Genomic DNA, 52,466 nt, shown 5'->3' on the forward strand with positions numbered 1-52,466 from the left:
TGATTTGTTTTGTTTCACTCCTTATCCTGCGTGTTCTGGAATACAAGTTAAATAAAAAATATCCAGTTAGCCAGATTCGCGAATCATTAATCCGTTATTCCTGCTCTCATCTTGATCAGAATTACTATCTGTTTGATTACAGAGATGAAATTCTGCAGTTGATGGAATCGATTTTCGATATGGACTTGGGCAATAAGATTATGAGCACATCTGAAATCAAAAAAATTTTGCAATACCAAAAGTAAGGCCTAATTTCACAACACTATTTTGCCAAAAAAACAAAGCTCTCTAGCCCGCGTATTTACTGGACTAGTAGAGCTTTTTTTACTTGTTTTGCTGCAAAACTCAGGTTTTTGTCCGTTTCATGAAAATCTTTGTGCGTTCAACAAATACTACTCGTCGATTGGCTGGTCTGTTGCAAGATAGGCACAAGTAAACAACAGCATAGGAGCAAGAACAAGCAGCCCGCATCCCCATTGCAATTCGATAGTAGAGCCAATCAACCTTCCGGCTAACCCTAATTTTAAAAGCTGAGTATAAACGGCAACACATGTTGAGCATATAGTACCAAGGGCTACGATCCCGGCAATGTAGAGCATTCGATACTTGCGGTATAAAACTAACACTCCTGATAATAGAGCTACGACCAGCAAAAGAATGCCATCTGTCCCGCCGTAGCGAATGAGGTCAATATTGCGCAAAGTAAAGTAGCTTACACTAAGATTTTCACTAAGCCCAGGAAGTGAGAACCTAAACAGCGGCGCAAAAGCCCCCCAAAACAGCAACCCCGCACCCAGCAAACCACAAAACATTTTTCTATCTCCCAAAAATCCCCACTCCTTTGCCTTTTATTTAGGCTACTATGAATATATATGAGTGTATCTCCTCCTGAATTCAGGCAACATCGCCATTTTTCCGAAAAATAAAAAATAACCGCAATCCTGGGTAAGATTGCGGTTATGCAGCAGGCCTTAGCCAATCAGCTTCTTACTGTTTGGGCGTACCATGGGGACGCAATAAGTTTTTTTCGCCTTTTAGGGATTGGACAAATTCAAAAGCCTGTGTAACATTGGACTCTTTCCCTTCAATAACAAGAACAACCGCTCCCTCAGAACCGGCAATACCGCCTGAACCGACATGATAGACCTGTACGTCAAACATTGCGGATAAGGCCTGAATTTCCGTAACCACCGTCGCCTGAACAATCGGCATCAACCCCGCCGGACTGCCGGTGCTGTAGCGATAACTCTTATTGCCTGTATGTTTTACAGCCTCCTCAACACTGGGAATCATTTTTTCCAGGCCAACCGGCATAACTAACTGTGCACCTCGCGCATATAAGGTTCCAAGCGAAGAACCAATCGTTCCACCTTCATCGTTTGCCATAAAAATGGCCGCATGATAGTTGTTGTCAACAGCATTAGCCCCTTTTATAAAAACATCCTTAGCCGAAAATTTCTCTAAAGCCTGCTTGGCATGAATATCCTGGCGGATCCCCTTATGTAATACAATGGGGAAAATAAAGTCGGGATTATCCAGCGTACTCCAGGTTTCCCCCAGCGTTATATGTCCGGAAATAAAATTTTCTTTTACCATCGGCTGGCCAAGCAGTTCTTCTGCCACATAGCAGGTCGTACTGCCTGTAGCCACAACAATCCAACCGTTCTGTAAGGCTTCTTCCACGGACGGCAGCCGCACAATGGCTTTGGCAATCAGCCGCCTGGATTCATAAGGAGTTAATACAACAAAGGCTCGTTCTGAATACATATATCATTACCTCCGTGTTACGTCTATTTACAATACTTACCTCATATTTTAACTATACATTTTTCGTATGTAATAATCAACCCTTAAAGCTAACTATTTTCCATTGATGCAACATAAAAAATAGTTAACCGGTCTTACACAATAAAAAGTACCGAGCACATGATGGCTGGGTACTTTTTACATGGTAGAGGAATATGAAAAAGATAGGCGCCCAATAGAAGACTCTTCTATTGAACATGCTTCAGTATAACTCCTTATTTTTAGAAATTCTTTAGAAATACCATAAAAATGTCAATCTATATACAACGTGTTAAAGATTTGTGCAGGCGGGTGGTGTGTTGGCAAAAGCGGAAGTCAAACGCCAGTGGTGGAGCGTTGTCAATGCACCGCCCACCTGCGCCTGCAGTATTCTTTAAGACGGAATATATAACACAAAATGTAGGTACTCATACATGGCCATTTTATGAGTACCTACATTTGAGAGGAATATTGGAAAATCCATAGAAAGCTCTGCCTTCTACGAAATTTCTACACAGATTATTATATTTTCATATTTTTAGAATTTCTTTAGAAAACTTTGGAAATCGGTATTTTCCCTTTAGGGAGCCGTACGGACAATACTATTGTGTCTTTGTATCATAAGATTGCAAAGAGCGTCGAGTTCTTGCATCAGTTCTTTCTCTGCAATTTTTTCAGGAAAATATTGCAAGGCAGTGCAAATTTCCCAGATTCGTTCGCAAATTTCATCTTCTGTCATTGTTTTATCTCCATACCGCAAAATAATGAGCCTCGTTTTTTTGAAAAAATAAAGTTGACATCTTGAATATCCCCCTTATATTTACTAATTAAAGCATAATATGGAAATGTGACAAAAGCATGACAAACTAAAATGCCTTATTTATTAACACTGTTTTTGGATTTTATGATATTGTCCAAAATATTGGCAAATGCAGTTGATTTTCTCGTAGATAGTTCTTTCTTTGCTTTATATCGCTGATTTTGCTTTTGATAATCAAAACTATGTTGTACAGATGCAATTTTAGGAATCATAGTAAGCCCCTCCTAGCTATCATCAGAACGTCTAGCCAATTGTCAGCTTACCATGAGAATATGACAGTTATATGACAGATTTGACAGGAAAAGCCACCGGAGAATCCTCTCCTGCTCCTGCAAAACTATCAGGCCAAAAATAAAAAGCCTTGCGGAATACCCGCAATAGCTTGTCGGAAAATCACCTAAATTAAAGCATCTTAATCGTGAGAATCCCCCTTCTAGCGACTGAATTATTGTAACTTTCCTCGTATAATTAAAATAGGACGGGGTCACGGCCCGTCCTAAACCGAATAAGGAGGTGATCTCCATGCGCTTGAAGATTTATAGTTTAGAGCTTACAATCTCAAGCGAGTTTGCTTTAATAACCTTTTGGATTATTAAGCAGCTCATCGGTTAGCCTCCCTATTCCCTGAACGCCCCTACGCCAATAGGGGCGTTCATTATGTTTCTATGCATATTATAACCGATTTAGAACCAGTTTAGTAGTTAAACTTCATTTACCATGTATATTTATAAGATACATGATTATCCTGTCGCAATCAGCATAAATTCTCTCTACACTGCTGCAAAAGCTTCATTGGAATTCATACTTTCTGCGCATTCATTAAGTGATGTTACGACATAATAGTAGGTTATTCCCTTTTTGACTGTAGTATCCGTATAATTATTTTTCAGTATCTGATTTGCAATCATAGTATAAGGGCCGCCGGACGTAGTCGATCGCTTAACGTTATAACCCAAAGCCATACTAACAGAATCCCAAAAAAGAACGATCTGTGAATTTTCTGCTGTAGCAGTCAGTTTAACCGGCGGTGCCAGTTCTGACATAGCGCTCTCTCTTCTGTTAACATTTTTTCGATCATTGTTTTTAACTGCTGCCGCGAACCGGTCAGAAGCTATAGGAACTTGCGAATTAGCCGCTAACATTTGCATTAATAACTCTCTATTTTTATTGGAATCTACGGTTGGCACTATAACCGACGTTTGCTTATTCAGTGTTTGATCATTTAGTATCGTAAATTTTTTGTCTAATTTGTCCTTAAGTTGAATGGCGTTTGTTTTTACATCCAAAGTTTTGTACTGCATTGTAAAAAAATGTGATGCCCTTATCATCATTTTCACCACCCCGAATTTTACAATGAATTATAACCCCTATTTATTTAAATAAAATTACATTATAACCCCAATGAAAATAACCCAAAGCCACCCGCCTTGAGTTATCTATGTTTTTTGGTGGAGACGGTGGGATTCGAACCCATGACCTCTTGAATGCGAACCAAGCGCTCTCCCAACTGAGCTACGCCCCCATTTAAAATCTGTATATATTTTTTTTCTTACTACTGCACAGATAATCATGCGCTCTTACTTAAGTAAGTATACGCCAATTTTAGCTTGTTATCAAGTGGTTAAACATTTTTTTGAGAAAAAGAAAAACCTTTCATCTTCCTATAAAACACCAGCAGACTCCTTCAAAAGAATGCCGGTGTCATGTATTTAATGGTACTGATAGCTCGGCTTTTCCTCTGCAGTATCCTCAAAAGATGTGAACGGCAAATGAAAGATGCGATTGCCGTTTTTGTCAATATAACTTAAATGTCTGATGAAAAATCTGGAGAAAGAACCAGTGAAAAAGGCCGAAATCAAAGTGCCTTCGCGGATGCCGTAAATTTCGCCGAAGTACATCCAGGATAGGCAGGCGGCAATAAGGACAATACCTGTGTCCACACAAGTCTTTGTATTACCAAAGTCAAAATTCCAATGGCAGGAAATCGCATTGACAATACCTTCACCGGGAAGAACAACAACATTGCCGATGATTTCTAAAGTAACACCCAGGGCTAATATCGTAGTTCCTATCAGTAATGTGATAAATTTGCTGATATACAATGCCGGTGTCACTATACTAAGCATATACATCGTAAGATCGATAAAACAGCCAAAAATGGCGGTCATGGGTATTTGCAACAATTGAATATAGGGAAATTGCCGGCGTAAGATCAGAATTTGTACCAGTAAGAACATCATATTGACGATAAAGGTAAAGCTTCCGAGAGAAACAGGATACCGCAAACTTAAAATATACGGTGTGCTGGAAATCGGTGCCGTACCAAGCATGCTTTTTACAATACAGGAAATACCCAGAGCCACAAAGAAAAGACCGCAAAAAAATAAAAGCCAACGCTTTAAAAGAGACATAAAAAAACCTTCTTTAGAAAAGAGTATTCTTTTTATTATAACACACTCAAAAGTATAAATCAAAAAATTCCTATAGTCACTTAAATAACCGGGAATTAAGCCTCTTTGTTGGAGTCTTCATTTGAATTCCCAAACCGTTATGCCATGGTCCACTATGATTTTCTTTATTCTTTCCAATTTGGCTTCACCGGGGGCGGAAAAAGCGGGGCAGGTCGCCCCTACCGCACGATATTTTGCTTCGCCAAAGTCATGATACGGCAACAACTCTATCCCTTCGACCCGTGTATACTCCCGGAGAAATTTGCACAATGCCCGGATATTGTGCTCACTGGCGTTTACCTCCTCCATAAGAGGAACACGAACTACTGTTGGCTGAACCCCGCTGATCTTTACAAGATTATCTAAGATTTTCGCATTGCCGGCGCCGGTCATTTTCTTATGAACGTCATGATTCATATGCTTGCAATCAAAAAAGACGAAATCCACATTCGCAAAGATATCTTGCACCGGTTCCCAATCATAATAGCCGGCGGTTTCCACGGCAGTATCAATCCCCAGTCGCCGGCAGGCAAGAACAAGCTGCCGCAAGAATGCCGGCTGGGCGAGGGGCTCGCCGCCGGAAAAGGTGACGCCTCCGCCCGACTCCTGATAGAAAATAGCATCTCGCTTGATGACCTGCATTACCTCATCAACCGTAACCTGCTCACCCATTTTCTTGCGGGCACCCGCCGGGCAGACTTCACAGCACTTGCCGCAGGCAACACATTTCTCCCGCACCGGTAGGGAAACCGCTTGCCGTTTGCCTTCCATAGCGGCGGCCGCACATACCTGACTACATCGCCCGCAGCCAATGCACTTCTCGCGCAAGAATAAAATTTCCGGCAGGGGATTCCAGGACTCGGGATTGGCGCACCACCGGCACCGCAGCGGACAGCTCTTTAGAAAAACAGTGCTCCGAATCCCCTCACCATCATTGATTGACCAGCGTTGTATCTGAAATATCGTTCCTAAAACAGAGTTCATTCTAATCACCTATACGGCCTTACATCGTCTCATAAGTCGTCCGGGCAATAATTGCGTCCTGAGCTTCCCGGGACAGGTTAACAAACTGGGTGCTATACCCAGCCACCCTAACCAATAGGTCTTTATAATCTTCCGGCCGTTCCTGCGCCTTCTTCAATATCTCACTGGAAATAACGTTAAATTGAACATGGAAGGCCCCCAGCGCAAAATACGCTCTGATAATCGCAGCCAAATTCTTCAGATTCCGCTCTGATTGCAGCAATTCCGGGGCAAATTTGATGTTTAACAATGTGCCGCCGGCGTGAACATCATGATTGATTTTAGCCGCCGAACGCATGGCGGCGGTGGGACTGGTTAAATCTGTGCCGGCATGCGGCGAAACGCCTTCGGTCAAAGGGCTTTTGGCTTTGCGTCCATCCGGCGTCGCCCCGATCACACTGCCGGCGGGTATATAGTTGGAAATCCCCATAAAGGCTGAATTAAACGGCGAGCCGAAATAATCCCGGTAGGCTCTCACTTCTTTATGATAAAAATCGGTAATTTCCACAGCAATAGAATCCACATAGTCATCGTCATTGCCGTATTTGGGACAGGCAAGCGCCTCCTGCCGCAGCCTTTCGTACCCTTCCCAGTTAGCGGCCAGGGCCTTTCTAAGTTCAGCCAGCGTATATTTTCTTTCTTCGAAAACCAGCTTCTTAATGACTGCCAGCGAATTAGCCGCGTCAGCGACCCCGATGCCGGTAAGCACCGGCCCAATATTATACGCAGCGCCGCCTCGGCTCAGATCTTTACCTTTTTCCATGCAGCCATCGACAAGCAGCGATAAATACGGTCGCGGCACAATCTCGGCATGAATTTGCTGTGCAGTAATAGAGCCGCTTACCGCATGCTTGACTAAATAAGCCAGTTGGCGCAAAAATTCGTTTTTCACTTGTTCATAGCTGGAAAACTCGCCGGCTTGTCTTAGTCCCATATCCTGGCCGGTAATGCGGCTTTTACCGTCATTCAGTGCGTATTCGATCGCCGCGGCAAAATTGATATTAACCGCCGAAGTCCACTCGCCAACTTTTCTAAAATGCGGCACAACACAGCCGCAGTTGCTCCAGTCACGGGCATCCGCCGGCGATAAGCCGGCGGCTAACAGCATCTCCGACCCAACCCTGTCATTATGTATAGCTGGGAATCCAGTTCCGGCACGGACTAATTTACATACCGCCAGCAAAAATTCAGGCGGGCTGTCCGGATGAATCCGCACGCTCAGCCCCGGCTGATGAGTCTTGACATTTTCCGTCGCCTTAAGGCACATATAAGACAGTTCGTTGGTGGCATCACGGCCTTCCCGTGTTCTGCCGCCCACAGTCAAATTCTGAAACGAATTGTAGCCGGCAAAGAACTTAGCCGTGTTGCTGGAAATTGCCCATACCCATTCTGACAGCTTGATCCAAAGTGCCTCAATCAGTTCCTGGGCCTTCTCCCGGGTAATCGCCGCTTTTGCCTGGTCGGCGGCATAATAGGGATACATATACTGGTCAAACCGGCCAAGGTTAAGCGCCAGCGAATTTTCGGACAGGATGGACCCCAGTTGCGTAAACCATACGGTTTGCATGGCTTCATAAAAGCTTTCCGGAGGATGTTCCGGTACCCGGCGGCAAGTTGCCGCGATTTGCAGTAATTCGGCTTTCCGGTCAGCGTCAGTTTCTGTTTGCGCTAATTCAGCGGCTTTATCCGCATAACGCCGGGCCAGCGTGATAATACCCTCACAGGCTAAGCTCGCTGCCCGGTAAAAATCAATCTGCTCCAAAGCCGCCGGCGTAACAGGCTCTAAATTTTTCAGATGATCCAAGGCCTCTGTCCGTAAGCCGCCAAAGCCTTTTTTAAAAACTACGTCCTGATAATCGGCCGTAACCTCTCCCACCGCGCTGCGCCATTTCGAGTCATTATCAATGATACCGGTATCAATCAGCAGCTTGGCAGTTTCCTGGTTAATGCGGGCTAAAAAAGTTTCTTCCAGTGATTTACCCTGCCAATAAGGGAAAATTTCATCCCGCAATATTTTTTTGGCAGTTGCGGCAATGCAGTACGGGTCCTGCTTCCTGTTCTCAAACGAATCCATCTCATCCTTAACCCATTTCCAGGAATACTCCGGACAGATAATACCCGGTCTGCGGAATTCGCCAATAGACCCAACGATAAGTTCATCGGCAAAAATAGTCGTTGGCAGCGTCCGGCATACTTCTAGAAAAGCTTTGGCCCGGCGAATAATGACCGCTTCCCCTTCCGTCTTTTTATGGGACGCGGTAAAAGCTGCCGCCCGCTCAATACTAATGGACGGTGTGGAATTAATGTAGGACTCCTTAAAACTCTTGATCCGTTCGTTAATCATACTCGCTTACCTCCCTGTTTCTTGCTTCTGCCCGGCTAAATACTCAGCCAAAGCGTCACTGGCTGCCGCCATATGCCGCCGCAATACGTTCCGGGCAGCCTGAATATCTTGCCGGGCACAAGCCGCCAGCAACTGTCGGTGCTCCGCCTGTGATTTGGCCTGATAGTTCATGGCTGCCAAATAAAGGCGCATGTAGCGTTCCACATTGTTATGCATGCTGCGGATTAAAGCAAGCAGCTTCGGCCGTTTGGCACACCGGTACAAGGTTTCATGAAACTGCCAGTTTAACTCCCCCCAGCGACGGGCATCGGTAGTATCATCCGCTGCTTTCAATATCCGGGCCGCCTCGGATAGTTCCGTCGCCGTCAGGCCCGGAACCGCCAGTTCCAGTGCGCCTAATTCCAAAAACAGCCGTATATCAAAGATCTCTTGTGCTTCTTCCCCGGATAACGCACTGACGACAGCGCCGCGGTTAGGATAAAAACAAACCAATCCTTCCGCTTCTAAACTTTTTAAGGCTTCCCGCAAAGCACTCATACTTACTCCAAACTTTGCAGCTAATTCTTCTTGTTTTAACTGCGCCCCCCCGCTCAATTCACCACTCAAAATTTGTTCCCGCAGAATATGGGCAATTCTTGCCGGCAAAGTCCGGTTCGGTATCATGGTTTGGTATTTCTGATCAATATTTTTCATGTTTTCACTGTAATACGTTTTCTTCGCCATGTAAATTCGATTTTCGAAAGTATACAATATACATTAAAATGAATATATGTATGAAGAAACTCAGTAATGATAACTCTTCTGCAGCTTACCCTGACAGACAAAACTCCCTGAACAAGTGAGGCTTCATAGCCCCAACCGCTCAGGGAGATCCGTCTTTTTCTCAGACTGTTTCTTTCCCGCTGTTTACCCGAATTAGGCGCAAACTGTTTAACGTAACCAGGATCGTTGCCCCCATATCGGCCAGAATTGCCAGCCATAGAGTAAGCCAGCCCGGGAATACGGCAAGTACGGCTACTGTTTTAATAAACAGCGAAAATCCAATATTTTGCCGGATAATGCTCAGTGTCTTCTTGCTAAGCCGGATCGCAAAGTTTAGCTTGCTTAAATCGTCAGCCATTAAAGCAATATCGGCTGTTTCAAGGGCTGTATCGGTGCCGGCGCTGCCCATGGCAATACCGATTGTGGAAACCGCCAAAGCAGGAGCGTCATTGATCCCGTCGCCAACCATGGCTACCTTGCCATATTGATCAAGCAGTTCCTGAACGGCACTCACTTTGTCCTCAGGCAGAAGCTCAGCCCGGTACCCGTCAACACCTACCCGCGCGGCCATCGCTTTGGCTGTCGCCGCATTGTCGCCTGTCAGCATGATCGTGTGCCGAATGCCGGCTGTTTTTAGGGAAGCGACTGCCGCTGCGCTGTTATGGCGCATTTCGTCGGCTACGGCAATAAGGCCCAGCAGTTTTTCCCCGGTGCCGGCAACCATGACCGTCTTGCCTTCGCCTTGCAGCCGCTCAATTTGCTCCGCTGCGGCAGCTAATGACACCTTACGTTCACAAAGCAGCCGGGGATTGCCAATAAACACGGTTTGTCCGTTGACGGTCCCCTGGGCCCCGCGTCCGGTAATGGCGCGAAAATCTTCTACAGGGGTAATCGCGATATGTTGAGACCGGGCGGCCTTGCCGACCGCTATCGCCAGCGGATGCTCAGAACGCGCTTCCAGGCTGGCGGCCATTTGCAGCAGTTCTGTCTTACCGGTTTCACCTACCGGCACGATATCGGTTACGACCGGTTCTCCCTTGGTGAGAGTACCGGTTTTGTCAAAGGCAATCGCCGAAAGCAATCCCATTTCTTCCAGATATACGCCGCCTTTTATTAAGACACCATTCTTAGCGGCGGTGCTAATGGCGCTGACAATAGCAACCGGTGTCGAAACCACCAAAGCGCACGGGCAGGAAACCACCAACAGAGCCAAGCCCCTGTAAATCCAGGGCGCCCATTCCTGACCCAAAATTAAGGGGGGAATCAAAACAATCCCCACAGCCAAAGCCATTACAATCGGCGTATAAACAGCGGCAAACTTCTCGACAAACGCCTGCGACGGCGCGCGTTTGCCCTGTGCCTCTTCTACCATATGAATAATCTTGGCAATCGTAGTGTCGTGCACCAGTTTGGTTACCCGTACTTCAAGCGAACCATGCGTATTCAGTGTCCCGGCGTAGACTTCATCGCCGGCGCCTTTTTCCACCGGAATGGATTCGCCGGTAATCGCCGCCTGATTAATGGCCGATTCCCCTTTGCTGATCATGCCGTCTATGGCGATCTTTTCCCCCGGCCGGATCAGCATGATATCGCCGATTTCGATTTGTTCAACGGGCACCTCGGTTTCAGTGCCGCCGCGCCAGATGCGCGCCGTCTTGGGGGCGATGTCCATCAAATCCCGGATTGAGCGGCGGGCCTTATCCATAGTCCAGGCTTCCAGCATTTCCGAGATGGAATAGAGAAAAGCGACAGTTGCTCCTTCCTCATATTGACCAATGGCCAATGCCCCGATAATAGCAATACTCATCAGGACACTCATATTAAAATTCATGCGGGGCAAGGCGCGCGCGGCCTTTTTAAAATTACCCCAGCCGCCAAGAACTATGGCGACTATATAAAAAGGAATGAACACCGTTGCCGGGCCGCCGTACTTTTCAAGGCCATAGGCAACAGCCAGCGTAATGGCTGACCCGATAGCCCGGTGCAATTCCCAGTTTTTTTGACGTACTGCCTGGGCACTATGCTGCTCAGCGGATACCTGCTGACCAAGCGGGGTTATCGTATAATTTTCTTCTGCCCCCAGACGGCGAATCGCCGCTATATCAACAATTCCCTCCAGCGCCAACTTGCCTGTAACTTTATTGAGGCTGACGCTCTTTATCCCCGGGAGGGCAGCTACCGCCTTTTCAAATTTTGCCGCGCAGTCCAGGCAGCAAATACCGTCTACCTGAAATGTGGTAACCTCCGGCGTCAGCGCCTCAGCGGCACCACACCCGCAGGCACAGGTAGCGGCAGCCACCTGGTTTGGTCGTTTTTTTTCAGTAATTTTTTTGATTGCCGGCCGGTTCTTCAAGCCGCCACCTCCTATCGGTGTTGAATATGTTCAATCCCTTGCGCTAAAAGTGTCGCAACATGGTCATCATCAACCGAGTACCATACCATTTTTCCCTCTTTACGGTATTTAACCAAACGAGCGCCACGCAATAGTCTGAGTTGGTGCGATACAGCCGATTGCCCCATGTTGACAACAGCGGCAATATCACATACACACAATTCCCGTTTAGAAAGAGCGTGCAAAATTTTAAGCCGCGTCATATCGCCAAGTATTTTAAAAACCTCGGCAATTTGCTGCACCTCCTCATCCGGTAATGCCTCTGCCCTGGCAAGACATATATTTTGGGGATGCTCGCATAATTCTTCGCACACATCACATGCTATCTCTTTCATTTTAACCTCCGCATCATATGAATATGTATTCATATGTAAATGATATTCTTTTTTAGGAAAAACGTCAATAGATTTTTTAAAAATGCTAAAAAAAAATAGACCTCTCCGAAAGAACATTCCTCTCGGGCAGTCTATTTTTATAGTATTCTAGCAAAATATCCATAAATTATTGTCTAGATTTCTAATGCGACGCTGCGGGAGCTTCCTGCTTTTGCGGTTTGTTATCCGGCATAAACAAAGCGGCAATCCCCAGAACGACTAACAACGAAGCGACAAAATTGTAGGCGTCCCGGTAGGCAAGAATACTCGCCTGATGAAGCAATTCCTGATAGATTTTGCCCATAGCCTGTGTGGAAGCCAGAGCCGCCGGTACTCCCAAATTCGTCATTGCCTGTGTGTAGGTTTCAAGTGCGTAACGGTAACCGGCATCCGCCATTGTCAAATGCTGCACCAGGTAGGACTGCTCAATTTGCTGGCTGTGAATCAGTTTATTGGTGACCAGGGCAATGCCAATACTTCCCCCTAAGTTGCGCGTAAGCGAAATAATTGCCGACGCATTGCTGCTATGCTGCGGCGAGATCTTTGAAAAAGCGAGCGTACTGGCCGGTACAAACAGAAAGGGCAGTCCCAGCGTTTGCAGGATGCGGACAAAGACAAAGGTAGCATAATCCGTCTGCGGGGTCACAAGGCCGGTAGCCCACATGCCCAGAGCGTTAATCAGCATCCCCAGCGAAATTAAGTATTTTGCCGGAACCCGGTTAACAAGCCTGCCGACGACCGGCATCATAAAGAGAACCACGACCCCGGCCGGCGACAGCAGCAGGCCGGACAAGGTGGCATCATAGCCAAAGTTGGACTGGACCATCATCGGCAACAGGGTGGTACTGCCGTATAACGCAAAACCGACAAAAAACATCATCACACAAGGCATCCCAAAACTGGGTATCTTAAAGAGTTTCAGTTCTACTACAGGCCGCTCTTGCTGTAATAGCCAATAAATCGCAACGATCAGGCTGATAACGGAGATTGTGGCAAAAAATACAATGAACGAGCTGTCAAACCAGTCTTCCTGCTGACCCTTATCCAATACGATCTGCAGCGCCCCAAGGCCGACAGCAATCAGACCAAGGCCAATATAGTCGATGGAACCGACATTCTGTTTTTGCGCGCTGGGTGGATCCTGGACAAGAATCTTGACCAAGAAGGCGGCTAACAGGCCGACAGGCACATTCATGAAAAAAATCCAGCGCCAGCTGTAATTATCGGTAATATAACCGCCGAGAGTCGGCCCCAGAATCGGCGCCAAAACCGTCGTTATCCCGGTAATCGCAAAGGCCATCCCCAGTTTTTCCGGCGGAAAACTGTCCTTGATGATGGCCTGCTGGGCCGGTTGCAAACCGCCGCCGGCCAGTCCCTGCAGCAAGCGAAACACAATCAGCATCGGCAGGGAAGTCGAAATCCCGCACATAAAGGAGGTAACGGTAAAGCCTACAATACAAAGAATAAAGAAATTTTTACGCCCCATAAGGCCGGACAACCAGCCGGATAACGGTAAAACAATACCGTTGGACACAAGATACGACGTTAAAACCCAGGTGCTTTCCTCTGAACCTGCCCCCAGCGAACCCGCAATATGGGAAAGCGCGACATTGGCAATCGTTGTGTCCAACACTTCCATAAAAGCGGCCAGACTGACGACCAGAGACACCAGAATCGGGCTTACTGGCTTAAGAGCCGTTTCGCTCATATTCTTACTCCCGCGCCCCCGGTATATACGGTGGGAATAACCGACATCCCCGGCCCCAGAGGAAGAGTCGCATCCGGCGGATTATCGAATACAATTTTTACAGGAACGCGTTGTACGGTCTTAACAAAATTGCCTGTCGCATTTTCCGCCGGGAAGAGAGAAAAATATGATCCGGTGCCTGCCTGAAAGCTCTCGACCTTGCCGTGCAGCATCGTACTGGGAAAAGCATCAATGCGAATATCGACAGGCTGGCCGGGGCGCATACGGTCCAGTTGCGTTTCTTTGAAATTGGCAACAACCCACAATTCCGTTCCGACCAGCGTAGCCAGTTGCTGGCCGGTCTGGACATAGTTGCCGAGCTCCACGCTGCGCTTGGTAATGCGCCCATCCATAGGCGCAAGCACCTTCGTATTGGCCAAGTCCGTTTCAGCCTGCGCCAAATCCGCTTCCGCCTGCTGTACCTGAGCCAAAAGCTGTTCGCCGCTGTCTTTGGCTGCCGCAATGACAGTAGGCGCCGTTTGAGCCGAACGGAGATCGGCCTGCAATTTATCCAGCGCCGAACGATCCGCTTTTTCCGTGGCTATCGCCTGATCCAACTGCTGCCGGGAACAGGCGCCCGCGCTAAACAGGCTTTCCATGCGCTGCTTATCGGCCAGTGATTTCTCCCAGGTGGCCCGCGCCGATGCCACTTGCGCCGCCGACGCGTCAATATTGGATGACGCGGAAACAGTGGTTGTTTCCAGATTGTTGCGGGAAGCGTTGACCGCCGCTTTAGCCGCGGCCAGGGCCGCCTTGGCCCGGTCGCGGCGGATTATGTAGTCGGTCGGATCAATTTCCATTAGGACATCACCCGCTTTGACCATTTGATTGTCTTGTATATGTAAGGTTTTTACATACCCTTGTACCTTCGGGCTTAAAACAACGGTCCGCCCCTCAATGGCGGCATCATCTGTCGATACTTCGCCGCGGTGCCAAAAATAATAGCCCCCGCAGCCGGCAGCGATGACTAACAGAACAGTAATAAGCTTGATGAATTTCGGTGGTATTTTCATACAATCTCCCTTTCCCCAAAAGCTTTCTAGGCCTCCCTGCATATATAAGCGAGAACGGCCATAACCTCTACTTATCAGTCCAAATGAGCTGTTTTTTTTATACTATAAAACAAACGTTTGTTTTAGTTGGCTTACATAGCCATAGCGGCTTAACTTGTCACTACTCCGGTTTCTGAACCGCCGTTTCCTTTATCACCCCATGCAAATAGACTCGAAAAGCCTGTGCCACATACTCGGTTTCACTATTCTCCTGTTTTACGAAAGGAAAAAGTTCTAAAACCAGCGGTTTGGCAATAAAATAAAAGTTTAAAATCCCAACCAGCGCAACCGCTGCGTGTATCACATTCAAATCGTCCCTAAAGTACCCTTCGGCAATACCTTCCTGCAATGTGGAATTGATAAACTGATACGCCTGCAATAAATGTTTCTCAATAATCGGCCTGCCATATTCGGTAGGATTCGTCGCCTCACTGTATATAAAGCGGGATAAAAAGGGCCGCTGCGCATGGATATGCGCAACCTGGTCGGCGTAAAAGGTAAGCCGGTCAACTGGCGAGGAAGAATCCGTTTTGTCTACTCCCCTAAGTATCTCCAGAATTGGCGAAAGCTGCTCCAACAGCACAGCCTCATAAAGCCCCTCCTTGCCGTTAAAATGGTAAGAGATGGCGGATACGTTGACTTGAGCGGTCTCGGTCAGTTCGCGAACCGATACGGCGGCAAATCCTTTAACCGCAAATAATTCTGTTGCAACTTCGATCAATTTCATTCGCGTCTGATTTCCCATATCAACATCCTCTTGACAAAATGTAGTAAGTCCTACTCAAAATTCAAACAATCGTTTGTTTAATTTGAGTGTAGCATGCCTGCTATAATCTGTCAAATTTCTTTGTACCCCGCGCAAAGCTACCAAAGCCCGAGGATTTTCCACCAGGAAAGCCCCACTACAAAATAAATGGTCAAAGAAACAGCCGTTACAATATGGCCGATCTTCCACCAGGTTTCCTGATCCACATAGCCCGCCCCAAACAATACGGTTCCCACTGCGTTGCCGTAATGGGTCATCAAGCTGGCAATCTGGGCGGAAGCAGCACACAGCAGCAGCAGCGGCAGGGCCGGTAAATTAGCCGCAGCCCCGGTCGTAAAGATTACCGGAATGAAAGTAATGACATAGGCAATTGTCGAGGCAAAAAAATAGCGGACAACAACACTCATCACCAGCAGACCGGCGAGTAAACCTAAGCTGTTCATCCCGGCAAAGTGTAAATGCTGCTCTAGTACGTCGCCCAGCCACACAAAAAATTTCGTATGGTTGAGCCCATTGGCTAACGAAATAATCCCTCCATACCAGATAAACGTACTCCAGGCATTCCTGCACGCTAGTACCTTTTCCCAGGAAATCACTCCGGTCAATAAACTTAACGAAAGCAGGCTAAGCGCCACTGTAGTCGACTCAATCTTTGTGATGGTGCCTGTCGCCCAGCCAATAACCGCCAGCACAAACAATACCGACAAGATTTTTTCACGCCGGCTCATGGGCCCCAGTTCCTTATAGCCCGCCTCTGCAATCGCTTTACTGTTTACCGCTGTAAGCTCCGGCGGAAAAATCCTGTAAACCAGATAGGGAACCAACAGCAAACAGATCGCCCCGGGCACGGACATGGCCAGCGCCCAATCTATCCAGGAGATATCGGCATGCATAATCGTATTCGTCAGCTTGATCATCATCGGCATAATGGCACCGGCCGTTATAAACATCGTACCGGTTATCAAACTATTTTGATACAACAGCACCATGAGAAACGCGCCAATTCGCCGCGGATTGCAATCAGGACGGGAATCGAGGGTAATGGCCAGACTCTGAAAAATCGGATAAACCAGCCCCCCCGTTCTAGCGGTATTAGACGGTATGGCCGGCGACAAAATGAGGTCGGTCACAGTCGAGATATATCCCAGACGCAAACTCGACTTGCCGAACTGGTCAATTAAAAAATAGGCAATCCGTTTCCCCAAACCTGTTTCTACAAAACACTGACCAATAATAAAGGCCGTAAACACCAGCCAAGGTGTAGTTTCACCAAACGCACCCAAGGCAATGTGGATATGTTTAAAACATATGGCGACGACCGCTAAGGCCGTAAGCAAGACCACCGGCTCGGCAACCGGCTTTAGCACAATTCCGAGAACCGCCCCCAGATAGATGGCGAATAACTGCCAGGCTAACTGCGTTAACCCTGCGGGAACCGGGAATAACAGAATAATACAAGGTATTCCTATACAAACGGCACCTCTTAGTAACTTCATTTTTTTCTCTCTCCCTTGTGGCAACCCGTATTACTTGTGAAAAACTTCGCTTGAATTATATCTACATTGTATATATAATAGTTCAATAATAAAGAATCTTCCATAAGTATCTACAACGTCTAACGGTTTTTACTTAATTGATAAATCAAAGAAGGACTAACGAAATGGATGATAAAGACTGGCTAATGCTGCAGGTAATTTCTGAAGAAAAAAATATCACTAAAACGGCTGAGCGTCTTTATTTATCGCAGCCGGCGATAAGCCAGCGGTTAAAGAACCTGGAAAGAGAGTTCGGAATCAAAATCTTGCACCGGAACGCAGGCGGTGTATCCTTTACTTCTCAGGGTGAATACCTGCTGGACTATGCAAAAGTCATGCTCACGCAGTACAGAGACGTAAAGGAGCGTATCTTGAACATGGAAAACACCGTTCAAGGAACGCTCCGCCTTGGTACGTCTTCAATTTTTGCCCATTACGAACTGCCGGATATCTTAAGAGGCTTTCGTGAGCAATATCCGCAAGTCGAGGTATTCCTTAAGACCGGGCTCAGCCATACGATCAACCGCGCCCTCTTGCGAGGGGAGATCTCAGTTGCCATCCTCCGCGGGGATTACATCTGGAACGAAGGGCAATTGCTATTGCGCAACGAACCGATTTGCCTGGTTTCTTCCTCGCCCATCGAGCTAAATGACCTGCCCAACCAACCCCAAATTTCTTATAAAACAGACGGGCCATTATACGACATTATTCAGGAATGGCTGCGCCAATCCTTTTCCCACCCGCCTTTAAACCCCATGGAAGTTGACAACATGGACACCTGCCGGCAAATGGTGCTCAAAGGGCTGGGCTGGGCAATTTTACCGGAAATCGGTCTCCAAAAGCATGACAATCTGTATACACGAGCGCTATACTGGAAAAACGGCAAACCGCTCCGCCGAAAAACCCGGCTGCTGTACCAGCATTCCTCACTGGAATTATCGGTCGTTAAGGCCTTTGTCGACTACATCAGCCAGTGTTGTCTTGCTCCCTAATACCCATGCCCTGTAAGGTACAATAGTTCTTTTGTAATTAATTCCGCAAAGTAAAAGTCATTCCCTTTAAATTTCAAAGGAGTTACTTATCGGGATCATCATCTTGACTTGGTTTTGCTGCGGCGGGTTGTAAGGGCAGGGAAAGGTTCGTTTGGGCTGATTGCACAAAAATATCATCCTGCCACATTTGGAACCCATAAATGATCAAGGCCAGTACTGACGCCAGAATAAGCGCTATGATACTGGCATTAAAATCTAAAAAACCTCTGCTGCCAAACCAGGGTAAGATAAAGAATGAAAAAATCAAATTAGCGATAGCTTCCACTACCATATAGAGTTGCCAATGTCCGTAAGTAAATTTTAATATCCAGATGGGAATTACCGGGAATAGTCCATACGTATAGGAGGACATCATCGCGAGTGGATAAGTAGTTTCCCTGAAATACCACCAACCGTTTGCGACGCCTGCCTCACTGACAAGGATACTTAGAAAGCCACCCAGTAGGCCGGCGCCAATAAAACGTTTTATATCTTCTCTAGGCATGAGAAAGAGACTTAACCAAGGTACAATAAATGTACCCCATAATATAACTTGATTGCTCATGGTATCACTCCACTCCTTTTATGTTGTATTATAGTATTTGCACCTGGAGTTCTCTTTCATTCTGTTTCAGTAGTCGGGCGGTAAGGGCAACTATGGTAAAACTTCTATGCGCAAACTATCTGGGCCAATACATAATAACAAACACACCGATTAATGAGATAATACCGCCAATAATGTCAAACCGGTCAGGAACAATCTTATCCACGCCCCATCCCCATAAAATAGATAAGGCGATAAATACCCCGCCATAAGCGGCATATACTCTGCCAAAATTAGCGGGCTGTAATGTGGGAATCACACCATATATGGCAAGAATAATCGCCCCCAAAATGGCATACGAAATTCCCTTCCCCTCCCGCAGCCATAGCCAAATCAGATAGCCTCCGCCAATTTCAAACAAGCCGGCAAGCACAAAATAGCCCATTGATTTTATAAATTCCATGTATCTGCCTCCGTAAATGAAAATTATTATCATTTATTATACTACATAAATACCCAAAAACCTACCCTCTGCCCAGCCTGAATCCTAAAATCACACAATCATTACAACTGCTAAAAATTACCCGGCAACTTTTAAATTGCCGGGTAATTTGCCTGCCGCCTTCCTGGCTGCGGTCTAAGATTTTTTCAGTGGGCTCGAACCGTCTCCTTGAATCCTAAAGAGTCGAGTTCCTGGAATTAGGAATGGGCTTGTATTTCCAGTATTAATTTACATAAAACAGAATCTGCAAAGGAATGGCAGGGAGACAACCCCGTAAACTGCTCTAATTTTTCCAGTCTAAATTTAAGTGTATTGCGATGAATAAATAATTCCGAAGAAGTTGCAGAAATATTCAAATTATTAGTCAAAAGACAAGACAATGTATTATAAATGTCATACTTCGGCTGTAAATTAGCTACTTTATTGCTTAATTCTAATAACGCCAAACAAGAACTATAATTTTTATTATCTGGCGACATTACGAAATCAAGCATTATTTGGTGTTGTTTAATATTTCGTATTATATGTAAGCATTTATATTCAATTGAAAATATCGCTTCCAGGTAAGATTGTCTTAATTGCCATTGATTTTGGGCATCACCACCAACGCCTACTCGAATTTGCAGTGGTAGTGAATGAAACAAATCAACAAGATTTTTTAAAAAGAATTTCGCGTTTTGTTTTTCAGAAACTGTTCTTAAAATGCAAAAATATCTTTTATAGAATAATACGAGATCATCCTGAGAAAATATGTGGGAATTCTTAATCGCTCTAATAACAGATTCCCGCACGCGATCAAACATTAAATTCTGTAAGCCAACAAATCCCTTAGGAGAAGGAGTTTCTATATCAACTAAAATAACGATTCGCGGAATTTCCAGTTTAAAGTTCAACATTTCCGCCAAGGTCTGAATATCTTCTTGAACAGTTTCCAAATCAACTGAGAAAAGAAGTGAAATCAATTGCTCTTTTAATCTATTTTCTGAACTATAATCTGATAACAACATATCACGTTCCAAAATCAGTTCGGTGACTGTTTTTACCAGTCTTGCGGTACTGCGAACCTCTTGAGGTTCTCCTGTTACTCCCACAACACCTACAATTTTACCTTTTAATTCTATTGGCCACATTACTCCCGGTAATGCTCCTGCAAAATTCATAGTTTCATTTGGTGAAATTTCAATAACAGTCTGTTGAGAAACTGCGAACTTACCGCCTTGATGGAAAGTATGGATGCGGGCTTTTTCCCCTGACGCGATAATAATACCGTCACAATCCATAATATTTACATTCCGTTTTATAATTGACATAAGATGATTAACAATAGTCTGGGCGATTTCCTGAGAAATAATCATCGGCTTTACCATCCTTGCTGTTATAAATAAATTGTACCCCTTACAGTTTGGCTTTTCATTGTCCATAATGGACAATGAAAAGCCAATTTTTAAAATATTCCTGTCTTATTGTTTCAAGGAAAAAAAACAAATTTGTTTGAAATAGTATATTGTTGATAAAAGCGTTATTTCCAACAATCAATAACAAACAAGGGGGAAATTCTACTTGGCAACTATCAATATTCCATATGGCCGCACGCAGCTTACACTCAATATACCAGAACACCGAATCGAAGGTATTTTAGAATCGCGTGCCCATCAGTTTCAACCAGAGGCCGAAGAACGGCAATTAGTGAAAATGGCTTTGGAACATCCCATCAAATCGTTACGATTACGTGATTTAGCAAAAGGAAAAAAGAAAATTACTATTATTACTAGTGATCACACCCGACCTGTGCCGACTAAAATAATCACGCCTTTATTGCTTGAAGAAATTCGCAGCGTTAACCCGCAAGCTGAAATTACTTTTTTAGTTGCTACAGGGTTTCATCGAGCTAGTACGAGGAATGAATTACTGAATAAGTTTGGCGAAGATTTATTTAAAAATGAAAGAATTGTTATTCATGACGGTCAAGATAAAAATTCTTTAGTGAATATAGGCAAGCTTCCTTCCGGAGGAGATTTGATCATTAACAAGCTTGCCGTAGAAACAGACTTGCTAATTGCAGAAGGGTTCATTGAACCGCATCTTTTCGCTGGTTTTTCCGGCGGCCGCAAAAGCGTTTTGCCGGGAATCGCCAGTCGCATAACCGTATTAGCCAATCATTGCGCTGAGTTTATTGCTCATGAAAAAGCCCGAGCCGGCATTTTAGAAGATAATCCGATTCATACCGACATGCTATATGCCGCCCAAAAGGCTAATCTTGCATTTATAGTAAACGTGGTACTTGATTCAAATAAAAAAATCATCCAAGCCTTTGCCGGTGATTTAGAACAGGCGCATGTGGCAGGGTGCAATTTTATCGGCAAATTGGCCAGCGTAAAGTCCATGCCCGCCGATATAGTAATAACATCCAATGGGGGCTACCCACTTGATCAGAATATCTATCAACATGTTAAATCTTTATCTTCCGCAGAAGCAACCTGCAAGGAGGGTGGTGTAATTATTGCCTGTGCGGCTTGCAACGATGGTCATGGCAGTGAAGATATGTATAATTGGCTTCGTAATGGAGCGCAGGCTGTGATGAAAAAGATTATGAGAACGGATAGAAATTCTACCATACCTGACCAATGGGCTGCTCAAATCATGGCACGAATTCAACTCAAGCATACAATTATTTTTGTTACCGATCAATGTGATCACCATATATTAAAAACTATGGGGTTTGAAGCGGCCTATACGTTAGAACAGGCAATGCGCATGGCGGAAGCCAAAGTGGGCTCTCAGGCGAAAGTTACCATAATCCCGGATGGAGTCGCCGTTATTGTAAATTAATTATAAAAAGGAGAAACCAGAATGTCTATTGATGCGATTATCTTACGTGGCAAGGATAACGTAGCCACAGCAGTACAAGACCTTAAGGCCGGCCAAGAAGCACTAGCAAGACTTGATCGCGAACTCTGCAAAATTATAATCAATGAAGATATACCGTATGGTCACAAATTTACTCTGCGGGATGTTGCGTGTGGCGAGGAAATAGTAAAGTATGGAGAGGTCATAGGCCGGGCGACAGCAAATATTTTATCCGGTTACCATGCCCATGTACAAAATATTGAAAGTTTACGCGGCCGTGGTGACCTTCAGAAGGAGAGATAATATGGAAAACTTTATGGGTTACCGTCGTGCTGACGGTACAGTAGGCACTCGTAACTATGTTGGCATTTTATCAGCAGTAGTATGTGCTAATGAAGTAGTAGAAGCAATTGCTCAAAAAGTACAAGGGACAGTCCGGTTTACTCATCACCAGGGTTGTTGCCAAACCCCAATTGATATTCGACAAGTAAACCGCATTTTAATTGCTCTAGGAAAAAATCCTAATTTACATTCCGTGATTATTGTTAGTTTGGGCTGCGAAAGCACAAATTTACAGGAAGTAGTAAAGGGAATCCGCGAAGCCGGCAAGCGAGTGGAATATCTCGTAATTCAAGAGACTGGCGGCGCCGCCAAAACAACTGCCGCCGGCGTATTATTGGCACAAGAAATGGTACGCGAAGCATCACTCCAACAACGTGAAGCATTTCCCATCAGCGAATTAGTTTTAGGAATGAAGTGCGGCAGTTCAGATACAACTTCCGGTTTAGTACCAAACCCCGCAATCGGTGTAGCTTCCGACTTAATTATCGCTGCTGGCGGAACATCTGTTATCGGCGAAATTACGGAATTTATTGGGGCTGAGCATATTATAGCCAGCCATGCAGCTAACAAAACCGTTGCCAAAAAAATCTTGGAGTTAGTTGATCGAATGGAAAAACGAGCGATGTCAGTAGGTGAAGATATACGCGGCGGACAACCTACTGGAGGAAATATTAAGGGCGGATTATCCACAATTGAAGAAAAATCACTTGGATCAATCGCGAAGGCCGGTTCAGCACCAATTCAAGCAGTTTATGAGTATGGAACACGTCCAACCGTGCACGGCCTTGTGGTAATGGATTCTCCCGGTCGAGAGCCAGAGATACTAACAGGTCTTGCCGCCGCAGGCTGTAATATAATCGCCTTTGCCACAGGCCGGGGAGCACCTCAAGGGTTTCCTTTTGTACCAGTATTAAAAATTACCGGCAGCCGGACTGCCGCAGAAAAAATGAGTGATCATATTGATATAAATTTAAGCGGAGTTATTGACGGAACGGACACAATACCTGATGCCGGAAAAAAGGTATTCGATGCATTACTACGTGTCGCCGCCGGCGGTATGACCAAAGCTGAAATCTCCGGCTATACAAATTCAATGGATATTTTCATGCACGGTCCAGTTATTTAACTCTATAATAAATGAGTTCAGAATCATTTATTAACGCTGAACTACTATGACAAATTAATTAAAATGCCAAGTAAGAGTTTAAATGCTTACTTGGCATTAATGCGGCAAACCCGTTGTTTTCCACTATTATAAGCTAACCCTCATTGGTAATTTCGTCCTGTAAATCTTGCTTACCTGTTCCCTCTTTTTATCCAATCACAATATTTTGTTCTTCTTCTTTTTATTCTGTATTACTTTTTTTACTGCTTCTAACATTTCCATTTTATGTTTCCGACTAAATTTTTCAATTTTTTCTAATGGTTCATGTGCCTTAAACATTTCTATTAAGGCTGCATGCTCATGTATAGACTCCTTCCCTCTATAGGGGACCAAAGTATATATAGATTTTCTTATCTGCATCATACGTTGCCATACATTTGCCAAAGTATTAATTAGATAACTATTGCCACAGCGATGATAAATCATTTTGTGAAACTCAGCATTAAGCTCTCCAAATTCTTCCAACTGCAACTCATCCAAAGCCACAGCCATATCAGAATTTAACTGTTCCAACCTTTGAAAATCCGCTTGCGTTAAATGTTCCGATGCCATGGCAGTAGCAGCTCCATCCAAAATGGCCAAAAGAGTTTGATTCTCCTCATAATCCTTTTCGTCAACCATTTTAACAACAGCCCCGCTATACGGAATCACTTGAATCAAATTTTCTGCTTCTAATTGTTGGATTGCCTCTCTCACAGGGATACTGCTTAACGCCAATTCTTTCTTTATATTATCAATGACAATCCGATATCCTGGTCCAAAAGTACCATTCAAAATGTTAGTACGAATATACTCATAAGCCTGTTCTTTTTTACTTATTCTCTTGTTTTTTGTATTATTGATATTTTTTTCCATAGCGTTATTATACAATATGATATATTATTTGGCAATTAATATTATGTCAAGTACTTTATTTCCTGATTTTTTACATAGATTGTTCTGTATAAGTAATCAATCGCTGGTTTTTTCAGCATAATAAAAACTTTCTTACAACTATTTTATGTAAAATTTAAAAGGCTACGGAAAATTCGTATGCTAACTAAACAAAATTTCCATCGTCATTAAAGCACCACGTATATGGTTCGCTTAAAACTTCCAGTTGGGGATGCTCCATGACATAATATCTTAAATTTTCCGATATTTCAATTTCTTCCATTGATAACATATTTTTAATTCTTACTATCGTAATATTTGCCTTATCCTCTTGATTGCTGCATTTAATGCATGCTTGAATCGCTTGTTTATCATTTTTTAATATGATTGGCATTTTCGCAGTACTTGTTACCGTGGTCGTTAAAGAATTGGCATAAGTCTGTTCAAAGTTAAATTTGCGGAAAGCCCGTTTGGTTGTATAATCACCCAAGCCTAATCCATTAGCTCCACCATGGGATTCTTTAGTAATATCAAGAATAGCCATACGCTTAAATTGGGGTACACCGACTCCGGCAATATTTTCTACTACTGGTCGCGAAAAATGTTGCCGAACTTTTATAACCTTTGGTATCGGAATTAAAGCCAATAATCGATCAATACTATTCACTATAATTTCCTCTTCCTTGTAAAGTAGACAGGCAAGCTCCTCTGGTTGATAACATGTTTATGTTGCCTGCAGAGAAGCTCACCTTTGATTTTTTACATACTGATTATTCTACAGTTGCTACGACAGAAGCTTGTATCGTTTCTTCCGTTAATTCTTGACCAATACCTGGCAATTCCGGTACGTCATAATAGCCATTTTGGGGTTGGTAATTATACTTACAAGACTTAGTATTAGCATCTAACAATGCATATCGATGCAATTCATGAATCTGAAAATTCGGAATAGCTGCTTCCATTTGCAAGGCTACCGCCGTAGAAATCGGGCCGCCGCACACATGGATTTGTACGGACACGTCGTATACATGCGCCATGTCACATACTTTTTTAATTTCTGTAATACCGCCACAAGTACAAATATCCGGTTGAATAACATCAAGTGAACCATTTTCAAAAAACGGCCGATATCCCCAACGTGTATAAATCCGTTCTCCCGCTGCTATCGGTATGTTTACATGATCGGCAACTTTTTTCATTTGTTTAGGATTCAGAGGCATTACCGGTTCTTCATAGTAGTATACACCTAACTCCTCAATCATTTTACCGAATTGGATAGCGGCTGTGGTGTCGGTAAAAGAATGCATTTCCACAATAACATCGATTTTATTCCCTATTCTTTCCCGGACAGCCTTCAAACGATCATATCCGAGTCGCAATACACTGTCGGACAATACCCCGTTTAAATTACGCTGATTCCAATTTCCTTTATCATCCATGGCCAGTACGTCAATTTTAATCGCATCATAACCGTCGGCAACTGCAATCGCGGCTGTTTCTGCATATTCTTCCGGCTTAACTAACATTGATTTTTGACTTCCCTTTCCCCAGCCAAATTGTAATTGGCTGGCATAAGCCCGAATTTTACTACGAGTCTTACCGCCTAAAAGTTGATATACCGGTGTTTGCAAAACCTTACCTTTAATATCCCACAACGCAATATCAATACCGCTCATGGCAGCAGTGACCACTGTTCCGCCACCTTGGCCCCAGAAAGTTTTCTTCTGCATCTTGTTCCATATTTCTTCATTATTGCGTGGGTCCATTCCGATAATTATGTTTGCTAAATCTTTTGCCATACCAAAACCAGCCGAAGCACCTACACCATAGGCTAACCCAACTTCCCCGAATCCGGAAATACCTTCATCTGTATTGATTTTTACTACCACCGGGCGCCACTTGCTTGTTGCTGACGCAAAATCATTCGCTACATCAATAATGTCAACATTAGTAATCTTCATATAAATCTCTCCTTTTTTAACTTAAAATATATAATTCACTAACAGGCTGTATTAACACAATTTAATACTTTTTAATTGTCAAGAATGATGACACGCATATGGCTAATAAACCAGCGGCGACTAAACAATACAAGCCACTATCGTAACTTCCAAATAAGCTGATAAAAAAGCCGATTATAACTGGTGATAAAGCAGAGAATCCTGTAGAAATACCGTTCATTGTACCACCTGCGGTTGATAAAACTTTAGAAGGAACAAGTCCCTGCAGCAAAGTCCATGCCGAAGATGTAGCCATAGAATTAAAGCCAACCGCCAAGGCTAAACAAATAGCAGACGGATATTTTCCGGCTATCGCGGTTGTAGTGTACATAAAAAAGGTCCCCAAAATCATACTAACTAGCAGTAATGGTGCACAGCGACCAATTTTATCGTTAATAAAACCGTTTATCGCTTTAGTAAAAATATTTACAATAAAAGGCAATGATGCAATCCATCCCATTTCAGCCCAGGAAAATCCCTTAGCGACCTTTAAGTAAGCCGGTATCCAAGAAACTAAACCCCAATAATTGAATTGCAAACACATATACCAGACAACCAAGAACCAATAATGCGGATTTTTTGATATTATTTTTAAACGATGAATCAGGGAAAGCTTCTCTTTGTCATTGGTGTTATCTTGCTTTTCTTCCATACCTGCTTCGATATATGTCAATTCCGCTTTATTGACTTTCTTGCTTTGTTGTGGTTTATCCGTTGTATGAAACCAAAACAGCCATAATGGTATCAATGTAAGCACAAAACAAAGATAAAAATTAGCGCGCCAGCCGTAATGAGCAATAATAGCGGTCAACAATGGCATGGCAATAGCCGGAGCAACTGATTGTCCAATAATCCAGCTGGCATTGGCACGTCCCCGTTCCTGAACAGGGATCCAATGCCGTACATACACGCTTTGCTGCGGATAATACATGCCTTCGCCTATTCCCAATATCATTCGCCCTATGATCAAAACCATAAATGTCGTAGCAATACCACTCAAAAAAATAGATATCAGCATTAAAACAATACAAATACACATCATCTTTCGCGGACCGATCAAATCGCCTAATGGGGCTAATGTTATATTAGCAAGACCATAAACAGCTAAAAATGCCGACATCATTAAACCAATCTGAACGGGTTGACCTTTTATTCCCATTTCCATAAGAAATGGGTCATTTGCTGCTAAAACAGAAACATTTACCCTATCAACGAAGGCAACTGCAATACCAATAAACAGTACAAAGATCATTAAAAACCGTCGCCTAGTCGGTTTTTCTTCTAAGACATTTTCCTGCACTTTTCTACCTCCCATATCCAACTTTTTGAGCTCTTTTAAAATCATATATGATTTTATATATTTTATTTTATATGTTTTAATATATTATGTCAATGTATTATTTTAAAATTCAGGCAAAATAGGATGTAATAAATAAACGTATTAGATATGTTAGCCTCATAACTACGAACAAAATCCCGCTTTCTGGCTTTCCGCCTGAAACGGGATTTGTCTAAAAAGTCATCTATCAGTTTATTCCATAAGATGATTTGCGCTGTTTCATCCATCGATTATTAGAAAGAAACAAGGGCTGAGATCCTTAAAAAATAACGGATTTCAGCCCTTTTCCATCATATACTAAACCCGAAACCGGCTAACGGCTGCTTGAAGATCCTGCGCCAGTCTGGCGAGACTCTGGCTGGATGATGCAATTTCTTCCATAGAGGCTGATTGTTCTTCTGTAGCAGCCGACACTGTCTGAGCTTGTCCAACCGCTGTTTTACTGTGTCCGTCGATTTCCCTCACTGATGCTACAATCTGCTGACTGCCACTAGCTATCTGTTGCATAACAGCAGAAGCCTCTTTTACCTGTTCAGATACTTGCATTACTAGCGTTGTAATTTCTTCAAATGCTTTGCCTGCGGCGGTAACAACCTCTGTTCCAACCTTGACATCATGTGTTCCTGCGTCCATGACAACAACTGCTTTATCTGTATCCCCCTGAATTTCACTAATCAGGGTAGCAATTTGCTTTGCCGCCTCTTGGGATTGCTCCGCCAGCTTACGAACTTCTTCCGCTACTACAGCAAAACCTCTTCCCTGTTCCCCTGCTCTGGCTGCTTCAATCGCGGCGTTAAGCGCCAATAAATTTGTCTGTCCGGCGATACCTGATATTGTGTCCACAATCTGCCCAATTTCTTTAGATCTTTCGCCCAATCTAGCAACGACCTGTGCGGAATTGTTAACCGTTTGTTCGATGTGAGTCATCTGATTAACGGCTTTTTCTACCGCTGCATTCCCTTCTTTTGCTGTGTCGGCAGCTTTCGCTGAATGCTCGGCTACCTGATTGGAACTAGCTGCTGCTTGCTGAATACCGGCTGACATCTGTGCTACCACAGAGGATGTTTCATTTACGGCCTTTAATTGCTTTTCTGCACCCTCGGCCACATTGCTAATGGCTCCGGCTACCTGGTTAACAGCCTGAGCCGACTGTTCGGCGGTGGCAGTCAGTTGTTCGGAAGCTGCCGCTACCTTCTCGGCGTTTCCTTGTACCAGGCTTATCAACGTTCGCAAATTATCCACCATCGCGTCAAAAGCCTTCGCCATAAGCCCGATTTCATCCTTGGACGTAAAGTTGGACTTCTGGGTAAGATCACCCTCCGCTACCTTGCTTGCCAACTGATGAATCCGGAGAATCGGGGCAGTAAAGCGTGAAGCGCTAAACATTACAAATAACCCGACAATGATTAGCACAACAGCAGAAACTATACCCAGAACCAGTAATAACGAATTCGTTTTGGCGGTAATCACCGAATACGGCTTCTCCATGCAAATCAGCCACCCGGTCCGCTTGTCAAAAATATAGGCAACCAATTTCTTGCCGCCGGCTTTATCCTCAATGGTTGCAATGCCGTCTTTCTTCTCGGCCAACGCTGTTTTCACATAAGTAAGCTGACTCATATCGGTACGCTCTGCTACGATCTGGGCATCCGGGTGAGCCAAGATCTTGCCGGTGCTGTCAATGACATACGCCGTACTGCCGTCGGTGGAAAACGTAGTCACGAATTCACTCAGCTTCGACAAAACGATCGTTGCCTGCATCAGTCCGACAACTTTCCCATCTCCGCCAGTGCGAACCGGAGTCTCCAGATTGACGACTAAACGACTGCCGTTTTTGCTAAAAATAACCTCTGATATTATATCCTTTCCGACAATCGCATCACGAAAAAACTCCCGCGCCTTAACACTGATCAAGGGAAAATCATCGCCCCGTGCAAGCATATTGCCCTGCTGGTCAATCAATGTAAACGTATAGTCGGGATATCCCTTTTGGACTTGTATTAAAAATTCTCTTGTCTGAGCCGGATCCATCGCCTGGATTGACTGCTGCTGCGCCGCAGTTTTTATCACAGTAAATGGAGTATCCAAATAGGCGTCGATTTGCAGTTTAATCTCCTTGGTCAGTTCCTGGCAGGTTGCTACTGCCTCTTCTTCCATGGACTTACTCAAAAACCAGCTGGAAATTACAGACAGAAGAATCAGCGGAACGACCGTCAATAACAGCATCATCAGGATTAATTTCTTCTTAATGCTCAATTATCATTCCTCCCAGATCGTATAAAATTATGCTAAACAAGCATTTATGACAGTGATTCACCCTATCATCACTACAGTAAGCGTAAAAAACTTCCCCACCTTTTATACCAGCATTTCTCGGCTTATAGTAATGCATTACGTGTTTTTGTTAAATCTTTTCTCCCTTTCGCTTGGTAACTTCGCGATTTGCGTAGCATATGGTTTTTAATTATATATATTATGATATATTATTTTATATATTATTTCAATGTTTACTTTTTTCAGCCTTAGTTATTAACTTAAAGATTGTGTATTGGGGCAGCGACCTCCGCAAGCCCTGTGAGCACAAAAGACAAAACCGGCGCCCCGTTTCCCCCATTGACCGGCAATAGGTGGAATATCATGAAATAAATAAAAATTTAGTGTATAATAATTTGTACGACAAGTGATAGTAAGGTAACAACTATGTGGAAGAATTGGAATATTAAAAAATTACGATACGGTATCGCTCAAACTAAATAATTCGGATTGGAGATTGCTATGAAGCAAAGGAAAACTATCGCTCAGCAAATAGCTGCTAAATTATATAAGCAAATTCATGATGAAAATAAATACAGTATAGGCGAAAAGCTTCCTACTGAGAGGGATTTAGTTGATGAATTTAATGTAAGTCGAAACTCTGTGCGTGAAGCAATTAAAATATTAGCCACAAAGGGCATTGTGACGGTAAGACATGGCTCCGGGATCTATGTTCATGATGTAAATTTCCAAAACGGTTTTGATAGCTTGAGAAAAAAATCCCTAGAATTAAACAATATCTATGAATTTAGAATTATATATGAGCCTGAAATTGCCAGATTGGCTACCCAAAGAGCAACAAATGAGGAAATTCAACAAATTATACAATGCGCCGAAGAAATTGTTACTTTAGTGGATGCCAATGAGCCTTATTATAAAAAGGATGAGGAATTTCATAGTCTAATTGCGAAAGCTACCCATAACGACGTGATTATAGAACTAGTTCCTTTAATTATGTCGTTTGTAGTGAGTGGTATCCTTATTTCCAATGCTAACGGCGGTGTTCAGATTTCCAGTAATAATGCCCGTGAGGGGCATATGGCCATAGCCAAATTTATCGCAGCGCGTGATGAAATGGGTGCCTATTCCGCTATGCGCATTCATTTAGAAATAAACCAAAAGTTTATTCGGGAAGTTAATAATCTATAATTCAATATGTAAATATTTAAAAGAAAACAATTGAGGCCATACCGCATCAAGCAATGAATTGCTTGATGCGGTATGGCCTCAATTGCTGTCTTACCTTGCAGCCTGAGCAGACAGTTTTGGGTTAGTAATTTTAATATAATTTGGGAATATCAACAGCCTTATTAAAGCTATATTCAGGAGACGGGAAACTTCCATTCAAAGTTTCCTCATGGAATAAGTTTAACCCATCGACCATCGCTTTACGGATCTGGGCAAATTGTTTTACAAATTTAGGTTTAAAATCTCCGTACATGCCTAGTAAGTCTTGTGTTACCAGTACTTGACAGTCAACATCGGGACCTGCCCCAATGCCCAGGACCGGAATTCTAAGTGCCTGGGTTAATTCCTTAGCGACAACGCTCGGAACACATTCAACCACAATCGAAAACGCGCCGGCTGCTTCGATAGCTTTGGCATCTTCTATAAGTTTGCGAGCGCTCTCCGGGGTTCCGCCCTGGACCCTAAATCCACCAAGCGATGTGGACGTCTGAGGAGTCAGACCGATATGGCCCATTACCGGGATTCCGGCCTTTACCATCCTGGCAATGGTGGGAGCCAGGTCGACACCGCCTTCTAGTTTGATACAATCGCAATTTGTTTCCATGAGCATACGACTTGCATTGGCAATAGCCTGTTCCGCACTGACATTGTATGAACCAAATGGCATATCCCCGGCGATAAATGTATTGGGAGCTCCTTTTACTACGGGCTTGATATGATGAATCATATCTTCCATGGTAACGCCAACCGTACTTTTATACCCCAACATAACCATTGCCAGGGAATCACCGACCAGAATCACTTCGCACTCACTTTCATCAACAATGGATGCCATGGTATAGTCATAAGCAGTTACATAGGTAAACTTACGGCCTTCTTCCTTGTAGGTCTGAAAATCTGAAATCGTCATTTTCTTTTTTGTCATACTATTACCTCCTTGAGAATTTTCTTCAGCAATCATTTTTATTATTTCATTTTAGCAAATCTCCGCAATCTGTTATCTTCCCTGTCTTGTTACTATCAGGTTAGTAATAACTTCATTCGCCGGAGTCGGAATACCGATTTTTTTACCTTCCCTTACAATTGCGCCATTTATGGCCTGAATCTCCGTAATCGACCCACGTTCGATGTCCTGATACATGGAAGCCTTGTTTTGGGCCGTACCATAACAAACCTTCTTTACATATTCATGGATGTCGGCAACATCAAATTTTATTCCTAATGCCTTGGCGACTGCCGCGCCTTCATCCACCAGCATTTTCTGAACCGCTGCTGCCGGAGCAAATTCCGGTATTTCCCCATTTCTTCTCAAGGTCAGCGCGCCAATGGCATTAATGCCTACATTAACAAGGAGTTTCGTCCATATAAGACTCGTTACATTACTGGAGGTCTCAACGGTAAAGCCGCCATTTTTTAGATCTTCGGCCATTTTTTTTACACGCTCTGTAATCCCTCCGTCAATTTCACCAATATGAATTTCGCCTATCGCTGACTTAACATATCCGGGTTTAACAACAGTGCTGCCAAATGTAGTAGTACCTGCCAGGACTTGCTTTTTGCCGACAATTTCTGAAATTGTCTCAATGTTTCCCACTCCGTTTTGCATCGTCAAAATTAAGGTGTTCGGCCCCATAACTGTAAGACAGTCTTTTGCCGCCTGTACATTATCGTAGGCTTTGACAGCCATGATAATTAAGTCGGGTACTCCGCCCTCTTCAATGTTATCCGTAATTTTTACATGAAGAATTTTTTCCCCTTGACCATAATCAATATGTAATCCGTTTTCTTTTATTGCTTTGATGTACTCTTCTTTCACTTCAACAAATGTCACATCTTGTCCAGAATTGGTTAAGACTGTTCCAAATATAGAACCTATTGCCCCGGTACCAACAATCGTGACCTTCATATTATTTTTCCTCCGTTTTTTATTTTTACTTACCACTATTCAATTTCAGCGATAATGTTTACAACAGAGGCATCCTTGTCTTTTATTCTGAGCGGAGCGCTAAAAGCGGAAATAATCTTTTTACCAACAATGGGGGCCGGATTGTAGTCTTCATAAATGAGGATGGTTCGCTGAGGGAATTTGACTGGGTTGAGAAACGCGTTATGCGTTCTGAAACCGTCCTTAATTCCGTTCTGGATGTTCTCAATACTCAGCGTATCAATAGCGACCGCCTTGACATTCGGTAATTCCTGGCGGATAAATTCGGCGACTTCGGGGGAAACGCTGGGAAAGTTATCTTTATAGGTGTCGAAATCACTTTCTCTATACCTGGCATGGCCAGTGTTGAAGAAAAGTATATCCGCTTCGTAAAGGGCTTGACCCGCGGCTTTGAGTTCATCCATGGAAACCAAATGATTGGGCTCCCACTTGGAATTGATGACCAGCGGCCTTTTATAGACAAAGTTTTCAATGGGAACCTGATCAATGCCTACGCCAGCGGGGCAATAATGCCAGGGCGCGTCCACATGCGTACCGGCATGAAGATAAATTGTCAATATTGTGCCATTCCAGTAATCCTCCTTAGCGAGCTGCTCTCTAGGCGTCAGTTTCACTTCCGGCAGCCCTGGGTATACGGGCATTCCTTCATAAATGGGATATCCTAATTCTACATATTTACTCATGACTTTATCACCTCAGCAAAAATTTAGACATTTATTTTGGATAACCTTCAAACTCATTCCCTAGCACTAGGAATTGGTTGATAATCATAACCATGCAATATTTCTACATGGAAGAAAAAAGTACATCCTCCCCTCTTAAAAAATTTTGTTTTATCCTCCTTTCTTTAGTAAAAAATTGTCTCAACCCCACAGCTAAACCTAAATATCTATTACTAAATAGATTGGTAGTACCAATTTTGGGTAAATAAATATCTTTTAGGTAATTTATAGCAATATTCGCTTTATTTAATGCCAGCATAGCATAAATTCAAGAAAATTGGAAGTACCAATTTTCTCGTCTACTTAAAAATCAACTGAGTCAAACCGCAGCAGACGCCCGCATGACTCCGGTAACGCTAATGGATGGGAATGCTTGAATATGAAATGGACTTGCAGTAATTCTCTAAATAAATTAAATTAGCGGGAAGCAACGTGTACTGTCCTCTTTAAAAACTTTGAGTAAAGTTGAAGGGTATTGTCAGTTAAGGTAGAATTTGGAATACATCTGCGCTATTCAGTACCTATCCACACTCAAAGGAGGAATTTTACATGAAATTTCGTGTAAAGAGGCAGTTGGCAACAAGCAGCATCCTGCTTCTGTGTTTTATAGTTTCGCTGTTTACGGCAGTTCCTGCCAAGGTTTTAGCAGCGCCGCCCGGGTTTTAACCTCCATGCTACCTATTATGTTTTTGAACTGGTAGAGGAACGGCCTGTGCCGGAGATTCAGTCTATTGCCCGGGTATTTAAACACACAAAGAGCGGCGCTCAATTGTTGTATCTCCAGAATGACGACGACGACAAAACGTTTTCTATCACATTTCGTACACCGCCGTCCGACAGCACCGGTGTTGCCCACATCATCGAACATTCGGTCTTGTGCGGCTCACGCAAATATCCTGCCAAAGATCCTTTTCTGCAGATAATGAAATCTTCACTGAACACCTTTTTGAATGCCTTTACTTCACCGGATAAAACCACGTATCCGGTTGCCAGCCGCAACGATCAGGATTTTCGCAACCTGATGGATGTTTACCTGGATGCAGTATTTTATCCCAATATCTATGAAAAGCCGGAGATATTTCTGCAGGAAGGCTGGCATTACGAGCTCAATGATAAAAACAGCCCCCTAACCTACAAGGGCGTGGTATACAACGAGATGAGAGGCGCCTATTCTTCACCGGAAAGGGTCCTGGAGCAACAGATTTCCGGTTCTGCTCTTCCGGATACTATCTACAGCCATGATTCCGGCGGTGACCCGGACCGGATTCCCGCTTTGACCCGGGAGCAGTTTTTGGCCTTTCACCATAAGTATTATCATCCTGCCAATGCTTATATTTATCTGTACGGCAATCTGAATATCCTGGATACGCTGAAATTTCTGGATGAGAACTATTTAAGCGCCTTTGACAAAAAGGAAGTTGACGCGGCCATTGCGCTGCGGCCGCCGTTTGACCACAAGCGGGATGTAGTAAAGGAATATTCGGTTTTGCCCACCGATGACACCACTGCTAAGACCTATCTGGCTATGAATTTCGTGCTTGAACCAATTACCAACTGGGAAGCTTATCAGGCCTTGAGTGAAGTGGAAAAATTGCTGTTAGAATCGCCTGACGCTCCGTTGAAAAAGGCACTTACCGACGCCGGGATCGGTAAAAACGTTTACGGCTATATTGACAACAATCTGCAGCCGGTATTCAGCATCATTGTAACCAATGCCAACCCGGAAGATAAGGAACGCTTCGAAAAAACCGTGCGTCAGACCTTGCAAGATATGGTCGCCAAGGGAATTGACAAATCATTATTAACAGCGACATTCAACAGGTCTGAAATTCACAGGAAGGAATCCATGATCGGTTCCACCAACAAAGGTCTGCTTTACAACCAGCAAAGTCTTGCGCTGTGGCCGTATGGCGGCGATCCGGTTTTACCGTTGGAAAATAAACCGGACATAAGAAAAAAAGCCTTCGCCGGCCCCTATTTGGAAAAAATGATTCAGAAATATTTACTTGACAATCCCCACGCGGCCACGCTGGTTCTCAAGCCAGAGCCCGGCCTGGAACAGCAAAACACCAAAGCCACAGAGGCCAAACTCGCCAAATATAAAGCCAGCCTTTCGCCAACGGAAATCGAAAACCTTCTGGAACAAACCAAAAAACTGAAAGATCTGCAGGCAACGCCCGATTCACCCGAGACACTGGCAAAACTGCCGGCTTTGTCGCTAACAGATCTAGAACCCCGGACGGAAAAGCTGCCCTTGGAAGAAAAAAGCGAGGCCGGTGTTAAAATACTGTCCCATCCGCAGTTTACCGGCAAGATTGCTTATGTGGACCTGTACTTTGACTCTTCCGTTGTACCTGAGCAGCAACTGCCCTATTTGTTTTTGCTTGCGGAAGTACTGGGCAAGGTCAACACCGACAAACACAATTATTTAGAACTGTCAACCGAACTGCAGACAAAAACCGGCGGCGTCCAGTTTTATGCAAGCGCTTATGCGCAAAAAGGCAATAATGAAGTTTACTACCCCAAATTCCGGGTAAATACCAAGGCGCTCATAAACAAACTGCCTGAGCTCATGGAACTGACGGGTGAAATAATCGCCACAAGCAACTTTAACGATCAACAACGCTTGAAAGAATTAATCGGCAAAATAAAAGCCGAACGCCAGGCCACCCTTTTGAATGACCAAACAGGGCTTGCCGCCAGCCGCGCATTGGGATACATATCCCCGGCTGCCAAGTACCGCGAACTGGATGCGTATTCTTTCTACCGGTTCGTTGACGACCTGGAAAGAAACTTCCCGGACAAGTGGCCGGAGATCAATCAAAACTTAGCCGACGTGGCCAAACGGGTATTTAATAAAGAGGGCCTGCTGGTTAGCGTCGTCGCGGGCAAAGAAGATTATCCCCAATTTCAGCGGAGCTTTCATAAATTCCTGGACCGCATCGGCAACCGGCACTACCTGCAGAATACGTATGCTTTCCAACTGGGGCCGGACAATGAAGGCATGACTACCGCCGGCAAGGTGCAATTTGTCGCCAAGGCTTACAACTTCCGGCAGCCGGGATATGAATACAGCGGTAAAATGAAAGTTTTGCAGACTATCCTTAATACCGACTACTTATGGAATCGGGTCAGAGTATTGGGCGGAGCGTACGGCTCGAGGGTAATCATGGATCGTGACGGGGATATTCTGTTTTTATCCTGGCGTGACCCGAACTTAAAAGAAACACTGGCTGTGTTTCAGGAGGTTGCCGGGTATTTGCGCAGCTTTAATCCTACCGACCGGGAAATGACCAATTATATTATCGCAACCATTGGCAAACTTGACGCGCCGCGGACTCCGTACAGCAAAGGCCAGCTCGCGGCTATGGGATATCTGACCGGTCTCTCTTATCCCGATCTGCAAAAAGAACGGACCGAAATTCTGTCCACCACGCCGGCGGATATCAGACAATTTGCCGAGATGTTTTCGGCGCTAAACAGCCAGAATTATTTATGCGTGGTGGGCAATGAGCAAAAACTCCTGGAGAACAAAGACTTATTTGGGAAATTGGTTAACATCACCAACAGCCTCCCGGAGTAGGAACACCTTTGGCAAAGGGCCAAAGACGTGCTTTGCTGCCGTTATATAAGACAGCAATTTTCTCTGATCAGTTGCATATTTTACATTCTATGGGTATAATATAAGAAAAGGACTGACGTGTTGGTCGCACGCCAGTCCTCCAGACTGCCTAACCGGAAAACGGTTAGCCCAGGTCTACGGGATTAAAATAACCGCCGCTTTTTGAGCAGGGGCGGTTATTTTTTTGTGTTCCCCCAGTTTTTTGACCTACGGACGAGAGCAATCTTTTCCAGAACAACCGTCTCTATTTTCCCTGATGGTTAAGTAAAACAGATATCCCACCAATAACAGCAGGCTAATCCCGGTAGCGGCAAGCGAGGTGTTTACTGCCACGCCTGACCGGGCAGCCACGGTGTACGCACCTACCCCTAAAAACATAAAAACATTTTCCATGAAATTCTGTACCGCAATGGTTTTGCCGGCGCCCACTGTTAAATGCCCTACCTGCTGGAGACAGGCATTCATCGGTACAATATACAGCCCGCCAAGTATGCCCACCAATAATAGGGATATCACCGCAACCGTCAGATTATGAATTGCCAAAAAGGAAAAGATGGTTATCGCCATGGCCAGACCGAACCAAAGGGTACGTTGATAGGTTTTAATGCTTATTAGCAGCGGAGTAATGGCCGCACCAACAGCAATGCCTACTCCCGTCGCCGCGATAATCATACTGATCGAAGTGCCGCTTGTGATACCTAAGGTTAACGGCACCCAGGCAAATACAATCATCCGCAGTACCGCCGCAGCCATCCAAAATGAGCCTGTTCCAATCAGCGAATAGTGACTCTGCGCATTGCGCAGCAAACTCATGGTATCAGTATAAAACTCACCAATAGCATTGTTATACCCAATCGCTCTATTCCCCGGAAACTTGGGAATAACAGTATTAATACCAATCGAAGCAACATATAAGAGAACGCATACCCCCAGCGCCAGCGCGATCGAGAAATCGGCAAGAAAGCCGCCTGCCATGGAGCCGGTTAAAATTGCCAAAATGGTATAGCTCTCCAAACCGGAATTGGCCCGTAACAATTCATCCTCACCGCGGGTAAGTGAGGGCAGTATGCCGTATTTGGCCGGACTATAGATAACCGCCCCAACCCCTACCGCCGCATAGCTGAGTGCCGGTCCACAACCAGCAAACAGCATTACCACGCCTGCTGTTTTAATCATATTGCCGATGACCAGTACCCGGGCTTTCGGGTTCCTGTCCGCAAACCGTCCAACCCAGGGGGATAATACAACATACGAAGCAAGAAAAATACTCTGGATAAAAGGTAAATAATAGTCCGGATATCCATCCCGTTTAATGATGGCTAATACAACAAATAAAATCATGTTATCGACAAATGCCGATAAAAACTGGGCAGTAAAGAGCGCGCCTAACGGAGACAATCTAGGCATCTTTTTCGTCCTCCTGTACAGCAAGCGCTTTTAATGTAACATAATCAGTTTTTCCACTGCCAAGGAGCGGCAGTTTGTCAATTACGATAATTTCCGCAGGCATCGCCAGCATGCTCTGCCTCGTTTGGCTCATAAATTCCCGCATAGACTGTTTGGAAGCGCCTTTAAACATGGTATAGAGTATGATTTTTTCCCCTTTTTTCACATCGGGAAGGTTTATCGCGGCATTACGGTCAGTGCCAAAACACTGCTCGGCTGCTTTTTCAACCGCATCCAAGCTGACCATCTCACCGGAAATTTTGGCAAAACGTTTGAGCCGGGAACGAATGCTTATAAACCCATCCCGGTCAATACTTACAACATCGCCGCAGTCATACCAGTCTGAAGCGGGTACAAACCCCCGCCCGTGCAGCAGATATCCGGCCATGACATTCGGGCCGTGGACGAAAAGGTTACCCCCCTGTTCAATACCCGGAACGTCCTCAATACGCCACTCGATGCCCGGCAAAAATCGTCCGACCGTTCCCGCGCGATTAAACAGCGGGGTATTGAGGCTAAGCACAGGCGCTGTTTCTGTGGTGCCATAGCCTTCAAAAATGCGGATACCGAACTTCTCCAGCCAAACCTGACGCACTTCCTCCTTGAGCTTTTCTCCGCCTGCCAAAACATAGCGCAGGCTGTAAAAATCATAAGGATGAGCCTTTTTAGCGTAACCGTTAAGAAAGGTAGGTGTTCCCAGCAACAGGGTAACATTCCGGTCATAAGCAAGCTCAGGAATAACCTTATAATGCAGCGGCGTGGGATACAGGAATACTTCCACCCCATCAATGACCGGCAATAAGGTGCCTGCCGTCAACCCGAAGGAATGGAACATCGGCAGCGCATTTAACATCTTATCCCGGTGTGTATAGTCAATCACGCTGGAAATCTGATAGATATTAGCGATAATGTTGGCATGGCGCAGTACCACGCCCTTGGGTTTGCTTTCACTGCCGCTGGTAAATAGGATGACGCTTGCCGTCCCAAGAGCCTTTTTACCCGTTAAAAATTGATACAGGCCGGTAAGCTTATCCCCTGCTCCTACCTTTTCTTTTATATCTTCCAGATAGATAAGCCGGAATCGGGCCGCTAAGCTTGCCGCCAAATTCTGCAGCTTGCCCTTTTCGATAAAAGTGCGGGAGGTAATAATTGTTTTAATCCCTGCTGTTTCACTGCAAGTGAGGTTATTTTCCGTACCGGCACTAAAGTTTAGAATAGCAGGAGTTTTTCCGAGATAAAACAACGCGAACAAGCATACCAAATGTCCGAGGGAATTGGGCAGCATTACGCCCACATTGTCTTCCCCGACTAACACAGGCTTAAGTCTCCCCCCGAATATATAGCCGGCAATGGTTAATTGCCGGTAGTTCAAGCGGCCGGTGACATCTTCGGCTATTATCTTATTATGACCGTGTAATCTCCCGGCAGCCAGCAGTTTGTCAAATAAGTTGGCGCCTGGTTCTGCCTGCTGCCGGGCTTGGAACTTAGCCTGCTGCAATAACGCCAGAATGCGGTCGCTATACTCTTTTTTCTGTAAACGGAAACTGGTGGCGGCAGCAGCCGGAAGAACTACAGGCTTACCGATGTAAATATGTACCTTAGGAAACCACCTGGATTTCACCTTGCCTTTAAGTCGGGATAATGGTGAGAACTCAAGCCCGCGAAAAATAACAGGATGCAATGCGGCGCCTGTTTTCAAGGCAATAAAGGCAACACCACTATATACTTTCATCAAATTACCGGTAGTGGTTAAACGCCCTTCGGGGAAAATCACCACTGTTTTCCCTTTCTTTATTACCCCGACAAGTTTTTTAAGTGAATAAGGATTGAGGGGATCAACCACGATATGATTGACCCACCGCAGGACAAACTGAATTTTTGCGGCAATTGCCGTATTGACGACAAAATACGCATCCTCGGGTAAATAAGCATATAGAAAAATAGCGTCAAGAAACGATACGTGATTGGGCAGTATGATCGCTGGACAACTATACTGAAATTTTGCTTCACCGATTAACTTAGTCCGGTATAACAATTGAAGAATAAGACGGAGCACTATTTTCATAATGCCTCCTTTACTTGCCATGTATTTTCTCCTCGCCTGTAAAAAGTTTTTTTACCATGAAAGCAACCTTTGCTTTTAATGCAGCAAACTCCGGCAGTACATCCTGAAAATAGGGGTACTGCGCCAAAGGCTGCAGCATAACGCCGGTATAAACCGTTATCCATAAGTACACTTGTTGGTGCGGTATTTCGCCGGCAGCCATTCCCTCCTCTAATATCTTCCGGATTATGAAATGAGGCTTACAATCCTCTTCTACCTCACCCCAAAACGAGTATTGCGATAACAGCGCGAAGCGGATTTCCGCAGGATATTCCCGGTATAAATCATAGGTTATTTCCACAATGCGGCAAAGCTTGGCAATAGCCCCCTCTATGTTATTATCGATGTATCTCAGCCGTTCTGTATAGTCGTGTAAAATCTCGGTAAAAATGTATAAAGCCATCTCGCTTTTTCCTTTATAATGCTTATAAAGGGCAGCCTCTGATACGCCGGCTGCTTTGGCAATATCCCGCACCGAAACGGCATCATAACCCTTCTCGGCAAATAACATCAGACTTGCTTTTAGAATGTCTCCCTTTTTTCCATGGTTAGCAAATAATTGTTGCATATTCCTCACCCACTTAAGTTAACATTTGTTAACTTAAGCATATTATACTATGCCTTTTCTTGTCAAGTAATGTTTGGCAGCCGATATTTTGGCGGTATTATTACTTATTTCAGCAAGACTGTCAGGCGACAACAGCATAATTCCCGCTGTAGCCAGCAAATGCTTTACTGTATGCCCGCTGACAATATGGTTTGTAAGGCTATATACCTGATAATCCTGCAATTCAAAAACCTTCGCGATGATATAACTGGCCAACAACACCCAATAGGAGTGATTCGGCTTTGCAGGCTTCGGAAAAAGCAACAGCAGCAGCGGTAGCAAAATCATGGGAAAAAATTGGATGAATATATACGGGCGCAAATCGCCAACACCGTACTTCTCAGTAACCCACCAATACAATACACTCAGAACACCACTTACAATCAGAGGTACAAACAGCAGCCGGCCAACCTTAGCTCCTAAACGCTCCGCACATACACAAGCCGTCAAAGCGGCAAAACATAAGGTCATGGGCAGCCGGTCCCAAACCAGGGTTTCATTGGCAGGAAACCAATGATAATAAGCTGATCCTAACCCAACAAGCACAACCGCACGATAAAAAAATCTCCACATTCGTATAATCTTCGCTTGTGGCAAACTCCTGATTTTTATAAGTCCTATTATGCCGGCTATAACAAACGCAATGTTAGAAAGAACATTCTTCGCGTTTGCCATCCCCCATAACAGCCTATCATCGGCAAAAGCATGGTAGGCCATATCCTGCGGAATCGGCGGTAAACTTGCGACTAACCCAATAGCCAATACTACGCTAAACCCAATACACGTAATTTTTAACTTATGTACCATAGTAGCCTCCTTAATTTGGTTAACGATCGTTAACCAAATTGTAATACACGGCCATTATCTTGTCAATATGATAATTTCGTGACAATTTATAGGAGTCATACTTATGGTATAAATAGGATTTAGCGGAAAACTATTTAATCAATACGGTTAGTTAAATCTTCTAGCATAGTCCCCAATCAAAGGTTTTTACTCGGTATAACCGACGCGGATGCCATAAGGTGTAATAGTCATTATGCCTTAGCAATAATTGCGCTGCTATCCAAAAAGCGATTTTCGGTGAGCTCGGCGCAGTAGAAACGTATAGGAAAATTATGTTTGGGCTCTGTACCCAGCAACATCGGGACATGCTATTCGAGATTATTACCGATGAGCTTAAACATTCTGTAAAATGGAATTTCTTATATGATTAACCTCTTATATAGTAATACCTTTATGGCCGCCCAGGGTACGGACGCTCTTGAACTGTTGTTTAGCTCAGCTAAAAAATACAAGGGAGACTTTATCCTTGTAGTGGAAGGGGCTATTCTAACTAAAGATAATGGCGTTTACAACGTAGTGGCCCGGACAAAAAGAAGAGTAATTACAGCTTTGGAAGCAGTTACAACGCTGGGAGATATGGCCGGCTGCTTATAGCTCTCGGAACTTGTGCAAGCTTCGGCGGTGCCTCGTCAGCCGCCCCCAATCTAACTGGGTCTATGGGGGTAAATAAAGTATTAAACCGTGAAGTCATAAATGTAAGCGGCTGCCCTGTCAATCCCGATTGGTTCGTGGGTACACTCGCTCATTTACTCATGTACGGCATGCCGGAACTTGACCCACTGGGACGCCCCTCTTTATTTTACGGCAATACGATTCACCGCCACTGCCAACGTCGTTCTTATTTTGATAAAAAAGATTTTGCTGAAAAACTAGGCGATATTGAGTGTATGTTTTCTTTAGGCTGCGTTGGACCAAAAACCGGCGCAGATTGCCCATACCGACAATGGGTCAACCATGTAAGTTGGCCCGTTAAAGTAAATACACCTTGTATCGGCTGTACCAATCAGGATTTTCCAGACGGCTCCACTCCTTTTTTTGTGCCGCTGCCACAAAAAATAAAAATGCCCAAGCAAATGGGCTGAAATCAGATTCAACAGTGAAGGGAGATTCTAATGAGTCCAAAAAAAATCCTGTTTAGTCCAGTCACCCGGCTGAGCGGATTGCTCTCAGTGGAATTAACTTTCGACAACGAAGTGATTCAGGAAGCTGATGTCAGCTATGCCAAATTATCCCCCATTTTTAGAGCAAAACTGTAACGATTGCCGGTTAAACGTTGAAGATAACCGTCGTGTAGCCTCTCATTATATGGAAGCGGTGCAAATATCCGAAAAATGCCATCAACTGTTGACTCTCTTCGGCGGAAAAGCGCCTCATCAACATAGTTTTGTCCATGGGGGCGCAGCGGTAGCCCCGACCGTCGATAAAATCAATCAAGCACTTACGTTAATCCGTGATATACGTAAGTTTATCGGTCGTTGCCTGATGCCAGATACGGAACTGATTGCCAACTGCTATGCGGATTATTTTTCTATCGGCAAAACGCCAGGACGTTTACTATCTTTTGGTCTTTTCCGGTTTGGAAGTAAAAATGAACAGCTTCTATGGAAAGACGGAGTTCTTAATGATCATTATTCCAAACCAAAATTAGATCTTCTTCAAGAAGACATATCTCATGCATGGTATGAACGTTCTCATTTCTTGGCCAACCCCGAAGTTTCGAATTGTGGCTCGCTCATTAGAATTAGAAACAGAGTTAATAGCTGATCTGGTAGAAAAGTGGCTCACCGAACTTGAACCCGGTGAACCACCAATAAAGCAGAAAAAAGAATTAGTTAAAAATCAGGCCATTGCGGTAACATATAAATTATTGTCAGATTTTAAAAACCATAAAAGATTGAAACTAAATTAGTCCGGTTGCTTGGCAGATAGCAAAGGCAACATAGGAAGCGATAAACGGCAGCCATATCATTTTTAATCATGGCTCCAGAGGTAAAACTTCCTAATATGCTGCTCTGGTCTTCCGTAACTTCCTAGTGAGGTAAATAGGCGTCCTAGCTATTCATTTGGATCCCATACCGGATAATGCCAATATAAAAAGGCTTGACAAAGAAAGCATGATTATAAGATAATACTTATATACTTATATACGAGAGGAATATTCATGAAAGATCATCTCAAAAACATGGCTGTCGTTCTTAAAGCTCTCGGCGATGAGAAACGACTAAAAATAATCAAAATGCTTGCTTCAAATACTAATGAAAGTTTTTGCGTTTCTGATGTGGCTCTGCAACTCGGTATCTCTCAGCCTGCCGTATCTCAGCACATAAAGGTTTTAAAGAATATTGGTATTCTTGAAGAGAACCGAAGGGGTTTTAGGGTCTTCTATACGATTAATTCTGAAGTTTTGGCAGAATACAGGAAAGACATAAATGAATTGTTTAGGAAAGCCTTTGAGAAATGCCAGCATAATTTCTCTTGTGACCAATGTTCTTATAATAACAAGTGTCAATAAAAGTATGGTCAGACTATAAGTATTTGCTTATTGTCTTATAATGAAAGCAGGTGTAAACTGATGCGTAATTACCGTACTTAAAATTTGTAACAACAGGTATGTGTTTGTAAGACTTTTTCATGGTTCCTTATTTTTAATCATTAAAATCAAGGGAAGGTGAACATTTTTATGATAAAAAATATTCCGTTGTTAGAGGTTGATGAAGTAAAAATAACGATAGTCATGGATAATACCATTGACGCATTTATGACAGGTAATGAATTCGTACATAGATTTGATTGTTCTCAATCCTCAATTATTGCAGATGATGGTTTTTCACCACTTATAGCAGAGCATGGTTTTTCAGCGATGATCCAGGTTAAACGCGGAAGTAAACAAGAAACTGTGTTACTGGATGCAGGTATAAGTCCCAACGGCATTTTACATAACATGAGTGCCTTGGGAATAAATAGTAACGATATACAAGCGATTATACTCAGTCATGGTCATATTGACCATACTATGGGGTTACCTAGTCTGATTGAGAAGTTAGGATCACATCAAGTACCTCTTATATTTCATCCCGATGCTTTTTTAAACAGAAAAGTGATAATGCCAGGCGGGTATGAAGTGAATGTTTCGTCCCCCCAATTAACGGTTTCGCAACAGGAAAAAATTGCTGTTGTTAAAAAAACTGATCCAACCCTTCTGGCTGAAAACATGATTCTCGTCTCCGGCGAAATTGATCGAACTACAGATTTTGAAACGGGATTTCCTATTCACTATACAAAACGTAAAGGTAAGTGGGAAAACGATCCGGCAGTAAAGGATGATCAATGTGTCATTGTAAATGTCCGGGGAAAGGGCCTGGTTGTGATTACCGGGTGTTGTCATTCCGGACTTATCAATACGATTAACTACGCTCAAACATTGACTAATTGTCAACAAATTTATGCGGTATTAGGAGGTTTTCACTTAACAGGTGGGATATTTGAAAAAATTATTCCTGCTACCATTACTGAATTGCAAAAAATTAATCCAGCCTATTTGATGCCGGGCCACTGCACTGGATGGTCTGCCATTCACCAAATTGCCCAGGCAATGCCTAAGGCATTTGTACCAAATAATGTTGGTACTACATTACTATTTCAAGCTGACAGTTGATAAATTTTTTAACATGATCAATGTAAAAATGGAGGTACAGTTTATGGCTAGAATAGCAATTATAAGTTGTGGAAATGTAAAGAATGAACTTAGTTGTGCAGCGACTGGCTGTTTCAAATCATTCAATGAGCGAAAGGGAATGTTTGCGTGTTATGGTGATGATCAGAAATCGCAGATCGTAGGTTTCAGCACTTGCGCTGGTTGTCCAACACTCTATGCTATGGAAAAGATTTTAACTAAAGTAAAACCCCTGGTCGAAATCAGTAAAGCGGACACCATTCATTTTTCAAGCTGCATGGTTAAACTTTGTCCATTCGTCCAAAAGTACAAAAGTGTAATTAATACAATGTACCCCCATGTGGAAGTGGTGATGGGCACAGATGAATCTACGCCGCTGGCGACGATGAAGATAATGTTAAAAAACCTGCTTACTGATAACAGCCATGGTATTATCGAAGAATTTAAAAGAAATATGCCACCATTGGCTTAATAGATAAGGTGTAAGGAAAGCGGACCATTCCTTTGTTGCCAACGCACGAGAGGGATAGTGCTCAGGACACTATGGGTAATTTCTTCCTATATCAATATAACGTGTGTAAAAAAATAAAAAAATTACCCACGTTATTAAGACGTGAGTAATTTTTACTTATATAACCATAAAACATCTTATGTTCGTCTGCATCTAAATAACATAAATTCGGCTAACGCCGCCTCCAGCCGCCGGAGAGCCTCGGTGGTGTCCGCGCCTGCTTTACTACGCCGAGCTAACTCGTCCGATGCTTCGCGAATTTTATCGTATATCTCGCTTTCTCTTTGGCAGTACTCTGCTGACATTCGCCGGATTAACATGGAACATCAACCGCCGCAAGGACTAAGTTTTTCTGTTGTAAGAACCTGTCCAAATAATAGCCTGTTAGGCCTGCTAATATTCCCAATAGAGCAAACAACAATGGAGCATACTTGTAAAAGACCCGCATCTTATCCCCTCTTTACAACGTTCGGAGCCATAGCTGATCACTATCCCTTGTTTCATTTTGATTGTGGCACCGTTCTAATCGCACTTTATATTCCTAAAGTGCAGCACAAATAAAGGCAGTCCATTGAAGTTATAGCGTTGCTGCGCTATAATAAAATAGTATTTTTATAACCAAGTTGGAATGCGCCGCGCTGCCTGTTATCGCGCACATCCCGCACTACTTCCATACCTCGACGTGTGTGGAAGTTTACTTATTATGTTTGTTGGATTTACCCTCTTCCAGTTGTCTGAGACTTGCTATCTTGCAGGGCAATTATATTTTTTGTGCTAATAGCACACTTTTATATTTATATTATAATGTGCCATTAGCACAAAGTCAACTCATTTCTAAGGGATGATGGTATGATTTTACCAATATTAGCGGAAAGACTTACCTATTTACGCGAACAGCGTAACCTTAAGCTGAAAGAAGTAGCTGAGGCTGTTGGTATTACACCAAGTGCAGTCGGTTCATTAGAACACGGAAGAAGACCGATAAGTATCGAAACACTTATGAAAATGGCTAATTTCTATGGTGTATCTACTGATTGGCTACTAGGCTTAACAGATAATCCTGAACGAAATTTTGCACGCAGATAGTTTGGCTTAACTGGCAGTCAGCAACTGCCAGTTAAGCCTTTTTGCCAAACTTTCGCTTGAACTCTTCACTTGCTAAAATTCTTACATTGTGGCAGACGCTTTCGTCTCTGTTGCCTTATCGTCAGCAATCGGCATGGTAACCACCAATAAGAACGATATCAAACACAACAATACCGAGAAAACAAGCACACCAGTAGTGCCAAAAAGCGTTGCCACATACCCGTTTATATAATTCGTGCCAAAGCCGCCGAGACTGGAGCAGGAATTAATGACGGCAACGCTTACCGCCAGCGCCGACGGTGATAAGAGCATTCCCGGCAAAGCCCAGAAGGGTCCGTAATAGCAGTATGTTCCGATTCCATAGAAGGCTAACGCCAGCATTTTTACCGGCAGCGAATCCACCAGCGCCAAAACTAAAAAGGCAAGGCCAAACAGCAATATTGGCAAGCCGGTATGATATCTTCTTTCATTCGTCTTATCCGAATGCGCTCCCCACAGCGGCATGGTGATGGTTGCGCAGAGGAACGGCAACGCCATCACAATCCCTACTTCCGTATCCGAAAACGAACCGGAAAACTGTTTGATAATACCGGGCAGCCAAAAGGCAGCCGCTTGCGCCGCGCCCTGCACAAACCCATAGATGCCGGCCAGCCGCCACAACGTTGGGTTGGAAAAAATTCGGGCAAGGCGTAATGACCCGGCCTTCTCCTTCCCGCTCTGTTCTTTTGCCAGCTCACTAGTCAGCCATTCTTTTTCTTCCTTACTAAGCCACTTGGCGTCCTGCGGCGTGTTCGTCAAAAAGAAAACTGTCATAATCCCCAAAAGCGCGGTAGGAATGCCCTCTACGGCGAACAGCCACCGCCACCCGGCATAATCAAACCAGCGTAAATGCTCGATGATCCAGCCGGATATCGGGGACGCGATCGCCGAAGACAGGGAGCCTGCCAGCATAAAAAAGGCCGTAACCTTTGCCATCTCCCTGGATGGAAACCAGCGGGAAAAGTAAAAGATCATCCCGGGAAAAAATCCGGCCTCGAATATGCCCAGCAAAAAGCGGCAAAGTAACATTTGGGTAACATTCTGCACAAAAAAGGTTGCCGCCGTAACAACACCCCAGCCGCAAAGGATAAAGGCGATCCAGCGATTGGCCTTGGTACGCTGTAAGATCATGTTGCTGGGAACCTGAAAGAAAAAATACGATACGAAAAACATAGCGGATACAAAACCAAAATCAACGGCGGTTATGTCTAAATCCTTATTCATCTGCAAAGCGGCAAAGCCGACATTTAACCGATCGACAACATTAAAGAAATACAGCAAAAAGGCAAAGGAAACAATATGCCATCTGACTTTTCGCAGCGTGCGTACCCCTAGCTCCGGTACGGCTACAGAATGATTCATATAACGCGCTCCTTTTCGCTATTGATTTGTCAAAGAACTCATTACCGGTATCAACCGCTGCCTAGCGACAGTATCGGTTGACAGGAACCTATAACATCAGTAAGATAAATAACGCGAAGCCCTTATGCTTCATGTTTGAATACCAGCATCTCCATTTCACCAAGCATCTTGGGTGGGTGCTATAAAGACGGAAATGGAGATGTTGGTATTTTTGTTCAAACTTTTTTATTTTACAACAGCAGTAATCGCCTTTTTCATGGCTTCTTCACTCAATTCCTGACCGATGCCGGGAAGGTCGGGAATTTCGAAGTATCCATCTTTGGGCTGATAATCATATTTGCACAAACCAATGTTTTCCGGCAGCAGCGCCGCGGCGTGATGCTCATGAATCAGGAAATTAGGAATCACCGCTTCCAGTTGGAGCGCGGCCGCCGTAGCAATCGGTCCGCCGCAAATATGCAGTTGAACGCCGATATCATAGATATGAGCCATATCGCAAATTTTCTTGCCTTCGCTGATGCCGCCGCAATTGCCAAGGTCCGGCTGGATGACCTGTAAGGACCGGTCTTCGAAAAACGGGCGATAGCCCCAGCGGGAGTAAATTCTCTCGCCACTGGCCACCGGGATTTTGATATTCCGGGCGATTTCTTTCATGGAACCGGCGTTAAGCGGCAGCGTGGGCTCTTCATAATAGAAGCAGCGCAGGCTTTCCAGTTCTCTTCCCAGTTGAATCGCGGAGTTGGTATCGGTTAAGGAGTGAAGTTCGATGATAATATCCAGTTTCGGCCCGCCGGCTTCCCGGATCGCTTGCACCCGGTCAACCGCTATTTTCAATTGATCGTATTCCAAAATGCCGTAATTGGACCACCCCATCCATTGCCCCTTCAGGTTGAAACCAACGGGATCGACCTTTATACAAGTGTAGCCTTCGGCCATCGCTTTTCTTGCCGCCTCCGCATACTGTTCCGGCTTGACAAGCGGTGCGCACTTCGGTCCCCAGTCAAATTGGATTTGGCTGGCGTAAGCACGTAATTTACGATTTGTTTTGCCGCCTAACAACTGATAACAAGGTACGCCTAATGCTTTCCCTTTAATATCCCAAAGCGCAATATCAATGGCGCTGATCCCGGCAAAAATTACGGTGCCGCCACCCATACCCCAAAATGTCGTCCGGAAAATTTTCTCCCAGATTTCCTCATTGTTCATCGGGTCCATACCGATAATTAATTCGGCAAAATCCTGCACCATACCATAGGCCGCTTTCCCGGCCTGTCCATACGCCAACCCGATTTCACCGTAACCGGAAATTCCCTCGTCGGTGTTAATACGGACAACCGTAGGATTCCACGGCGTATTGTCAACCGAGGGCTTGCCTGTAGTTAAATAAAAGATATCCACACTGGTAATTTTCATAATGTTCACTCTCCTTTTATTTATAAAGTGCCGTCTACCCTCATACCAACAGTGTCTCAATTTTTCACCTCCATGGATAAATTAAGTATGAGCATTGTAGACAGCGCTTTTCCGCCTGGTCGGTTTACCTTTTACGGCAGATACAGTATAATAAAATTACTTAATTTTGGAATTGACCACTAGGCCTGACTGCGCGCCAACGCATTACAGGCATGGCAAATAAACAGCATTGGCGGAGACACATCCCCTGCTGTCTTTTTGAGTGTCTTCGATAGTTTTGTGGCATTTTTTTACCAAAGTGTCAACTAACACTATCAAGGGCAGATTTTTCCCTGTTGGGGCGGCTCAAACGAATAAGCCGGTATCGATTATCGATAGCAGCAGTTCTGCCGATACTGCTGCTTCTCTGTATCTCCTCCCTTTCTGGTCTTATAAAAAAGAGTAGCGAATGCTTTCTTTTATACCTTATTTGTGCAGTTTCATTGCACTACAACTTATTATAGTGCAATGAAACTGCACAGTCAACATATTTTTTTGTATTGGTGTGTGATTTTATGACTTCCTTTGGTGAACGATTAAACCAATTGCGTAAATCCAAGAATTTAAAAGCTGAAGACTTAGCCGATATCGTTGGCGTTAAACGCCGGATTATTTTCATGTATGAAAAAAACGAGTCCAAGCCAAGTTTTGACGTTCTCATCGCTCTGGCTGACTATTTCGATGTTTCACTGGATTATCTTGTTGGCAGATCGGACAAGCCAATGAGGGGATAAGAGCAAAGTGAATCAAGGGACTTGTTCCTTGATTCACTTGAGAAAGCATAGGCAGTAGTGTTTATCTATCTCCCTTTCGCTGGGAAAAAATACAAGGGACGTTCCTTATTGGGAAAAAATACAAGGGACGTTCCTTATTTGACAACTTTATCGTGTCAAATAAGGAACGTCCCTAACTGTCTCCCTAACACCTTCAATTGTACACCTCCAAGGTAGTTTACCGTAAACCAATTTAGGCACTAGTAAGACGTTTTGTGTTATCAAATTTCATTAGCATCTTCCATATGTTCACCTTACAAATTAAAGCTTTTTAAATATCTTTATATTGCTAACTACATTTTTGGTTTCTAGTAAAAATGATGTTTTTTGTTTATTCTTAAACATAATTTCTAAGAGATCAGTCATAGTACATAGCAGATCAGAAAAAGTGATAAAATAGGCGTAAAATTGACCTAATGTTAAAATTTTGGGGTTTATCCCCATATATTCACCACTTTCAGGATTTAATGTAGTCACAAAATATATGAACGAAAAATTAATTATGAACTTAATTGAGAGAAAAGTTACTTTGTAAATCGAAATATTTTTTGTATGAATAAGTAAAAGTGAAGCTATAATAACAACTATGTAGATAGCCGAATAACAATAATTTAAAATATGATTTTGAACAAAAGTATGATCCAATTTTTCCTCCAAAAACAAAAAACGTTAGCCACTGCCGGCAATTTTGCCTCAATGGCATTACGATTATAGATTTAATTTAGGACTCGCGGGGACGGTTATTGTGAAAACAACAGAGTCCCCGAAGCTAAAAAAAGGTATAACAAAATAGGCCTACAGTCTTAGGCAAATTTGTAGGGTACTTATATTAACTATTGAATAATTACAAATACGTATTGTATAGTAGAGTTAGCTATTATGTAGTGGTGGCGATGAGTATGCCTTTAAGGCAATAATTGGGTCGTAGAACTCGCCAGATTGTAACAGCTTATAAATAAGCGTTAGAATCTTTCTCGCCACCGCAATAATAGCTTTCTTTTTGCCCAATTTTCCCTGATGTGACCAAAACCAAAGTGCAAACGGACTATTGCGTACTCGTACAGATGCCCAAGCTACCTGACAT

General features: G+C 43.9%; 49 protein-coding genes, 1 tRNA gene and 1 pseudogene. 16 read left to right on the forward strand and 35 right to left on the reverse strand.

Features of this window, described 5'->3' with window-relative positions; genetic code table 11:
• Positions 1 to 245 (forward strand): hypothetical protein (locus BLR65_RS30565; RefSeq protein WP_218130657.1); only part of this gene is annotated, 245 nt, incomplete at its 5' end.
• 147 nt (positions 246 to 392) lie between these two features.
• Here the strand turns inward: BLR65_RS30565 and BLR65_RS22115 are convergent.
• The 16 genes from BLR65_RS22115 to BLR65_RS22180 form a co-directional block, all read right to left on the reverse strand.
• Positions 393 to 827, reverse strand: a complete 435-nt coding sequence (locus tag BLR65_RS22115; protein ID WP_143122631.1) for a hypothetical protein — start codon at positions 825 to 827, stop codon at positions 393 to 395.
• A 160-nt stretch (positions 828 to 987) separates the two neighbouring features.
• A complete protein-coding gene (locus tag BLR65_RS22120; RefSeq protein WP_093796344.1) occupies positions 988 to 1,767 on the reverse strand; it encodes a hypothetical protein in 780 nt (259 codons plus the stop codon).
• A 598-nt stretch (positions 1,768 to 2,365) separates the two neighbouring features.
• Positions 2,366 to 2,524 (reverse strand): hypothetical protein, encoded by a 159-nt coding sequence (locus BLR65_RS30015; RefSeq protein WP_169717006.1) that lies wholly within the window; start codon positions 2,522 to 2,524, stop codon positions 2,366 to 2,368.
• Between the two features lie 137 nt (positions 2,525 to 2,661).
• Positions 2,662 to 2,817: a hypothetical protein gene (locus BLR65_RS30020; protein WP_169717005.1), complete on the reverse strand. Its 156-nt coding sequence runs from the start codon at positions 2,815 to 2,817 to the stop codon at positions 2,662 to 2,664.
• 558 nt (positions 2,818 to 3,375) lie between these two features.
• Complete coding sequence (locus BLR65_RS22125) at positions 3,376 to 3,906, reverse strand: hypothetical protein (protein WP_143122632.1); 531 nt, start codon at positions 3,904 to 3,906, stop codon at positions 3,376 to 3,378.
• A 145-nt stretch (positions 3,907 to 4,051) separates the two neighbouring features.
• Positions 4,052 to 4,127: transfer RNA gene (locus BLR65_RS22130), tRNA-Ala, on the reverse strand.
• A gap of 187 nt (positions 4,128 to 4,314) precedes the next feature.
• Complete coding sequence (locus BLR65_RS22135; protein WP_093796346.1) at positions 4,315 to 5,016, reverse strand: YczE/YyaS/YitT family protein; 702 nt, start codon at positions 5,014 to 5,016, stop codon at positions 4,315 to 4,317.
• Positions 5,017 to 5,133: 117 nt separating this feature from the next.
• Positions 5,134 to 6,039 (reverse strand): glycyl-radical enzyme activating protein, encoded by a 906-nt coding sequence (locus BLR65_RS22140; protein WP_093796347.1) that lies wholly within the window; start codon positions 6,037 to 6,039, stop codon positions 5,134 to 5,136.
• Positions 6,040 to 6,058: 19 nt separating this feature from the next.
• Complete coding sequence (locus BLR65_RS22145; RefSeq protein WP_093796348.1) at positions 6,059 to 8,422, reverse strand: glycyl radical protein; 2,364 nt, start codon at positions 8,420 to 8,422, stop codon at positions 6,059 to 6,061.
• 6 nt (positions 8,423 to 8,428) lie between these two features.
• A complete protein-coding gene (locus tag BLR65_RS22150) occupies positions 8,429 to 9,145 on the reverse strand; it encodes a GntR family transcriptional regulator (protein WP_245692983.1) in 717 nt (238 codons plus the stop codon).
• A gap of 160 nt (positions 9,146 to 9,305) precedes the next feature.
• Positions 9,306 to 11,537, reverse strand: a complete 2,232-nt coding sequence (locus BLR65_RS22155) for a heavy metal translocating P-type ATPase (protein ID WP_483881001.1) — start codon at positions 11,535 to 11,537, stop codon at positions 9,306 to 9,308.
• A gap of 11 nt (positions 11,538 to 11,548) precedes the next feature.
• Entirely contained in the window at positions 11,549 to 11,911 is a 363-nt protein-coding gene (locus BLR65_RS22160; RefSeq protein WP_093796382.1) for an ArsR/SmtB family transcription factor, read from the reverse strand.
• A gap of 181 nt (positions 11,912 to 12,092) precedes the next feature.
• Positions 12,093 to 13,658, reverse strand: coding sequence for a DHA2 family efflux MFS transporter permease subunit (locus tag BLR65_RS22165; protein WP_093796350.1), 1,566 nt, complete (start codon positions 13,656 to 13,658; stop codon positions 12,093 to 12,095).
• Complete coding sequence (locus BLR65_RS22170) at positions 13,655 to 14,710, reverse strand: HlyD family secretion protein (RefSeq protein ID WP_093796351.1); 1,056 nt, start codon at positions 14,708 to 14,710, stop codon at positions 13,655 to 13,657. The genes BLR65_RS22165 and BLR65_RS22170 overlap by 4 nt, the downstream gene beginning before the upstream one ends.
• Before the next feature lie 160 nt (positions 14,711 to 14,870).
• Positions 14,871 to 15,494 (reverse strand): TetR/AcrR family transcriptional regulator, encoded by a 624-nt coding sequence (locus tag BLR65_RS22175; RefSeq protein ID WP_093796352.1) that lies wholly within the window; start codon positions 15,492 to 15,494, stop codon positions 14,871 to 14,873.
• A 119-nt stretch (positions 15,495 to 15,613) separates the two neighbouring features.
• Positions 15,614 to 17,011: a DASS family sodium-coupled anion symporter gene (locus BLR65_RS22180; protein WP_093796353.1), complete on the reverse strand. Its 1,398-nt coding sequence runs from the start codon at positions 17,009 to 17,011 to the stop codon at positions 15,614 to 15,616.
• Between the two features lie 164 nt (positions 17,012 to 17,175).
• On the opposite strand from BLR65_RS22180, the gene BLR65_RS22185 reads away from it, so the two are divergent.
• The gene (locus BLR65_RS22185) at positions 17,176 to 18,042 is read left to right on the forward strand and encodes a LysR family transcriptional regulator (RefSeq protein WP_093796354.1); all 867 of its coding nucleotides are present in this window, start codon (positions 17,176 to 17,178) and stop codon (positions 18,040 to 18,042) included.
• An 82-nt stretch (positions 18,043 to 18,124) separates the two neighbouring features.
• Here BLR65_RS22185 and BLR65_RS22190 read toward each other — a convergent pair whose 3' ends face one another.
• The 3 genes from BLR65_RS22190 to BLR65_RS22200 all read right to left on the reverse strand — a co-directional run bounded on the left by BLR65_RS22190 (position 18,125) and on the right by BLR65_RS22200 (position 20,548).
• Positions 18,125 to 18,646 (reverse strand): hypothetical protein, encoded by a 522-nt coding sequence (locus BLR65_RS22190; protein WP_093796355.1) that lies wholly within the window; start codon positions 18,644 to 18,646, stop codon positions 18,125 to 18,127.
• A gap of 115 nt (positions 18,647 to 18,761) precedes the next feature.
• The gene (locus tag BLR65_RS22195; protein WP_093796356.1) at positions 18,762 to 19,088 is read right to left on the reverse strand and encodes a YnfA family protein; all 327 of its coding nucleotides are present in this window, start codon (positions 19,086 to 19,088) and stop codon (positions 18,762 to 18,764) included.
• 236 nt (positions 19,089 to 19,324) lie between these two features.
• Positions 19,325 to 20,548, reverse strand: a complete 1,224-nt coding sequence (locus tag BLR65_RS22200; protein ID WP_093796357.1) for a CdaR family transcriptional regulator — start codon at positions 20,546 to 20,548, stop codon at positions 19,325 to 19,327.
• A gap of 139 nt (positions 20,549 to 20,687) precedes the next feature.
• Here BLR65_RS22200 and larA point away from each other — a divergent pair, with 139 nt between their 5' ends.
• Genes larA through BLR65_RS22215 form a run of 3 tightly spaced genes read left to right on the forward strand, consistent with a single transcriptional unit; the run spans position 20,688 to position 23,442 of the window.
• Positions 20,688 to 21,956, forward strand: a complete 1,269-nt coding sequence (gene larA, locus BLR65_RS22205) for a nickel-dependent lactate racemase (RefSeq protein ID WP_093796358.1) — start codon at positions 20,688 to 20,690, stop codon at positions 21,954 to 21,956.
• Between the two features lie 21 nt (positions 21,957 to 21,977).
• Complete coding sequence (locus tag BLR65_RS22210) at positions 21,978 to 22,277, forward strand: UxaA family hydrolase (protein WP_093796359.1); 300 nt, start codon at positions 21,978 to 21,980, stop codon at positions 22,275 to 22,277.
• Position 22,278: 1 nt separating this feature from the next.
• Complete coding sequence (locus tag BLR65_RS22215) at positions 22,279 to 23,442, forward strand: UxaA family hydrolase (protein WP_093796360.1); 1,164 nt, start codon at positions 22,279 to 22,281, stop codon at positions 23,440 to 23,442.
• 195 nt (positions 23,443 to 23,637) lie between these two features.
• Here the strand turns inward: BLR65_RS22215 and BLR65_RS22220 are convergent, their stop codons facing one another.
• From BLR65_RS22220 to BLR65_RS22240, 5 genes are all read right to left on the reverse strand, one after another.
• Positions 23,638 to 24,336, reverse strand: a complete 699-nt coding sequence (locus BLR65_RS22220; RefSeq protein ID WP_093796361.1) for a GntR family transcriptional regulator — start codon at positions 24,334 to 24,336, stop codon at positions 23,638 to 23,640.
• A 184-nt stretch (positions 24,337 to 24,520) separates the two neighbouring features.
• Positions 24,521 to 25,021, reverse strand: a complete 501-nt coding sequence (locus tag BLR65_RS22225; RefSeq protein ID WP_093796362.1) for a hypothetical protein — start codon at positions 25,019 to 25,021, stop codon at positions 24,521 to 24,523.
• Between the two features lie 103 nt (positions 25,022 to 25,124).
• Positions 25,125 to 26,315: a mandelate racemase/muconate lactonizing enzyme family protein gene (locus BLR65_RS22230; RefSeq protein WP_093796363.1), complete on the reverse strand. Its 1,191-nt coding sequence runs from the start codon at positions 26,313 to 26,315 to the stop codon at positions 25,125 to 25,127.
• A gap of 61 nt (positions 26,316 to 26,376) precedes the next feature.
• Positions 26,377 to 27,654 (reverse strand): MFS transporter, encoded by a 1,278-nt coding sequence (locus BLR65_RS22235; protein ID WP_211285243.1) that lies wholly within the window; start codon positions 27,652 to 27,654, stop codon positions 26,377 to 26,379.
• Between the two features lie 336 nt (positions 27,655 to 27,990).
• Complete coding sequence (locus BLR65_RS22240; RefSeq protein ID WP_093796364.1) at positions 27,991 to 29,949, reverse strand: methyl-accepting chemotaxis protein; 1,959 nt, start codon at positions 29,947 to 29,949, stop codon at positions 27,991 to 27,993.
• 519 nt (positions 29,950 to 30,468) lie between these two features.
• Between BLR65_RS22240 and BLR65_RS22245 the strand changes: the two genes are divergently transcribed.
• Entirely contained in the window at positions 30,469 to 31,155 is a 687-nt protein-coding gene (locus BLR65_RS22245) for a FadR/GntR family transcriptional regulator (RefSeq protein ID WP_093796365.1), read from the forward strand.
• A 130-nt stretch (positions 31,156 to 31,285) separates the two neighbouring features.
• Here BLR65_RS22245 and panB read toward each other — a convergent pair whose 3' ends face one another.
• The 3 genes from panB to BLR65_RS22260 form a co-directional block, all read right to left on the reverse strand.
• Positions 31,286 to 32,119 (reverse strand): 3-methyl-2-oxobutanoate hydroxymethyltransferase, encoded by an 834-nt coding sequence (panB, locus tag BLR65_RS22250; RefSeq protein ID WP_093796366.1) that lies wholly within the window; start codon positions 32,117 to 32,119, stop codon positions 31,286 to 31,288.
• Positions 32,120 to 32,191: 72 nt separating this feature from the next.
• Complete coding sequence (locus tag BLR65_RS22255) at positions 32,192 to 33,100, reverse strand: ketopantoate reductase family protein (RefSeq protein ID WP_093796367.1); 909 nt, start codon at positions 33,098 to 33,100, stop codon at positions 32,192 to 32,194.
• A 35-nt stretch (positions 33,101 to 33,135) separates the two neighbouring features.
• Positions 33,136 to 33,822, reverse strand: a complete 687-nt coding sequence (locus BLR65_RS22260; RefSeq protein ID WP_093796368.1) for a cyclase family protein — start codon at positions 33,820 to 33,822, stop codon at positions 33,136 to 33,138.
• A 751-nt stretch (positions 33,823 to 34,573) separates the two neighbouring features.
• Between BLR65_RS22260 and BLR65_RS22265 the strand changes: the two genes are divergently transcribed.
• Positions 34,574 to 37,444 (forward strand): insulinase family protein, encoded by a 2,871-nt coding sequence (locus tag BLR65_RS22265; RefSeq protein WP_245692984.1) that lies wholly within the window; start codon positions 34,574 to 34,576, stop codon positions 37,442 to 37,444.
• 246 nt (positions 37,445 to 37,690) lie between these two features.
• Here the strand turns inward: BLR65_RS22265 and lplT are convergent, their stop codons facing one another.
• The 4 genes from lplT to BLR65_RS22285 are packed head-to-tail and all read right to left on the reverse strand — an operon-like array spanning position 37,691 to position 42,447.
• Complete coding sequence (gene lplT / locus BLR65_RS22270; protein ID WP_093796370.1) at positions 37,691 to 38,890, reverse strand: lysophospholipid transporter LplT; 1,200 nt, start codon at positions 38,888 to 38,890, stop codon at positions 37,691 to 37,693.
• Positions 38,883 to 41,015 (reverse strand): AMP-binding protein, encoded by a 2,133-nt coding sequence (locus BLR65_RS22275; RefSeq protein WP_245692985.1) that lies wholly within the window; start codon positions 41,013 to 41,015, stop codon positions 38,883 to 38,885. Before BLR65_RS22275 ends, lplT begins: the two co-directional genes overlap by 8 nt.
• Complete coding sequence (locus BLR65_RS22280; protein WP_093796371.1) at positions 41,005 to 41,601, reverse strand: TetR/AcrR family transcriptional regulator; 597 nt, start codon at positions 41,599 to 41,601, stop codon at positions 41,005 to 41,007. Before BLR65_RS22280 ends, BLR65_RS22275 begins: the two co-directional genes overlap by 11 nt.
• Before the next feature lie 42 nt (positions 41,602 to 41,643).
• On the reverse strand, positions 41,644 to 42,447 hold the full coding sequence (locus BLR65_RS22285) for a ceramidase domain-containing protein (RefSeq protein ID WP_093796372.1): 804 nt from the start codon (positions 42,445 to 42,447) through the stop codon (positions 41,644 to 41,646).
• A gap of 402 nt (positions 42,448 to 42,849) precedes the next feature.
• Between BLR65_RS22285 and BLR65_RS30570 the strand changes: the two genes are divergently transcribed.
• The 7 genes from BLR65_RS30570 to BLR65_RS22310 all read left to right on the forward strand — a co-directional run bounded on the left by BLR65_RS30570 (position 42,850) and on the right by BLR65_RS22310 (position 46,631).
• The gene (locus BLR65_RS30570) at positions 42,850 to 43,080 is read left to right on the forward strand and encodes a hypothetical protein (RefSeq protein ID WP_211285242.1); all 231 of its coding nucleotides are present in this window, start codon (positions 42,850 to 42,852) and stop codon (positions 43,078 to 43,080) included.
• Positions 43,077 to 43,568 carry an NADH-quinone oxidoreductase subunit B family protein gene (locus tag BLR65_RS30575; RefSeq protein WP_245692987.1) on the forward strand — a complete coding sequence of 164 codons (492 nt, stop codon included), beginning with the start codon at positions 43,077 to 43,079 and terminating at the stop codon, positions 43,566 to 43,568. The genes BLR65_RS30570 and BLR65_RS30575 overlap by 4 nt, the downstream gene beginning before the upstream one ends.
• A gap of 30 nt (positions 43,569 to 43,598) precedes the next feature.
• Positions 43,599 to 43,742: a hypothetical protein gene (locus BLR65_RS30030; protein WP_169717003.1), complete on the forward strand. Its 144-nt coding sequence runs from the start codon at positions 43,599 to 43,601 to the stop codon at positions 43,740 to 43,742.
• Entirely contained in the window at positions 43,705 to 44,250 is a 546-nt protein-coding gene (locus BLR65_RS22295; protein ID WP_169717002.1) for a nickel-dependent hydrogenase large subunit, read from the forward strand. The genes BLR65_RS30030 and BLR65_RS22295 overlap by 38 nt, the downstream gene beginning before the upstream one ends.
• A gap of 397 nt (positions 44,251 to 44,647) precedes the next feature.
• A complete protein-coding gene (locus BLR65_RS22300) occupies positions 44,648 to 44,998 on the forward strand; it encodes an ArsR/SmtB family transcription factor (protein WP_093796374.1) in 351 nt (116 codons plus the stop codon).
• Positions 44,999 to 45,166: 168 nt separating this feature from the next.
• Positions 45,167 to 46,141, forward strand: coding sequence for an MBL fold metallo-hydrolase (locus tag BLR65_RS22305; protein ID WP_144036448.1), 975 nt, complete (start codon positions 45,167 to 45,169; stop codon positions 46,139 to 46,141).
• 43 nt (positions 46,142 to 46,184) lie between these two features.
• Positions 46,185 to 46,631, forward strand: coding sequence for a CGGC domain-containing protein (locus BLR65_RS22310; protein WP_169717001.1), 447 nt, complete (start codon positions 46,185 to 46,187; stop codon positions 46,629 to 46,631).
• A 176-nt stretch (positions 46,632 to 46,807) separates the two neighbouring features.
• On the opposite strand, the gene BLR65_RS30035 is transcribed toward BLR65_RS22310, so the two are convergent.
• Positions 46,808 to 46,975 (reverse strand): hypothetical protein, encoded by a 168-nt coding sequence (locus tag BLR65_RS30035; RefSeq protein WP_176772789.1) that lies wholly within the window; start codon positions 46,973 to 46,975, stop codon positions 46,808 to 46,810.
• A gap of 544 nt (positions 46,976 to 47,519) precedes the next feature.
• Here BLR65_RS30035 and BLR65_RS22315 point away from each other — a divergent pair.
• Positions 47,520 to 47,756: a helix-turn-helix domain-containing protein gene (locus BLR65_RS22315; RefSeq protein ID WP_093796376.1), complete on the forward strand. Its 237-nt coding sequence runs from the start codon at positions 47,520 to 47,522 to the stop codon at positions 47,754 to 47,756.
• A gap of 81 nt (positions 47,757 to 47,837) precedes the next feature.
• Here the strand turns inward: BLR65_RS22315 and BLR65_RS22320 are convergent, their stop codons facing one another.
• On the reverse strand, positions 47,838 to 49,157 hold the full coding sequence (locus BLR65_RS22320; RefSeq protein ID WP_093796377.1) for an MFS transporter: 1,320 nt from the start codon (positions 49,155 to 49,157) through the stop codon (positions 47,838 to 47,840).
• Positions 49,158 to 49,382: 225 nt separating this feature from the next.
• Positions 49,383 to 50,570: a mandelate racemase/muconate lactonizing enzyme family protein gene (locus tag BLR65_RS22325; RefSeq protein ID WP_093796378.1), complete on the reverse strand. Its 1,188-nt coding sequence runs from the start codon at positions 50,568 to 50,570 to the stop codon at positions 49,383 to 49,385.
• Positions 50,571 to 51,124: 554 nt separating this feature from the next.
• On the opposite strand from BLR65_RS22325, the gene BLR65_RS22330 reads away from it, so the two are divergent.
• On the forward strand, positions 51,125 to 51,343 hold the full coding sequence (locus BLR65_RS22330) for a helix-turn-helix domain-containing protein (RefSeq protein WP_093796379.1): 219 nt from the start codon (positions 51,125 to 51,127) through the stop codon (positions 51,341 to 51,343).
• A gap of 909 nt (positions 51,344 to 52,252) precedes the next feature.
• Here the strand turns inward: BLR65_RS22330 and BLR65_RS30580 are convergent.
• Positions 52,253 to 52,466: pseudogene (locus BLR65_RS30580) on the reverse strand (hypothetical protein); the annotation flags it as partial.

Source organism: Sporomusa acidovorans (assembly GCF_900101845.1).
GTDB classification, from domain to species: Bacteria; Bacillota; Negativicutes; order Sporomusales; family Sporomusaceae; genus Sporomusa; species Sporomusa acidovorans.

Bases quoted from the DNA above. Each gene is read 5' to 3' on its own strand.
- BLR65_RS22120 (WP_093796344.1), bottom strand. From the start codon at position 1,767: ATGTATTCAGAACGAGCCTTTGTTGTATTAACTCCTTATGAATCCAGG.
- BLR65_RS30015 (WP_169717006.1), bottom strand. From the start codon at position 2,524: ATGACAGAAGATGAAATTTGCGAACGAATCTGGGAAATTTGCACTGCC.
- BLR65_RS30020 (WP_169717005.1), bottom strand. From the start codon at position 2,817: ATGATTCCTAAAATTGCATCTGTACAACATAGTTTTGATTATCAAAAG.
- BLR65_RS22125 (WP_143122632.1), bottom strand. From the start codon at position 3,906: ATGCAGTACAAAACTTTGGATGTAAAAACAAACGCCATTCAACTTAAG.
- BLR65_RS22135 (WP_093796346.1), bottom strand. From the start codon at position 5,016: ATGTCTCTTTTAAAGCGTTGGCTTTTATTTTTTTGCGGTCTTTTCTTT.
- BLR65_RS22140 (WP_093796347.1), bottom strand. From the start codon at position 6,039: ATGAACTCTGTTTTAGGAACGATATTTCAGATACAACGCTGGTCAATC.
- BLR65_RS22145 (WP_093796348.1), bottom strand. From the start codon at position 8,422: ATGATTAACGAACGGATCAAGAGTTTTAAGGAGTCCTACATTAATTCC.
- BLR65_RS22150 (WP_245692983.1), bottom strand. From the start codon at position 9,145: ATGGCGAAGAAAACGTATTACAGTGAAAACATGAAAAATATTGATCAG.
- BLR65_RS22160 (WP_093796382.1), bottom strand. From the start codon at position 11,911: ATGAAAGAGATAGCATGTGATGTGTGCGAAGAATTATGCGAGCATCCC.
- BLR65_RS22165 (WP_093796350.1), bottom strand. From the start codon at position 13,658: ATGAGCGAAACGGCTCTTAAGCCAGTAAGCCCGATTCTGGTGTCTCTG.
- BLR65_RS22170 (WP_093796351.1), bottom strand. From the start codon at position 14,710: ATGAAAATACCACCGAAATTCATCAAGCTTATTACTGTTCTGTTAGTC.
- BLR65_RS22175 (WP_093796352.1), bottom strand. From the start codon at position 15,494: ATGGGAAATCAGACGCGAATGAAATTGATCGAAGTTGCAACAGAATTA.
- BLR65_RS22180 (WP_093796353.1), bottom strand. From the start codon at position 17,011: ATGAAGTTACTAAGAGGTGCCGTTTGTATAGGAATACCTTGTATTATT.
- BLR65_RS22185 (WP_093796354.1), top strand. From the start codon at position 17,176: ATGGATGATAAAGACTGGCTAATGCTGCAGGTAATTTCTGAAGAAAAA.
- BLR65_RS22190 (WP_093796355.1), bottom strand. From the start codon at position 18,646: ATGAGCAATCAAGTTATATTATGGGGTACATTTATTGTACCTTGGTTA.
- BLR65_RS22195 (WP_093796356.1), bottom strand. From the start codon at position 19,088: ATGGAATTTATAAAATCAATGGGCTATTTTGTGCTTGCCGGCTTGTTT.
- BLR65_RS22200 (WP_093796357.1), bottom strand. From the start codon at position 20,548: ATGGACAATGAAAAGCCAAACTGTAAGGGGTACAATTTATTTATAACA.
- BLR65_RS22210 (WP_093796359.1), top strand. From the start codon at position 21,978: ATGTCTATTGATGCGATTATCTTACGTGGCAAGGATAACGTAGCCACA.
- BLR65_RS22215 (WP_093796360.1), top strand. From the start codon at position 22,279: ATGGAAAACTTTATGGGTTACCGTCGTGCTGACGGTACAGTAGGCACT.
- BLR65_RS22220 (WP_093796361.1), bottom strand. From the start codon at position 24,336: ATGGAAAAAAATATCAATAATACAAAAAACAAGAGAATAAGTAAAAAA.
- BLR65_RS22230 (WP_093796363.1), bottom strand. From the start codon at position 26,315: ATGAAGATTACTAATGTTGACATTATTGATGTAGCGAATGATTTTGCG.
- BLR65_RS22245 (WP_093796365.1), top strand. From the start codon at position 30,469: ATGAAGCAAAGGAAAACTATCGCTCAGCAAATAGCTGCTAAATTATAT.
- panB (WP_093796366.1), bottom strand. From the start codon at position 32,119: ATGACAAAAAAGAAAATGACGATTTCAGATTTTCAGACCTACAAGGAA.
- BLR65_RS22255 (WP_093796367.1), bottom strand. From the start codon at position 33,100: ATGAAGGTCACGATTGTTGGTACCGGGGCAATAGGTTCTATATTTGGA.
- BLR65_RS22260 (WP_093796368.1), bottom strand. From the start codon at position 33,822: ATGAGTAAATATGTAGAATTAGGATATCCCATTTATGAAGGAATGCCC.
- lplT (WP_093796370.1), bottom strand. From the start codon at position 38,890: ATGCCTAGATTGTCTCCGTTAGGCGCGCTCTTTACTGCCCAGTTTTTA.
- BLR65_RS22275 (WP_245692985.1), bottom strand. From the start codon at position 41,015: ATGGCAAGTAAAGGAGGCATTATGAAAATAGTGCTCCGTCTTATTCTT.
- BLR65_RS22280 (WP_093796371.1), bottom strand. From the start codon at position 41,601: ATGCAACAATTATTTGCTAACCATGGAAAAAAGGGAGACATTCTAAAA.
- BLR65_RS22285 (WP_093796372.1), bottom strand. From the start codon at position 42,447: ATGGTACATAAGTTAAAAATTACGTGTATTGGGTTTAGCGTAGTATTG.
- BLR65_RS30570 (WP_211285242.1), top strand. From the start codon at position 42,850: ATGATTAACCTCTTATATAGTAATACCTTTATGGCCGCCCAGGGTACG.
- BLR65_RS30030 (WP_169717003.1), top strand. From the start codon at position 43,599: ATGAGTCCAAAAAAAATCCTGTTTAGTCCAGTCACCCGGCTGAGCGGA.
- BLR65_RS22295 (WP_169717002.1), top strand. From the start codon at position 43,705: ATGCCAAATTATCCCCCATTTTTAGAGCAAAACTGTAACGATTGCCGG.
- BLR65_RS22300 (WP_093796374.1), top strand. From the start codon at position 44,648: ATGAAAGATCATCTCAAAAACATGGCTGTCGTTCTTAAAGCTCTCGGC.
- BLR65_RS22305 (WP_144036448.1), top strand. From the start codon at position 45,167: ATGATAAAAAATATTCCGTTGTTAGAGGTTGATGAAGTAAAAATAACG.
- BLR65_RS22310 (WP_169717001.1), top strand. From the start codon at position 46,185: ATGGCTAGAATAGCAATTATAAGTTGTGGAAATGTAAAGAATGAACTT.
- BLR65_RS30035 (WP_176772789.1), bottom strand. From the start codon at position 46,975: ATGTCAGCAGAGTACTGCCAAAGAGAAAGCGAGATATACGATAAAATT.
- BLR65_RS22315 (WP_093796376.1), top strand. From the start codon at position 47,520: ATGATTTTACCAATATTAGCGGAAAGACTTACCTATTTACGCGAACAG.
- BLR65_RS22320 (WP_093796377.1), bottom strand. From the start codon at position 49,157: ATGAATCATTCTGTAGCCGTACCGGAGCTAGGGGTACGCACGCTGCGA.
- BLR65_RS22325 (WP_093796378.1), bottom strand. From the start codon at position 50,570: ATGAAAATTACCAGTGTGGATATCTTTTATTTAACTACAGGCAAGCCC.
- BLR65_RS22330 (WP_093796379.1), top strand. From the start codon at position 51,125: ATGACTTCCTTTGGTGAACGATTAAACCAATTGCGTAAATCCAAGAAT.